Genomic DNA, 42,697 nt, shown 5'->3' on the forward strand with positions numbered 1-42,697 from the left:
GCAGCCCGCAGCCCGCAGCCCGCAGCCCGCAGCCCGCAGCCCGAGGCGGCCATGGCTTTGTGGCGGGTGTTGTGGCGCGCTTTGCTGTGGATAGGGCTGCCTCGGCGTTTGGCCGACATCTTGTGGGGGCGCGACCGGCCTGCCTGCCTCAACTCCCGTCGATCACGGCTGGCTAGCGATCACCCACCGCCCGTCTGCGGCCGCGCCACTTCGCATCCCTCCGCTTTGTGGTGCCCTCCTCGCTCCCCATCGCACGAGCCCGATGGAGCCGGCCGAGTGCCCAGACCGCTGCGGCCGCGAGTCCGGCTGCTGCTATGAGGGCAGGTCCTGTCGGCGTTGTCCTTCGCTCCTGAGCTGTTGGTTCTGTCGGTACGGCTGAGCCCGGTGGTTCTGCTGGTCCCGGATGCCACGGGGCCACCGTGCGGCCGCCCGCCGGTACGGGAACCCCGAACACCGGCAGCAGTCGTGACGGGCCGCCGCGGAGCATGCTGCGGGGCAGCAGCGACAGCGGGTCCAGGTAGCTCTTGCCGCGGCGCAGGCCCCAGTGGAGGCATGGCGCCCGGCAGTGGAACGGGCCGCGTTGCAGAACGGCGACCGGTTGGCCTGCCGTGACGCGCTGGCCCTTCCGGGCCGTGGGGCGAACGGGTTGGTAGGTGGTGCGTAAGGGCGGATGGCCCGAGTGGGACACCTCGATCGTCAGGACGCCACGGCCCGCGACGGTCCCGGCGTAGGCAACCCGGCCAGGCGCCGCCGCCCGCACCACCGCGCCGGCGGGCGCGGCCAGGTCCACGCCGCGGTGCCCGGCCGCCCACGGCGAAGGAGGCGGCTCCCAGCCGCGTACCACCGTGGGCCCGACGCTCGTGGCTCCCCCCACCGGCCAGGCTCTGTCCTCACCCGGTGGGTCGGTACCCGGCGCGTCGGTACTCGGTGGGCGGGCACCCCGTGATTCGGCATGTGCCGCACCCCAGGGGCGTGTCACCGCTCTGGGACGTGTCAGGGTCCTGGGACGCGTCTCCGCTTCGGGACGCATCAACGCGCTGGCGCGTGCCACCGCTCTGGGCCGCGTCACCGCCTCGTCACGTGTCATCTCTGCGGCACCTGCCGTCATCTCCTCAGGGCGTCCCGCCACCGCCCCCGCCCCCTCGCCACGTCCCACCCCCGCCAGCCGATCCGCCACCCGCTCCACCCCGCGCTCAGCCCTCGTGGCAAAGGGCAGCGCGTCGGCAGCGCTCGCGGGTGCGGGGGACAGAAGGGTGAGTACCGCGGCTACGGCCGGGGCCAGCCGCGCACAGGCCGCGCGGGCCGGGAAGAAGCAGCTCGGCCCTTGTCCGGTCGGCTCGCCGCGCGGTGCCGGTGGCGAGGGCGCCGGTGGCCGGAAACGTGGACGGAAGCGTGACCGGGGAGGCCGAACCGGAGGGAAAGCCGAAGGAGGCGGAGTCAAGGGAGACGGAGTCAAGGGAGGGGGAGCCGAGGGAGGGGGAGCCATGGGAGGGCGCGGGGGAGGGCAGGGAAGGAGATCCGGCCGGTACCGCGGGCGGCGGTGGGCGGCCGGGGACGTCCCACCGCCGCCCGCAGCACCGGCCGGACCCGGGGAGCCCCAGATGAAGCCCGCGCGTAAGCCCAGGTGGAGGCCGCCGACGGCGCGGACGGTCCTGCCCGAGCCGGGAGATTGTCGAGTGCTTCGTCGGGGGGCCCGTCGCGCGTTCTGCTGGGTGTGGAGTCGCATGTCCCGACGGTGACGCAGGCCGTCGCGGCGGGGGGATCTTGGTCGGAAGCTGTGGATGGGGAGGCGGTTGTGGACAACGGTGTCACCCGCCGGGGGCTCGAAATGGTGTGTGTCGCCCGGTGCGTCGGCAGTCCCGTACACTTCTGATGGCGATCCGGGTCACCGGGTCGACTTCGCACGCCCCGCCGTCAGTGCACCAGTCCCTTTCGGGCAGCACGACGGCCGCGCTCCTCGGTCCTCGGACGACTCCGCAAGGTGTCTTCCCCGGCAGGCGCGTCGGGGCGTCAGGCACCGCGGCCGACCGGCCGCAGTGGAACCGAGTACAACAAGGAGTACGGCCATGGCCGTCGTCACGATGCGGGAGCTGCTGGAGAGCGGCGTCCACTTCGGGCACCAGACCCGTCGCTGGAACCCGAAGATGAAGCGCTTCATCTTCACCGAGCGCAACGGCATCTACATCATCGACCTGCTCCAGTCGCTGTCGTACATCGACCGCGCCTACGAGTTCGTCAAGGAGACCGTCGCCCACGGCGGCTCGGTCATGTTCGTCGGCACGAAGAAGCAGGCCCAGGAGGCCATTGCCGAGCAGGCGACCCGCGTGGGCATGCCCTACGTGAACCAGCGCTGGCTCGGCGGCATGCTGACCAACTTCTCGACCGTCTACAAGCGCCTTCAGCGCCTGAAGGAGCTCGAGCAGATCGACTTCGAGGATGTGGCCGCGTCCGGCCTCACCAAGAAGGAGCTCCTGGTTCTCTCCCGCGAGAAGGCCAAGCTGGAGAAGACCCTCGGCGGTATCCGCGAGATGCAGAAGGTGCCCAGCGCCGTCTGGATCGTGGACACCAAGAAGGAGCACATTGCCGTCGGTGAGGCGCGCAAGCTCAACATCCCGGTCGTCGCGATCCTCGACACCAACTGCGACCCGGACGAGGTCGACTACAAGATCCCGGGCAACGACGACGCGATCCGCTCCGTCACCCTGCTCACCCGCGTGATCGCCGACGCCGTCGCCGAGGGCCTCATCGCCCGCTCCGGTGCCGCCACCGGCGACCAGAAGCCCGGCGAGAAGGCCGCTGCCGCCGAGCCCCTGGCCGAGTGGGAGCGCGACCTGCTCGAGGGCGAGAAGAAGGCTGACGACGAGGCCCCCAAGGCCGAGGAGAAGCCCGCTGAGGAGGCCGCCCCGGCCGCCGAGGCTCCCGCCGCCGAGGCCGAGGCCGAGAAGCCGGCCGCGGACGCCGAGCAGGCCTGACCCGCAGCATCCGGCTGATGACGGCGGGGGAGGGCGCCACAAGCGCCGCCCCCGCCGTCCACCCGTAGATCTTTCGACTTCGAGATTTCGAGAAGAGATTCACAGACCATGGCGAACTACACCGCCGCTGACGTCAAGAAGCTCCGCGAGCTCACCGGCGCCGGCATGATGGACTGCAAGAAGGCCCTGGACGAGGCCGAGGGCGACGTCGACAAGGCCGTCGAGGCGCTGCGTATCAAGGGCCAGAAGGGCGTCGCCAAGCGCGAGGGCCGCTCCGCCGAGAACGGCGCCGTGGTCTCCCTGGTCGCCGACGACAACACCTCCGGTGTCATTGTCGAGCTGAAGTGCGAGACGGACTTCGTCGCCAAGGGCGAGAAGTTCCAGGCCGTCGCAGGCGAGATCGCCGCGCACATCGCGAAGACCTCTCCGGCCGACATCGAGGCTCTGCTCGCCTCCGAGATCGCGGCCGGCAAGACCGTCCAGGCGTTCGTCGACGAGGCCAACGCCACGCTCGGCGAGAAGATCGTCCTGGACCGCTTCGCGCAGTTCTCCGACGGCTTCGTGTCGGTCTACATGCACCGCACCATGCCCGACCTGCCGCCGCAGATCGGTGTCCTTGTCGAGCTCGACAAGGAGAACGCCGAGGTCGCCAAGGGCGTCGCGCAGCACATCGCGGCCTTCGCCCCGAAGTACCTCTCCAAGGACGACGTGCCGGCCGAGGTCGTCGAGGCCGAGCGCCGCGTCGCCGAGGAGACCACGCGTGCGGAGGGCAAGCCCGAGGCTGCCCTGCCGAAGATCGTCGAGGGTCGTCTCAACGGCTTCTTCAAGGACGCGACGCTGCTCGGCCAGCCGTACGCGCTCGACAACAAGAAGTCCGTCGAGAAGGTCCTCCAGGAGGCCGGTGTCACCCTGAAGCGCTTCGCGCGCATCAAGGTCGGCATCTGAGCCTGTCGCGAAGGCAGCGAATGACCTGCGACCCCGCTAGGGTCGTACGCAGTCGGCCGCTCAACGGCCGGCCGCAGATGTGACGAGGAGGCCATTGCCGCACAGGGATCTGAACCAGACCCACGGCAATGGCCTTCTTCGTATGTGCACGAGGAGAGCTCAATGATTCACGGTGCCGACGGCGCGCACACAGACCATCCCGGCCACGGCGGCAGGCGGCGCTTCCTGCTGAAGCTGTCGGGCGAAGCGTTCGCCGGCGGCGGCGGACTGGGCGTCGACCCCGATGTCGTGCACGCGATGGCCCGCGAGATCGCCGCCGTGGTGCGCGAGGGCTACGAGATCGCCATCGTGATCGGCGGCGGAAACTTCTTCCGCGGCGCCGAACTCCAGCAGCGCGGCATGGACCGGGCGCGTTCCGACTACATGGGCATGCTCGGCACGGTCATGAACTGTCTGGCACTCCAGGACTTCCTGGAGAAGGAGGGCATCGACTCCCGCGTCCAGACGGCGATCACCATGGGACAGGTCGCGGAGCCGTACATTCCGCTGCGTGCGGTGCGCCATCTGGAGAAGGGCCGGGTCGTCATCTTCGGCGCCGGCATGGGCATGCCCTACTTCTCCACCGACACCACCGCCGCCCAGCGCGCCCTGGAGATCGACGCCGAGGCCATGCTGATGGGCAAGAACGGGGTGGACGGGGTCTACGACTCCGACCCCAAGAAGAACCCGGACGCGGTGAAGTTCGACGCCCTCGAATACGGCGAGGTCATCACCCGGGACCTGAAGATCGCCGACGCCACCGCCATCACGCTGTGCCGGGACAACAAGCTCCCGATCCTCGTGTTCGAACTGCTCGCGGAGGGCAACATCGCGCGCGCGGTGAAGGGTGAGAAGATCGGCACGCTCGTCAGCGATCAGGGCACCCGGGCCTGACGGCCTCAACTGCCGTGATTCCGTCCGGGCATCGGCCTGTACGGGCGGCAGCCCCCGTACCGGGGAAGACCCCGGTACGGGGATGGACAACGGCCTGCCGGTCGGACACCGTGCAGGAGAAGACGCGCGGCAGGGGCGAGGCTCTGCTTCTTACCGAAAAGACCAGGAGCAAGTGGTGATCGAAGAGATCCTCCTCGAGGCCGAGGAGAAGATGGAGAAGGCCGTCGTGGTCGCCAAGGAGGACTTCGCCGCGATCCGCACCGGGCGTGCGCACCCGGCGATGTTCAACAAGATCGTGGCGGACTACTACGGTGCGATGACGCCGATCAACCAGCTGGCGTCGTTCTCGGTTCCCGAACCGCGGATGGCCGTGGTGACCCCGTTCGACAAGAGCGCGCTGCGCAACATCGAGCAGGCCATCCGCGACTCCGACCTCGGCGTCAACCCGAGCAACGACGGCAATATCATCCGGGTGACGTTCCCCGAGCTGACCGAGGAGCGCCGCAAGGAGTTCATCAAGGTCGCGAAGAACAAGGGCGAGGACGCGAAGATCTCGATCCGCAGCGTGCGCCGCAAGGCCAAGGAGACCCTCGACAAGCTCGTCAAGGACAAGGAAACCGGCGAGGACGAGGTGCGTCGCGCCGAGAAGGAGCTCGACGACACCACCGCGAAGTACGTCGCGCAGGTGGACGAGCTGCTCAAGCACAAGGAATCCGAGCTCCTCGAGGTCTGATGAACGAGTCTTCCTGGGGGGCCGCCCCGCCCGGCGCCGGTCAATGGGGGCCGCCCGACCACGGACCGGCCTCCTCGCTTCGCGGGGCGGCGCCCCCCGCCCCGGCGGGTCCCGTGCACGACTGGGGCGACGCGGCGCAGACTCGGCCCATGCCCTTCGTGCCCGGGCCAGGCGGACACCAGGACGACGGCCGGGAACATCGGGACATCCGGGATAACCGGGACCACCTGGACGACCGGGGGGCTGCTCGACTGAGCGGCCCCCTGTTCCGCGATGAAAAGCCGCAGGAGCCCATGCCCACCTCTCTTTCCGGGTCCGACAGCTCGCCGGACTCAGAGAAGCCGAAGAAGAAGAGCGCGGGCCGCAACCTGCGCGCCGCGATAGGGGTCGGCATCGGCCTCGGCGCGATCATCGTTGCGTCGCTCTTCGTCTACAAGCCTGTCTTCATCGGCGTGATAGCGATCGCCGTTGTCGTGGGCCTGTGGGAGCTGACCTCGCGGCTGGCGGAGCGCAAGGACATCAAGGTGCCGCTGGTGCCGCTCGCGGTCGGTGGCACCGCCATGGTGGTCGCCGGCTACGTCCGCGGTGCCGAGGGTGCCTGGGTGGCGATGGCGCTGACCGCGCTGGCCGTCCTGGTCTGGCGGATGACCGAGGCGCCGGAGAACTATCTGCGCGATGTCACCGCCGGGGTCTTCGCGGCGTTCTACGTGCCCTTCCTCGCGACGTTCGTGGCGCTGATGCTCGCGGCCGAGCCCGACGGGCCGCAGCGGGTACTGACCTTCCTGCTGCTGACCGTCGTCAGCGACACCGGTGCGTACGCGGTCGGCTGGCGGTTCGGCAAGCACAAGCTCGCACCGCGCATCAGCCCCGGCAAGACCCGCGAGGGACTCGTCGGCGCGGTGCTCTTCGCGATGGTGGCCGGCGCGCTGTGCATGCAGTTCCTGATCACGGACGGTGCCTGGTGGCAGGGCCTGCTGGTCGGCCTCGCGGTCGCCGCCAGCGCCACCCTCGGCGATCTCGGCGAGTCCATGATCAAGCGCGATCTCGGCATCAAGGACATGGGGACGCTGCTCCCCGGTCACGGCGGCATCATGGACCGCCTCGACTCCCTGCTGCCGACCGCCCCGGTCGTCTGGCTGCTGTTCGTGATCTTTGTGGGAGCCGGCTGAGCACAGGGTTTTCGTAGCCGGGAGCAGGGAGGCGGGCTTTGTCCCGCCGGCCGCTACGGTGCGTATGACGGGCCTTCCGATGCCCGTGAGGGGTCTGCCGCACGATGGGGCAGGCCCCTCTTCGCGCGTCTCGGGGGTGGTGGCTCCGCCGGTCGCGGCCAGGCTGTGGCCTGTGTGCCGCAGATCGTGGAAAGGGACTCCCTTGGCCCCGGCCCCCTTGAGAGCCGACGTCCACGTGTCATGGAAGGTGTTCCGGCGTGGCCTGTCGCCCTTCGGGCCGACGCACAGCAGTCCCGTTCGGCTGTCCCCCTCTCCGAAGATCGCATGCGTTCCTTGATGTCCGGAACGAGCGACGCGGGCGTGGAAGGCGCGGCGTCCCTGAGTGGCTCACGTGACACGGGCGTGCCCGTCGGCGGTCATCGCCGTGGCGCGGTTGAAGGGCCAGCGGCGGGAGGGGGGCGACGGGGCCGGGCGAGGTCGACGGGTGAGAAGGGCCGGCGGTGGTGGGGCGCCGTTCCTTCGTTGTCAGGGAGGCGGCAGCCTGAAGGGGCCGGACGCTCCGGAGAGGGGCGTGGGGGAGCGGCTGCTGCCGGGATGTGACTTGGCGCAGCGTGCGGGCTCGGCTAGGGGCCCCGCCGTCGTGGCTGGGCAGGCGGCGGCGCCGAACGGCGCGGGGTTCTCAGAGCTTGGCCAATTTGCTGAACGGACTCATGATCCGTGCCTGCACCGAACCGAAGTCGACAAGTACCGCGACCTCATCCTCGATGCCGATGACCCGGCCGAGGCCGTGCTCATCGTGTGTGACCCGGTCGCCCATCGCGAACTGCTTGGGAGGGCGCGTGACCGGGGGCTTGAAGGGGCTGGACGGCAGGTGGCGCCGGGCTACGGCAGGCTTTGTCATTAGCAGCAGTATGCGCCTGGTGAGCGGGCTGTCCCTAACACGCCTGCTAACGCAACCAAGCTGAGATCTCCGTCGGCGGTCACTTCTCACCCCGTTCCCATGGGTCCCGCGAGGCTGCGGACGCACCACCAGCTGGGTGCGAGTTGACGAGGTCATGCTGGTAGTCCGGCCGTCCGTGGGCCGTACGAGGCGGACCGCGAAGGGGAGAAGGCCGCAGTGGGTGACGGGCCCCTCGCCACTCGGACCTGGGCCCCCGTAAACGATCTGCCACACTGGACGGACCATGCCTGCACCCGGAGAACTCACTTTCGTCGCGCCGCGCGGGGCCAAGAAGCCCCCGCGGCACCTTGCCGATCTCAGCCCCGTCGAGCGTCGCGAAGCGGTGGCCGCGATCGGGGAGAAGCCGTTTCGCGCCAAGCAGCTGTCGCAGCACTACTTCGCCCGTTATGCGCACGACCCGGCGCAGTGGACCGACATCCCCGCGGCGGCGCGCGAGAAGCTGGCGAGCGAGCTGCTGCCGGATCTGATGAAGGTCATGCGGCACATCTCGTGTGACGACGACACCACGCGCAAGACCCTGTGGAAGCTGCACGACGGCACGCTCGTCGAATCCGTGCTGATGCGCTACCCCGACCGGGTCACCATGTGCATCTCCTCGCAGGCCGGATGCGGAATGAACTGCCCGTTCTGCGCGACGGGGCAGGCGGGACTGGACCGGAACCTGTCGACCGCCGAGATCGTGCACCAGATCGTCGACGGGATGCGGGCGCTGCGCGACGGCGAGGTGCCGGGCGGGCCCGCGCGGCTGTCCAACATCGTCTTCATGGGGATGGGCGAGCCGCTCGCCAACTACAAGCGGGTGGTCGGGGCGATCCGTCGGCTGACCGACCCGGAGCCCGATGGGCTGGGGCTGTCCCAGCGCGGCATCACCGTCTCGACGGTCGGACTGGTCCCGGCGATGCTGCGGTTCGCCGACGAAGGGTTCAAGTGCCGGCTGGCGGTGTCGCTGCATGCGCCCGACGACGAGCTGCGCGACACCCTGGTGCCCGTCAACACGCGCTGGAAGGTGCGTGAGGTGCTGGACGCGGCGTGGGAGTACGCGGAGAAGTCCGGGCGGCGGATTTCGATCGAGTACGCGCTGATCCGCGACATCAACGACCAGGCGTGGCGCGGTGACCTGCTGGGCCGGCTGCTGAAGGGCAAGCGGGTCCATGTGAACCTGATTCCGCTGAATCCGACGCCCGGCTCGAAGTGGACCGCCTCGCGCCCCGAGGACGAGAAGGCGTTCGTCCAGGCCATCGAGGCGCACGGGGTTCCGGTGACCGTTCGTGACACCCGCGGCCAGGAGATCGACGGCGCCTGCGGACAGCTCGCAGCCTCGGAGCGCTGACCGCCCGCTGGTACCGTGTGATCGAACAAATGCACATTCCGACAGGGGAGCGCCACAGCGCTGAGAGTGCGGAAGCGTCGTAGTCCTACGGTGCCCGCAGACCCTTGAACCTCGCCCGGGTCATTCCGGGTAGGAAGTTCGGTCGTCACTCATGCTGTTGCGCCCCGCCCGGATTCGCCTCCGTACGTCCTCCGACGTCGAGAGCCGCGGACACCGGGCGGGGCCGCGTCTCTTCCTGGCCAGCCAGGAGGAAGCCAGTGAGCATCACCAGCAGGATCACCGTCTCGGCGGTCGCCGCCGCGGTCGGGATAGCCGCGCTCGCCGCCTGCGGTACGCCGGGCGGCGGGGCGGACGCCAAGACCGTCACGCTCGTCAGCCATGACTCGTTCAACGTGTCCAAGTCGGTCCTGGCCGCCTTCGAGAAGGAGAGCGGCTACAAGGTCAAGATCCTCAAGGGCGGGGACGCCGGCAAGGCCGTCAACCAGGCGATCCTGTCCAAGGGCAACCCCCAGGGCGATGTGTTCTTCGGCATCGACAACACGCTGCTCTCGCGCGCTCTGAACGAGGGCGTCTTCAGCCCGTACGAGGCCAAGGGGCTGGCGAACGTGCCGGCCGGGCTACAGCTCGACAAGGGCGAGCACCGCGTCACCCCGCTCGACTACGGCGACATCTGCGTCAACTACGACCGCGGCTACTTCGCCCGGCACAAGACCGCGCCGCCGAAGACCTTCGACGATCTGCTCGAACCCCGGTACAAGGGGCTGCTGGTCACGGAGAACTCCGCCACCTCCTCCCCGGGGCTCGCCTTCCAGCTCGGCACCATCGCCAAGTACGGGCCGGACGGCTGGCAGGACTACTGGAAGAAGCTCAAGGCCAACGGCGTCGAGGTCGTCGACGGCTGGGAGCAGGCCTACTACGAGCGGTTCTCGGGCTCCGCGGCCGGCAAGGGCAAGGGCGACAAGCCGCTGGTGGTCTCCTACGCCTCCAGCCCGCCGGTCGAGGTGCTCGGCAAGAAGCCCGCGCCCAAGGAGGCACCCACCGGTGTCGCCACGGGCACCTGCTTCCGCCAGATCGAGTTCGGCGGTCTGCTCAAGGGCGCGAAGAACGCGAAGGGCGGCAAGGCGCTGCTGGACTTCCTGGTGAGCAAGGAGTTCCAGGAGGACGTACCGCTGAAGATGTTCGTCAACCCGGCGCGCAAGGACGCCAAGGTGCCGGAGCTGTTCACCAAGTACGGCGCCACGATCGACGAGCCGACGACGCTGCCTCCGGAGACGATCACCAAGAACCGCGAACAGTGGATCAAGCAGTGGTCCTCGCTCGTTCTGAAGTAACCCGCAGCCGGCGGCCCGCGCGGGGAACGGCGGTGCGGCTCGGCCTGATGGCGCTGCCGCTCGCCTTCTTCGCGCTGTTCTTCGCCTATCCGGTCGTGGCGATCGTCGGGCGGGGGCTGAAGGACGGCGGGCAGTGGCAGCTCGCCCGGATCGGGGCGGTGCTCGGCGACCCGGATGTCGTTCAAGTGCTGTGGTTCACCGTCTGGCAGGCGGCCGCGTCCACGGCGCTGACGCTGCTGGTCGCACTGCCCGGCGCCTATGTCTTCGCGCGCTTCGACTTCCCCGGCAAACAGCTGCTGCGGGCCGTGGTGGCCGTGCCGTTCGTGCTGCCGACCGTCGTCGTCGGCTCGGCCTTCCTGGCACTGGTCGGGCGTGGCGGGCTGCTGGACGAGCTGTGGGGCCTGCGCCTGGACACCTCGGTGTGGGCGATTCTGCTGGCGCACGTCTTCTTCAACTACGCCGTGGTCGTACGGACCGTCGGCGGGCTCTGGGGGCAGCTCGACCCGCGCCAGGAAGAGGCGGCGCGGGTGCTGGGAGCCGGCCGGTTCGAGGCCTGGCGGCGGGTGACCCTGCCGGCCCTGGGGCCCGCCGTCGCGGCCGCCGCGCTGATGGTCTTCCTCTTCACCTTCACCTCCTTCGGGGTGGTGCAGATTCTGGGCGGGCCCGCCTTCTCGACGCTGGAGGTGGAGATCTACCGGCAGACCGCGGACTTCCTGGATCTGCCGACGGCCGCCGTCCTCACCCTGATCCAGTTCGCGGCAGTGCTGGGCGTGCTGGCGCTGCACGCCTGGACGGTGCGGCGGCGGGAGTCCGCGCTGCGGCTCGTGGCGCCGTCGCAGACCGCTCACCGGCCGCGCGGCCGCGGCCAGTGGACGCTGCTGTGGGGGACCCTCGCCGTCATCACCGTCCTGCTGATCGCGCCGCTGGCCGTGCTCGTGGAGCGGTCGTTCGCCGGGCCGGACGGCTACGGAACGGTGTTCTACACCTCGCTGCGGTCCGCCGCCTCCGCCGACAGCACCTTCACCGTCGCGCCCCTCGACGCCCTGTGGAACTCCCTCGCCTACGCGGCCGCGGCCACCGCGATCGCGCTGGTGGTGGGCGGGCTGGCGGCCGCCGCGCTGACCCTGCCCCGGCTCCGCGGGGGCCCGTCCGGGCGGACGCCGCTGGCCGGCCGGTTCGTCCGCGGCTTCGACGCGCTGCTGATGCTGCCCCTCGGAGTCTCCGCGGTGACCGTCGGCTTCGGGTTTCTGATCAGCCTCGACGCACCCCCGCTCGATCTGCGTGCCTCGTGGTGGCTGGTGCCGCTCGCCCAGGCACTGGTGGGGGTGCCGTTCGTGGTCCGGACGATGCTGCCGGTCCTGCGGGCGATCGACGGACGGCTGCGGGAGGCGGCCGCCGTGCTCGGCGCCTCGCCGTGGCGGGTGTGGCGCGAGGTCGACCTGCCGATGGTGCGGCGGGCCCTGCTGATCGCCGCGGGCTTCGCCTTCGCCGTCTCGCTCGGCGAGTTCGGCGCGACGGTCTTCATCGCACGGCCGGACCAGCCGACGCTGCCGGTCGCCGTGGCGCGGCTGCTGGGACGTGCGGGAGAGCTCAACTACGGGCAGGCGATGGCCCTGTCGACCGTCTTGATGGTGGTGTGCGCCGGCGCCTTGCTGGTACTGGAGCGCCTGCGCCCCGTCGACCAATCCGGGGAGTTCTAGATGACGGCACGGGCCGGGACCACGGCGCAGGAGCTGCTACGGCTGGGCGGGGTGACCGTCCGCTTCGGCACGGCGGGACGTCCCGCGCTGGACGCGGTGGATCTGGACGTCGCGGCGCACGAAATCGTCTGCGTCCTGGGGCCGAGCGGCAGCGGCAAGTCCACTCTGCTGAGAGTCGTCGCCGGACTCCAACAGGCCGACGCGGGGCAGGTGTTGCTGGAGGGGCGGGAGCAGGCCGGGGTGCCCACCCACCGCCGCGGCGTCGGCATGATGTTCCAGGACCACCAGCTCTTCCCGCAGCGCGATGTCGAGGGGAACGTCGCCTTCGGGCTGCGGATGCGGCGCTCCGCCCGCGGCGACCGGGAGCGTACGGTCGCCGAACTGCTGGACCTCGTCGGGCTGCCGGGCGCCCAGCGGCGCGCCGTGGCCTCCCTGTCCGGCGGCGAACAGCAGCGGGTCGCGCTGGCCCGCGCGCTGGCCCCCCGCCCCCGCCTGCTGATGCTGGACGAGCCCCTCGGCCAGCTCGACCGCGGGCTGCGCGAACGGCTGGTCGTCGAACTCCGCCGCCTCTTCCGCGAATTGGGCACCACCGTCCTCGCGGTCACCCACGACCAGGGGGAGGCCTTCGCGCTCGCCGACCGGGTCGTGGTGATGCAGGAGGGCCGGATCGCGCAGACCGGCACCCCGCTGGAGGTCTGGCAGCGGCCCGCCACGGAATTCGTCGCCCGTTTCCTCGGCTTCGACAACGTGGTCGAGGCGACGGTGCAGGGCGAGGCCGCCGTCACCCCCTGGGGCAAGGTGCCGGTCCCGGACGGTACGGCGGACGGGCCGTGCCGCCTGCTCGTCCGGCCGGCCGGGGTACGGCTGACGGCCGCCCCGGAGGGCCTGCCCTGCACGGTCGCCGCCCGTACCTTCCGCGGTACCCATGTCGCGCTGCTGCTCCGGCCGGCCGGCGGACCGCAGGTGGAGGCGGCCTGCGCGCTGCGGGACGCGCCGGAGGTGGGGGCGCGGGTGGGCATCGCCTTCGCGGCGCAGGACGTGGTGGTGCTGGACGCCTCGGGCGCTGCGGGCTGACGCCCTCAGCGGGCCGCGACCTCCGTCTGCCGCTCACCGGCGGCCGGCGAGCCGGGCTCCGCCTCCGGCTCCGGTTCGCCGTACCAGGCGACCGCGACGGCACCGGCCACGGCCACCACGAACCCGAGGGCGGCGACCCAGCCGAAGCCCGGACGGGAGGAGTCGCCCAGCCACAGCACCCCGAGCATGCCGGGGACCACCGTCTCGCCCACCACCAGCGCCGCCGTGGCACCGTTCACCGAGCCGATCTGGAGGGCGACGGTGTGCAGATACATGCCCCCGATACCGGCCACCAGAATCGCGTACAGGGCGGGGTCGCCGAGCAGGGACGGCAGATGGAAGGGGGCCACCCCGTTCAGTACCCGTACGCCGATACCGAGCGCGCCGAAGCCCAGACCGGAGAGCAGGCCCGCGAGGATCGCGGCCCGTCCGCCGAGCAGACGCACGAGCAGGGTGCCGCCGCCGATGAGTACGACCGAGGCGGCGAGCAGCCACCAGTGTGCGGCGATCGGTGTGTGGCCGCTGCCTTCCGGACCGGCGGCCGTGGCCAGCAGCACCAACGCCCCGCACACCACGCCGATGGAGGTCCACTCCGCCCGGTTGAGCCGGATCCCGAGGAGCTTGATGCTCAGTACGGCAGTGATCACGAGGTTGGCGCTGATCACGGTCTGGGAAAGGAACAGCGGCAGCAGCCTGGCGGCCAGCGCGCCGAGCCCGAACCCTATGAAGTCCAGCACCGTGCCGACCATGAACTCCCAGGTCACGGCGGCTTTCGCGGTGGAGGACAGGCTGGGGCCGCCGTGCTGGGTGACACCGGTGGTCGACGCCTCGGCCGCTTCCCGGCGGGCGGACTTGCGTGAACCCACCGCCTGTAGGACCGAACCCGTGCCGTAGCAGGCCGACGCCGCTACCGCCGTCAGAAGGCCGATGATCACCAAGAGCTCCGTTCGCCCGCTGTCTGTCTTACTGTTCGTTGCCCGGCCTGGCAGACGCGCATTTCAGGACGGGAGTTGCCTCGGGTGGGCAGTACACCGAGTGGTCGGCGCACCGAGGCGGTGGGGGCCTGGAGGAGGACGCGGCGGAAGAGCGAGCCTCCCTCCCGGAGCCGACGACCGGGACCGGCCTCGGGCCTCAGGGCGGCATGAGTACGGGTACTCATGCCGCGGCCGACCAGACTACGCATACTCGCGCCATGCACACGGAATCGCCGGGTTGCCCGGACTGCGGAATGCCTCTGGGGTCACCTCCGCCCGCTTGGTGCACCCGTTGCCGGCTGCCCCTGACCGGGCCGGACGCCCTGGCGTTGTGGCAGGTCACAGGAGAGCTGCACGCGCTGGACGCACGCAGGCAGTGGCTGGCGCAGCGGCAGCACGACTTGCTGGCCGCGCTGCGGGTACGCCGGGACGCACCTGCGGGGACGCGGGCGGGCGCTCCCATGGGCGTTCCCGTGGGCGAGGCGGGTGCTTCGGTGCGGGAGATCTCCGCGCCGTCCGCCCGGACCGCGCTGCTGATCGTCGGCGGAGTGCTGGTGGTCGTGGCCGCGTTGGTGTTCACCGTGGTGAGCTGGGGACGGCTGGGCATCGGCGGGCGGGCCGCCATCCTGCTCGCGCTGACCGCGTGCGCGCTCGCACTGCCCCGTCCGCTGCGGCGGCGGCAGCTCACGGCCACCGCCGAGGCTTCGGCCGCGGTGGGACTCGCCCTGGTGCTCCTGGACGCCTACGCCGCACGGGAGGCCGGACTCGGCGGCCTGGACCTCGTCGGGCCGGCGGGCTACTGGGCGGTGGTCACCACGCTGACGGCAGTGGGGGCGGGGGCCTACGGCTGGTGGCAGCGGCTACGGATCCCGCTGCCCGTGGCATTCCTGACGGCGCAACTGCCGGGCCTCCTGGGCACCACGGCCTCGGGCGGAACGGCCGAGGACTACGCGACCGCGATGATCGCCACGGCCGCGATGGACTTCGCGGCCCTGTACGCGCTCGCCGCACACACCGCCACCGGCCCTGCCGGGCTCCGCGACCGGCTGGGCGGCGAAGGAGCCGCCACCGCCCTGGTCACGGGGGCCCGGGTGATCGGCGGCGGATGGGCGCTGCCGGGCGGGGCGCTCGCGGCGGCGCACGCGACGAGCGCCTCGGCACCGGCCGAAGTGATGCGGGCCTGGGTGCCGTTGGGGCTGCTGGTGCTTCTGGGGACGGCGCTGTGCCGCGGCTTCCGCACATTGCCGTTCGCGCTGCGCTGCGGTGCCGAAGGCGTGGCCGTCGTGGCGTTGACCGTGGCGATCGGAGCCGGCCTGCGGTGGGTCGTGCCCTCGGGCTGGGACGTGGCCGGATACGCGGCACCGGCCGCGCTCATCATGGTGTGGGCGGCGGTGTCCTCTGTGCGCAGCGGCCGGTGGGCGAAGCCTGCGGAGGGCGGCCCGCTCGCACCGCTGCCCGAAGCCGCGGCCGCGGCGGGAGAGCTGGCCGCCGCCTCGGTCATGCTGCTGCTGACCGGTGTGCTGGTGCTGCCGGAACTCGTGTACGCCCTCACCCGGCCCGTCGTCCCCGGCATCACGCTCTGGCTCGACGGTCAACCGCCGCGGTGGAGCTGGCAGCTCGCGACCGCGCCGCTGTTCGTGCTCTGGCTGGTCGCCTCCGTCCTGGCCGCCCTGGCCGTACTGCGCGCCCGTGCCGTCGGCGACGGGCACCTGGACCGAGCGGCGAACGCGCTGCGCAACGCCGCGGCACTGGCCGCCGTCCCCGCGCTGCTCCTGATGCCGGTCGCGGTGGGACTGCCGTACGCCTGGGTGCTTGCGGCCGCCGCTGTGGTGACCGTCGCCGTAGCGGTGGACGTCGTGCGCCGGCCGGGGGCCGCACTCGTACCGCGGCTGTCGGCGCTGGCCGCGAGCGGCGCGCTCGCCCTGCTGTGGTCGTCGGCCGACCGGGCCGCCGTGCTCGCGGTGTGCGGGACCTTCGCCGCGTCGGCCGCGGTACTCGCCCACGTCCTCGCGGCGCCGACCGCCTCGCCCGCCGAGCGCACGACGGCGCGTGTCGCGGGGGCGTTCGCCGTCCTCGCCCTGGGCGTCGAGGCGTTCGCGTCCGGACTCACCGCCGGACTGCCCGGGCACCTCGCCGCGTTCGCGGTGCTCGCGGTCGCGGTCCTTGCCGCCTGCGCCGCAGCGGCGTGGCACCGGATCCCGGGGCGTGAGCAGGTCTCCACGGCCGTGGAGGGCGCCGGGTATGTCCTTGCCGCGACCGCCCTCGCCCTGACGGCCCCTCATCCCGACGCGCTGAGCGTCGCCCTCGCCGTGTCCGGGGTCGCGGGCCTGGCCCTCGCGCTGCGCCCGGACCGCCGCCGCGCCGCCCTCGCCGGAACCGCCCTGCTCATCGCCTCCTCCTGGGTGCGCCTCTCCCTGGCGGGCGTCACCTTCCCCGAGGCGTACACGCTCCCGGTCACGGCAGCCGCGCTGGTCATCGGCCACCGCCGCCGTACGGGCAACCCCGAGACGGGCTCCTGGCCCGCCTACGGGGCGGGGCTGAGCGCGACCATGCTCCCCAGCCTCAGCGCCGCGTTCAACGACGGGAACTGGGTGCGCCCGCTGCTCCTGGGCACGGCGGCCCTGCTCGTCACCGTGGTCGGCGTACGCACCCGCCTCCAGGCACCGCTGGTCGTCGGCAGCGGCGTACTCGTGCTGGTCGGGGTGCACGAACTCGCCCCGACCGTGGTCCAGGTGCTCGGCCTCGTCCCCCGCTGGGTGCCACTGGCCGCTGCCGGCCTGCTCCTGCTGCTGCTCGGGGCCACCTACGAGAAGCGGATCGACGAAGCCCGCCGCCTGCGTGACACGGTGCGCAGCATGGGGTGAGCCTCCGGCACGGACCTGCCCCTGCATGCAGGGTGGCGCACGGAGACCGGCCCTGATCTGCGGCTGCGGGATTGTCCTCAAGGCTCGGGCGGTAGCGGGGCCTTGGACGAGGGGCATGCCGCCGCCCGGTCAGGAAGGCGCCCCCTCCGCGAGGCGGGCCAGCGCCTCGGGGGCTTCGTCCACCGAGTCGACCAGCGCGATCCGGGCCGCCATCGGGCGCTCCGCCGCCAGCGCCCGGAGCAGCGGCCAGGCGGGGAGCTTCTCGGTCCAGTGCACGCGGTCCACCAGCACCATCGGGGTCGGCCCGCCCCGCGACTGGTAGTAGTTCGGGGTCGCGTTGTCGAAGATCTCCTGTACGGTCCCGGCCGCGCCCGGGAGGAAGACCACGCCGGCGTTGGAGCGTGCCAGCAGGCCGTCCTCGCGCACCGCGTTGACGAAGTACTTCGCTATGTGGGACGCGAAGGCGTTCGGCGGCTCATGTCCGTAGAACCACGTGGGGATGCCGACCGAGATGCCGCCGCCGGGCCGGCTCCGCCGGATGTCGAAGGCGGCCCGTGCCCACTCCGTGATCGAGGGCGTGAAGTGCGGCGATTTGGCGAGGACTTCCAGCGCCGAGTCGAGCATGCCGTCCTCGAAGGGCGCGGCGTACGCCCCGAGGTTCGCCGCCTCCATCGCGCCGGGGCCGCCGCCGGTCGCGACGGTCAGCCCGTTGCGGGTCAGCCGGCGGCCGAGCCGGGCCGCGCCCGCGTACGCCGCGGAGCCGCGCTCCAGGGCATGGCCGCCCATGATGCCCACCACCCGGGCGCCGGCGAGGTGCTCGTCCAGGGCATCGGATACGGCGTCGTCGTGGATGCCCCGCAGCATCGAGGCGAAGATGTCGCCGTCCGCTTTGGTCTGTTCGAACCAGTGGTACGAGCGGGCGTCCGGGGTGGCCTCGTAGCCGGCGTCGGCCAGCCCCTCGAAGAGTTCGTCCGGGCTGTAGAGGCCGCCCCGGTAGGGATCGAACGGCAGGCCCGGTACGGGCGGGAAGACCAGGGCGCCCCCGGCTCGTACCTTGGCGGCGGCGTCCGGTTCCATGGCGCAGCCGAGGAACACGGAGTCCGTGGTGTCCGCGCCGAGCAGCGCGAACGTACGGTCCGTCAGATCGACCGACTGGACGCGGTGTCCGGCGAGGCCGCCCGAGGCGATGACCCGGTCGAACTCCGCCAGGGATTCGATCTCGTAGTCGCGGTTGTCGTCGTGGGCGCGGGGGCGGCGGGACGCTGAGGGCTCAGAATTCGACTGCACGTCCGACATGTTAGGACCGCGGTGTCCCGGCCTCGGGGCCGAGGTGCCCGTCCCGGCGCCGTGCGTCCGGCGGCTCCCGCGTGCGCTCCGGGACCCGGGCGCACAGGGGCCGGGGCGTGGGGAGCCGTGCGCCCCGCCGGGGCCCCGGCCCCCGCCCGCTCAGCTCAGTGCACCAGCGGAAGCGTGGCCATCTCCGCGACGGTCCAGGTCAGCGGAGCCAGGACGATCACCAGGGCCAGGGCGCGCAGGGCCGCGGCGCGGTGCAGGACGGAGGCGGAGGCGCCCAGGCGGCGGAGGGCGGCCGTGGTGTGGGCGCGGGCCGAGCGGGATTCCACTGCGGCGGTGAGCGCGCTGGCGGTGACACAGGCCAGGACGACCGCCGCGCCGACCGCGGTGAGCGGACCGAACGGACGGGCGGGCGAGGCCTCGTACACCTTCATGGCGGCGTACGCGGCGGAGGCGACCGCACACAGGACCCCCAGCGGGCGGCCGAGGCGGTATGACTCCTCCTGGAGCACCCGCCCGGACAGCAGACGCAGCGCGCCGGGCCGGCCGGCGCAGAGGAGCCGGCCGCACAGATGCACCAGACCGGGTCCGGCCAGCACGAGGCCGAAGGCCGACAGCGCCCAGCCGGCCAGCACACCGGGCGGGCTGCCGATCAGCCGGCCGGGGAGCGGCAGCAGTCCGCCGTGGCCGCCGGTGCCGCGGCTGGTGTACGCCTCGATCGCCAGGCCGGCCGCTGCCAGGGCGATGCCCCACGGGAGGCCGGAGGGCGGGGCGATCCTGGGGCGGGCCTCGGTCCCGGTCTCGGCGGCGCCTGCCTCGTGGCGGGGGCGCAGCGCGACGGCGGTCGCGGCCGCGGCGGTCAGCGGCACGATCGCCAGCAGCATGAGGGCGCCGACGAGCGGCACCGGATGGCCGGCCCCGAGCAGATCGGCGTCGAATCCGGCAGCGGACGGGCCGCCGAGGTCGCCGCGGAGCCGGAGGAAGACCAGCAGGGCGAGGAAGACGCCGAGCAGGCAGGTCAGCGTCGTGGAGACGGTGGCGAGCAGGGTGAGACGGAGCGGGCCCAGGCCGGCGGCGGTCATCCCGCGCTGGAGACGGGCGGCGGGATCCGTACGGGCCGTGGACACCGCGAACTGGGCGGTGGCGGCGAGCGGGGCCGTGCACCACAGCAGGCGTACCAGTGACTCGTCGGCCGCGGACGGGTGACCCGCGGCATGGCCGACGGTGGAGAGCAGCAGGAAGCCGGTGCCGGCCGCCGCGACGGCGACGGCGAGGCGGCGCAGCAGGACGAGGGGGTGCGAGCCGCGGGCTAGACGGAGAGCGAGCACGCTGCCCTGCTTTCCTCATCGGAGGACCCGGCGGTGGCGGACGCGGCGGTCGAGGGGCGGCCGTCGAGGAGCGCGAGGGACCGGTCGGCGAGCGTGGCGACCTCGGGGTCATGGGTCGCCAGGACGACGGTGATCTGGTGCGAGCGGGCCGCGGTGGTGAGGGTGCGCAGCACCTGCGTGCCGTCGGAGCGGTGCAGCGGGGCGGTCGGCTCGTCGGCGAACAGCACCTGGGGGGTGGTGGCGAGCGCACGGGCGATGGCGACGCGCTGGCGCTGGGACTGGTCGAGCTGCCGGGGGCGGCGGCCGGCGCACATGCCGACATCGAGGCGGTCCAGCCATTCCACGGCGGTGTGCTTGGCGGAGCGGGTGCCGGTGCCGCGGAGCAGGAGGGGGAGGGCGGCGTTCTCCCAGGCGGTGAGCTCGGGGACGAGGTGCGGTTCGGTGTCGATCCAGCCGAACCGGTCCAGACGCAGCCGTTCGCGGCTCGGGGAGGACAGCGTGTGCACGGGGGCGCTGTTGAACCAGATCTCGCCCTCGGACGGGACGAGTTGACCGGAGAGACATTTCAGGAGGGTGGTCTTGCCACTGCCGCGCGGGCCGGTGACGGCGAGGATCTCGCCTTCGCGGACGCCGACGGAGACTCCGGCGAGGGCGGAGGTGCCGCCGTGCGTGTGGTGCAGGCCGCGGGCCCAGAGAACGTCGTTGTCAGGCGGGGCCACCATCTGCGCACCTCTTGTTGTAGGCGTCGAATCGTTCCCCCGACCGGGTGAACGACCATGGAGGGTATCGGTCACTAGCACGGTAAAGACTGGTGACCCCCGGTATTCGACGCTTGGCAGCACAACGGCCCAGATTCACTCGTATGGCTTGAAGTGAGTGAATCCGGGCCGTTGGGTGTTCAGTTGTGCAGGGCTGTACCGGGGGGTGGCCCTGGGATCAGAGCTTGGTCCAGGCCTCGGTGAGGACGGAGCGCAGGATCTGCTCGATCTCGTCGAAGACCGGCTGGTCGGCGATCAGCGGCGGGGCGAGCTGGATGACCGGGTCGCCACGGTCGTCGGCGCGGCAGTAGAGACCGTTGTCGTACAGCGCCTTGGAGAGGAAGCCGTACAGGACGCGCTCGGTCTCCTCGTCGTTGAAGGACTCCTTGGTGGCCTTGTCCTTGACGAGCTCGATGCCGTAGAAGAAGCCGTTGCCGCGGACGTCGCCGACGATCGGCAGGTCGTGCAGCTTCTGGAGGGTGCTCAGGAAGTTGCCCTCGTTGTCGAGGACGTGCTTGTTGAGGCCCTCGCGCTCGAAGATGTCGAGGTTGGCGACGCCGACGGCCGCGGAGACCGGGTGGCCGCCGAAGGTGTAGCCGTGCAGGAAGGTGTTGTCGCCCTTGTAGAACGGCTCGGCCAGGCGGTCGGAGATGATGCAGGCGCCGATCGGGGAGTAGCCCGAGGTCATGCCCTTGGCGCAGGTGATCATGTCCGGGACGTAGCCGAACTTGTCACAGCCGAACATCGTGCCGAGGCGGCCGAAGGCGCAGATGACCTCGTCGGAGACGAGCAGCACGTCGTACTGGTCGCAGATCTCGCGGACCCGCTGGAAGTACCCGGGCGGCGGCGGGAAGCAGCCGCCGGCGTTCTGCACCGGCTCCAGGAAGACCGCGGCAACGGTCTCGGGGCCCTCGAAGAGGATCTGCTGCTCGATCTGGTCGGCGGCCCAGCGGCCGAAGGCCTCGGGGTCCTCGCCGTGGATCGGGGCGCGGTAGATGTTGGTGTTCGGCACCTTGTGCGCGCCGGGGACCAGCGGCTCGAAGGGGGCCTTCAGGCCGGGCAGGCCGGTGATGGACAGGGCGCCCTGCGGGGTGCCGTGGTAGGCCACCGCGCGGGATATCACCTTGTGCTTCATCGGCTTGCCGACGAGCTTGAAGTACTGCTTGGCCAGCTTCCAGGCGGTCTCGACGGCCTCGCCGCCACCGGTGGTGAAGAAGACCTTGTTCAGGTCGCCCGGGGCGTGGTGGGCCAGGCGCTCGGCGAGCTCCACGGCCTTGGGGTGGGCGTAGGACCACACCGGGAAGAAGGCCAGCTCCTGCGCCTGCTTGTAGGCGGTCTCGGCGAGCTCGACCCGGCCGTGGCCGGCGTTGACCACGAACAGGCCGGCGAGACCGTCGATGTAGCGCTTGCCCTTGTCGTCGTAGATGTTGGTGCCCTCGCCGCGCACGATCGTGGGCACGGGGGCATTCTCGTACGACGACATGCGGGTGAAGTGCATCCACAGGTGGTCGTAGGCCGTCTTGGAGAGGTCGCCGCTCATCGTTATCTCGTTCCCCAGGTGTAGGTCTGCTTCCGGAGCTTGAGGTACACGAAGCTCTCGGTGGTCCGGACGCCGGGAAGCGTCCGGATCCGCTTGTTGATCATTTCCAGAAGGTGGTCGTCGTCCTCGCAGACGATCTCGATGAGGAGATCGAAGGAGCCTGCCGTCATGACGACGTACTCGACCTCTTCCATGGTCGTCAGGGCGTCGGCCACGGGGTCGAGGTCACCTTCGACGTTGATGCCGACCATTGCCTGCCGACGGAAACCGACCGTGAGGGGGTCGGTGACCGCGACGATCTGCATCACGCCTTGGTCGAGCAGTTTCTGTACGCGCTGGCGTACCGCCGCCTCGGACAGGCCGACAGCCTTGCCGATCGCGGCGTACGGACGGCGCCCGTCCTCCTGGAGCTGCTCGATGATCGCCAGGGAGACGGAGTCGATCGTCGGGGTTCCGGTTCTGTCATGACTGTTTCGAGAGGCCGCCACGTCGTTCACTGTGCACGAGCCTCGTCCGTCTTGCAACCCCCAGACGATGAAATTAGTCGTGTCGCGATCGAAATTTCACTGATTCCGTTGTTCCTGGGTGGCGGGTGTGTTGAAAACGTGGGTTCCATGGCTAGGGTGGATGTTCAAACCACCAGACTTCTGACTGAAGGGGGCGCACAGTGACCACCGCACTGCGTCGTCTGCGCAACTACATCGACGGGGAGTTCCGGGACGCCGCCGACGGGCGGACCACGGAGGTGGTCAACCCCGCCACGGGTGAGGCGTACGCCACCGCCCCGCTCTCGGCCGCCGCCGACGTGGACGCGGCCATGGCCGCCGCCGAGGCCGCCTTCCCCGCCTGGCGCGACCTGATCCCGGCCGAGCGCCAGAAGGTCCTGCTCAAGATCGCCGACCGCTTCGAGGAGCGGGCGGAGGAGCTGATCGCCGCCGAGTCCGAGAACTGCGGCAAGCCGATCGCGCTCGTACGGTCCGAGGAAATCCCGCCGATGGTGGACCAGATCCGCTTCTTCGCGGGTGCCGCCCGGATGCTGGAGGGCCGCTCGGCCGGCGAGTACATGGAGGGCTTCACCTCCATCATCCGCCGCGAGCCGGTCGGCGTCTGCGCCCAGGTCGCCCCGTGGAACTACCCGATGATGATGGCCGTGTGGAAGTTCGCCCCGGCGCTGGCCGCGGGCAACACCGTCGTCATCAAGCCGTCCGACACCACCCCGGCCTCCACGGTGCTGATCGCCGACATCATCGGCAGCGTGCTGGACGAACTGGGCCACTCCCGCGGCGTCTTCAACGTCATCTGCGGTGACCGCGAGACCGGCCGGCTGATGGTCGAGCACAAGGTCCCCGCGATGGCCTCGATCACCGGCTCCGTGCGGGCCGGTATGCAGGTCGCCGAGTCCGCTTCCAAGGACCTCAAGCGGGTCCACCTGGAGCTGGGCGGCAAGGCGCCGGTCGTGGTCTTCGAGGACACCGACATCGCCAAGGCCGTCGAGGACATCTCGGTCGCCGGCTACTTCAACGCCGGCCAGGACTGTACGGCCGCCACCCGCGTCCTGGTCCACGAGTCCATCCACGACGAGTTCGTCTCCGCGCTGGCCAAGGCCGCGTCGGAGACCAAGACCGGCGCGGTCGACGACGAGGACGTGCTCTACGGGCCGCTGAACAACGCCAACCAGCTCAAGCAGGTCAAGGGCTTCATCGAGCGGCTGCCCGCGCACGCCAAGATCGAGGCGGGCGGCGAACAGGTCGGCGACAAGGGCTACTTCTTCGCCCCGACCGTCGTCTCGGGCCTCAAGCAGGACGACGAGATCGTCCAGCAGGAGGTCTTCGGCCCGGTCATCACCGTCCAGTCCTTCTCCGAGGAGAAGCAGGCGCTGGAGTGGGCCAACGGCGTCGAGTACGCGCTGGCGTCCTCGGTGTGGACCAAGGACCACGCCCGCGCCATGCGGATGTCCAAGAGCCTCGACTTCGGCTGTGTGTGGATCAACACCCACATCCCGCTGGTCGCCGAGATGCCGCACGGCGGGTTCAAGAAGTCCGGCTACGGCAAGGACCTCTCGGCCTACGGCTTCGACGACTACACCCGCATCAAGCACGTGATGACCTCGCTGGACGGCTGAACCGGCCGGCCCGGCCGGTCCGGGGATCTTCACCGTCGAGCGGCACGGAACGCTCGACACACCGTCGCGGGCGGAGGCCCGGCAACTGACGCTCTGTCTCTTGCCGCCTCCGCCCGCGGCACGTGAGAGTGCTCGCCATGGCTGATCTTTCGCGGCGTGCGCTGCTCCGGGGTATGGGCGGAATGGGTGTGACGGGGGCGCTGGCCGCCATGACCGGCTGCGGGGTGCCGCCCGCGTACGTCAAGGAGGCGGACCGCGGGGGTGCGGACCGTTCGGCGCGGGACCGGAAGATCGTCTTCGCGAACTGGCCGCTCTACATCGACGTCGACGACCACCACAAGCAGCGCCGGCCCACCCTCGACGCCTTCGAGCGGCGCACCGGGATCTCCGTCACGTACACCGAGGAGATCAACGACAACGACGAGTTCTTCGGCAAGGTCAGCCCGGCGCTGATGAACCACCAGAGCACCGGCCGGGACCTGATCGTCATCAGTGACTGGATGTGCGCGCGGTTCGTGCGGCTGGGCTGGGTCCAGAAGATGGACCGGGCGGCCCAGCCGCATGTCGCCGAGAACCTCGACCCGCTGCTGCGCACCCCGCACTTCGACCCGGGCCGTCTGCACTCCGTGCCCTGGCAGTCCGGGATCACCGGCATCGCCTACAACCGCAAGAAGCTCGGCCGGGAGATCAAGCACACCTCCGACCTGTGGAAGGACGATCTGCGCGGCCGGGTCACCCTGCTCTCCGGGCTCGACGAATCGTTCGCGCTGCTGATGCAGGGGGACGGGGTGGACATCACCCGCTGGACGGCCGACGACTTCCACCGGATGACCGACCGGATCCGCCGCCTGGTGAGCCGGGGCCACATCAGGCGGTTCACCGGCAACGACTACATCAAGGACCTGGACTCCGGGGATGTGCTCGCCGCGCAGGCCTACTCGGGCGATGTGATCCAGCTCCAGGCGGACAACCCGGACATCGAGTTCGTGGTGCCGCAGGAGGGCGCCGAACTCTGGGCGGAGAGCCTGCTGATCCCCGACCTCGCGGAGCACAAGCGCAGCGCCGAGCGGCTGATCGACTACTACTACCGGCCTGAGGTCGCCGCGGAGCTGGCCGCCTGGGTCAACTACGTCTGTCCCGTACCGGCCGCGCGCGAGGTGCTGGCCTCCTCCAAGGACAAGGAGCGCGCCGCGCTCGCCGAGGATCCGCTGATCTTCCCCGACGACGCGATGCGCAAGCGGCTGGCCATCGCCCGCGACATCACCTCCAAGGAGCGGACCGCATTCGCCAAGGAGTGGAACGCGATCGTGGGGCTGTGAGCATGCTGGCCGCGCCGGCCGTGCGGTGTCCTCTGCCGTGAGGCGCCTCCTTATATCCCGGCAACGATTACAGAGAGTAATCGGTTCCCTGGTGCTGCGTGATGCGGTGCTGCGTGATGCTCAGTGCCATGACGCCGTGTACGCGTCGATCTCGGCCGACAGGCGGGCCTTGGCCGGCGCGTCCATGAAGGAGGCCTCGACGGCGTTCTTGGCCAGGGCGGCCAGGCCCGTGGCGTCCAGTCCCAACAGCCGGGCGGCGACGCCGTATTCGGTGTTGAGGTCCGTGCCGAACATCGGCGGGTCGTCGCTGTTGATGGTGACCAGCACGCCCGCGTCGACCATCTCCTTGAGGGGGTGCTCCTCCAGGGTGCGCACCGCGCGGGTGGCGATGTTGGAGGTGGGGCAGACCTCCAGCGGGATGCGGTGCTCGGCGAGATGGGCCAGCAGCTTCGGGTCCTGGGTGGCGCTGGTGCCGTGGCCGATGCGCTCGGCGCGGAGCTCGGTGAGCGCGTCCCAGATCGTGCCGGGGCCCGTGGTCTCCCCGGCGTGCGGCACGGAGTGCAGACCGGCGGCGATGGCGCGGTCGAAGTACGGCTTGAACTGCGGGCGGGGGACACCGATCTCGGGGCCGCCGAGCCCGAACGAGACCAGGCCCTCGGGCTGGAGGTCGCACGCGATACGGGCGGTCTCCTCGGCGGCCTCCAGACCCGCCTCACCGGGGATGTCGAAGCACCAGCGCAGCACCACGCCCAGTTCGGACTCCGCCGCCTTGCGGGCGTCCTCGATGGCCTCGACGTACGCGGCGTCGGGGATGCCGCGCCGGGTCGAGCTGAAGGGCGTGAGAGTCAGCTCGGCGTAGCGGATGTTCTGCCGGGCCATGTCCCGGGCGACCTCGTACGTCAGCAGCCGGACGTCCTCGGCGTTGCGGATCAGGTCCACGACGGAGAGGTAGACCTCGATGAAGTGCGCGAAGTCGCGGAAGGAGAAGTAGTCGACGAGCGCTTCGGGGTCGGAGGGAACGGCGGAGTCCGGGTGCCGCGCCGCCAGTTCGGCGACGATGCGCGGTGAGGCCGATCCGACGTGGTGGACGTGCAGTTCCGCCTTGGGCAGGTCCGCGATGAAGGCATCGAGATCGGGCAACGGTTCCTCCTGGTCAAGGGGTGCGCGGGGGTGCGCGGAGGGTCCAGGCCATGCTAAGCGGGCCGGGCGGGGCCGTGGGGGCGAGGGCTGCACAATGGCCGTCGCCGCGGGGGACCCCGGGGGAAGGCGTCGGCCAGCTACGCCTCCGGCCTGGCCCCCTCCCGCAGGGTCTGCCGCGCCGCCATCAGCGCGAAGCCCAGCAGATTCAGGCCCCGCCAGCGTGCCGGGTCCGCGGCCCGCTCGTCCTCGGCGGCGAGACCGATGCCCCATATCCGGTCCAGCGGACTGGCCTCCACCAGCACCCGGGAGTTCGTGCCCAGCAGGAACTCCCGCAGCGCGGGATCCTGGCCGAATTTATGGACACTGCCCTCGACGACCAGACCGAAGCGGTGCCGCTGCCATATCTCCTCGTCGAAGCCGCGGACCCGGCGCCCGGCGTCCTTGGCCTGCCGGGGGTGCCGCGCCGCGATCGCGCGCCGCTCCGCCTCCGCGTCGTCGAACAGCCGGGCCTTGCCGGCCATCATCCAGTGCTCGGCGGTGGCGTACCGGACCCCGTCGACGGTGAAGGGGGAGGGCCACCACTGGCTGAAGCAGCTCGCGCCGAGGCTGCCGTCGGGCCGGGGGCTGTGGCCCCAGAAGTGGACGAACTTGACGCGCTTGCCGGCGGCCGTCGCGCGGCGCAGCTCCTCGGCCGAGCGCGGCCCGTCCGCGGCGCGCTCGCCCTTGATCCCCGTGTTGTCGTGCACCATGCCGGGATTCTGCCAGCGGGCACTGACAACGTGTCGGGGCTCGTACGGGAAGAATCACAGAATTCGTCGCGTAACCAAAAGGCAACAACGGAATCCCTTGTTGCGACCCCTTTCCTCTGTCAAGATCAGCCATCGATTCCGGAAATAGCTACGCCAGGCAGTGCCGCTGAGCGGCCCCGGTGCCCGGCGGAGGAGAGCACCATGGATCACCGATTCGATGTCACCGAGCGATTCGCCGCGGGCGCGCAATTCATCGCAGGCAGTCTCCGGAGCGGCAGTTCCGGACGTACCCAGGCCGTCGTGGACCCGGCGACAGGCGAGACGGTGTACTCCTATGAACTCGCAGGCACGGCGGACGTGGACGCCGCCGTGGAGGCCGCGCAGCGGGCGTTCCGGGAGTGGGGCGGTGCCACACCGGGCGAGCGCTCCGACGCCCTGCATGCCTTTGCCGCCGCGCTCGCCGAGGACGCCGCCGATCTCGCCCATGCCGAATCGCTGAACTGCGGAAAGCCGATCAAGCTCAGCAAGGAGTTCGACGTACCGGGCTCGATCGACAACGCCGCGTTCTTCGCGGGCGCCGCCCGTCATCTGGAGGGCAAGGCGGCCGGGGAATACAGCCCCGACCACACCTCCGTCATCCGCCGCGAGCCCATTGGCGTCGTCGGCTCCATCGCACCGTGGAACTATCCGCTCCAGATGGCCGCCTGGAAGGTGCTGCCGGCCATCGCCGCGGGCAACACCATCGTCCTCAAGCCCGCCGAGATCACCCCCTTCACCTCGCTGCTGTTCGCGCAGGCCGCACAGCGCGCGGGGCTGCCGGACGGGGTCATCAACATCATCTCCGGGGCGGGCAGGGACGCCGGTGAGCACCTGGTGGGCCACCGTTCCGTCGCGATGACCTCCTTCACCGGCTCGACCGGCGTCGGCAAGCGCGTCGCCGAGATCGCCACCGGCACCGTCAAGCGGCTGCACCTCGAACTCGGCGGCAAGGCCCCCTTCGTCGTCTTCGACGACGCGGACCTGGAGGCCGCCGTCCACGGAGCGGTCGCCGGATCGCTGATCAACACCGGCCAGGACTGCACCGCCGCCACCCGCGCCTACGTCCAGCGCCCGCTCTACGACGCCTTCGTCAGCGGCGTCGCCGATCTGATGGCGACCGTACGGCTCGGCGACCCCTTCGACCCGTCCACCGACCTCGGCCCGCTGATCTCGCACACCCAGCGCGACCGGGTGGCCGGGTTCGTGGACCGGGCGCGCGGCTACGCCACCGTCGTCACGGGCGGCGAGGCACCGCAGGGCGAGTTGGCCAAGGGCGCCTACTACCGGCCCACGCTGATCGCCGGGGCCGCGCAGGACAGCGAGATCGTGCAGTCCGAGATCTTCGGTCCGGTGCTGGTGGTGCTGCCCTTCGACAGCGACGACGAGGGCATCGCGCTGGCCAACGACACCCCCTACGGGCTGGCCGCCTCCGCCTGGAGCCGGGACGTCTACCGCACCGGCCGCGCCACCCGCGAGATCAACGCGGGCTGTGTCTGGGTCAACGACCACATCCCGATCATCAGCGAGATGCCGCACGGCGGCGCCAAGGCCTCCGGCTTCGGCAAGGACATGTCGGCGTACTCCTTCGAGGAGTACACCCAGGTCAAGCACGTCATGTACGACAACACCGCGGTGGTGCGCAAGGACTGGCACCGCACGGTCTTCGGGGACCGCCCGTAAGGGACGCCCCCTCGGGCCCGAGCGGCCCCTCGCCCTGCGGCCGGCGCCGCGGGCCTCGTCACCACCGGCCGAGCGCCGGGCTCACCCCCTGAAAGGGCACCGCGCATGGAGCACCACGAGCAGCCCGAACCCCTGTCCTCGGCCGAACTCACCGCCATGCGCCACAGTGCGACCAACGGCCGGCTCGCCATGACCCGCCGCTCCCTGCTGCGTGCGGGCGGCGCCATGGCGGCCACGGTCGGCGGCCTCGGCGCCCTGGGGGCCTGCGGCATCCCGCCCGCGGGCCGTACGGACGCCGGCCGTTCCGACGACCACTCCAAGGCGGAGAAGCGGCTCAGCTTCTCCAACTGGACCGAGTACATGGACGTCAGCGAGGACGGCAAGCACCGTCCGACGCTGGAGCGCTTCACCCGGCGCACCGGTATCGCCGTCAAATACACCGAGGACATCAACGACAACGACGAGTTCTTCGGCAAGATCCAGGCGCAGCTGGCGGCCGGCCAGGACACCGGACGCGATCTGATCGTGCTCACCGACTGGATGTGCGCACGGATGATCTCCCTCGGCTGGATCCAGCAGCTGGACCCGGCCAATCTGCCGCACGCCTACGCCAACCTCTCGGCGCAGTACCGCGATCCCGCCTGGGACCCGGGCCGGGCGCACTCCTACGTCTGGCAGGGCATCCCGGCCCTCATCGCGTACAACAAGAAGGCCACCGGCGGGAAGAAGGTCGACTCCATCAGCCAGCTGCTGGAGGACCCGCAGCTCAAGGGCCGGGTCGGCTTTCTCTCCGAGATGCGCGACAGCATCGGCCTGACCCTGCTGGACATGGGCAAGCGGCCCGAGGACGTGACCGCGGACGACTACGACGCGGCCATCGCCCGGCTCCAGAAGGGCGTCGACTCCCAGCAGATACGCCGCTTCACCGGCAACGACTACACCAACGACCTGGACAAGGGCGACCTGGCCGCCTGTGTGGCCTGGGCCGGCGACATCGTCCAGCTCCAGAACGACAACCCGGACATCGCCTACGCCATCCCCAAGACCGGCTACATGACGTCCACCGACAACCTCATGGTGCCGAACAAGGCGCGCCACAAGCAGAACGCCGAACGGCTCATCGACTACTTCTACGAGCCGAAGGCGGCGGCCCGGCTCGCGGCGTACATCAACTACGCCTGCCCCGTCGACGGTGTGCGCGAGGAACTCGCCAAGATCGACAAGAAGGCGGCGGACAACCCGCTGATCCTGCCGGACAAGGAGATGGCTGCCCGGTCCCACTCCTTCCGTGCCCTGACCGCCAAGGAGAACAAGGAGTTCGCCCAGAAGTTCTCCGACCTCACCGGCGCCTGATCCGCCGCCTCCCGGGCCCGCCCGAGCCGCTTCGCCCTCCGACCCACGGGACGACCGACATGACCCACACCGCGACCCCCCAGAGCAGTGGCGGCGACGTCCGCCTCCAGGGGATAAGCAAAACCTACGGCTCCTTCACCGCCGTCCATCCGCTCGACCTGACCGTCCCCGCGGGCTCCTTCTTCGCGCTGCTGGGCGCCTCGGGCTGCGGCAAGACCACCACCCTGCGCATGATCGCCGGGCTGGAGGAACCCACCACCGGCACCGTCCAGCTGTCCGGCCGGGACGTCACCGCCCTGCCGCCGTACAAGCGCCAGGTCAACACCGTCTTCCAGAACTACGCGCTCTTCCCGCACCTGGACATCTACGAGAACGTCGCCTTCGGGCTGCGCCGCCGCGGCATCAAGTCCGTCAAGAAGCAGGTCGAGGAGATGCTCGACCTCGTCCAGCTCGGGCCGATGGCGCGCCGCAAGCCGCAGCAGCTGTCCGGCGGCCAGCAGCAGCGCGTCGCGGTCGCCCGCGCGCTGATCAATCACCCGCAGGTGCTGCTGCTCGACGAGCCGCTCGGCGCCCTCGACCTCAAGCTGCGCCGCCAGATGCAGCTGGAGCTCAAGCGCATCCAGACCGAGGTCGGCATCACCTTCGTGCATGTCACCCACGACCAGGAGGAGGCCATGACGATGGCCGACACCGTGGCCGTGATGAACGGCGGCCGGGTCGAACAGCTCGGTGCCCCCGCCGACCTCTACGAGAACCCCGCCACCACCTTCGTCGCCAACTTCCTGGGCACCTCCAACCTCATCGAGGCCGAGGTCGTCGAGGCCGGCGGCGAGGAACTGCTCCTCAAGGCCGGCGACGCCAAGCTGCGGCTGCCCGCCGGCCGGTGCAGCGCCACGGCCCGCACCGGCGAGAAGGTGCTCGCCGGAGTCCGGCCCGAGAAGGTGACCCTGGCGCACGCCGACGACGCCGGGTCCCTCGCCGAAGGCCGCAACCGGCTGCCCGCGCGCATCAAGCACGCCGGCTTCATCGGGGTCTCCACGCAGTACGTCCTGGAGGCCCCGGGCCTGGGCGAACTCGCCGTCTACGAGCAGAACATCGAGCGCGACGGGCGCCTGGTCCCCGGCGCCGAGGTCGTGCTGCACTGGAGCCCGGCGCACACCTTCGGGCTGGACGCCGCCCAGGACATCCAGGCCGGCGCGGACCTCGACGAGGAGGCCGCGTGACCGGCACCGCGACACCCGCGCCACCGGACGAGCAGGCCGGGGCCGCGCCCCTGGAGGTGCGCAGGACCCCCGTCCGCAAGCGCCTCGTGCCCTACTGGCTGCTGCTGCCCGGCCTCCTGTGGCTGGTCGTCTTCTTCGCCGCCCCACTCGTCTACCAGGCGTCGACCTCGATCCAGACCGGCTCCCTCGAAGAGGGCTTCAAGGTCACCTGGCACTTCGCCACCTACTGGGACGCGCTGGGCGAATACTGGCCGCAGTTCGTCCGCTCGGTGGGCTTCGCCGCCGTCGCCACCGCGCTCTGCCTGCTCCTGGGCTACCCGCTGGCCTACCTCATCGCCTTCAAGGCCGGCCGCTGGCGCAACCTGGTGATGATCCTGGTCATCGCCCCGTTCTTCACCAGCTTCCTGATCCGTACGCTGGCCTGGAAGACGATCCTGGCCGACGGCGGACCGGTCGTCGGCATCCTGAACTCGCTGCACGTCCTGGACGTCACCAGCTGGCTGGGCCTCACCGAAGGGCAGCGGGTGCTCGCCACCCCGCTCGCGGTGGTCTGCGGACTGACCTACAACTTCCTGCCGTTCATGGTCCTGCCGCTCTACACCTCGCTGGAGCGCATCGACCCGCGCCTCCACGAGGCCGCCGGTGACCTCTACGCCCGCCCGGCCACCACCTTCCGCCGGGTGACCTTCCCGCTGTCCATGCCCGGTGTCGTCGCCGGCACCCTGCTCACCTTCATCCCGGCCGCCGGTGACTACATCAATGCCGAACTGCTGGGCTCCACCGACCAGAAGATGATCGGCAACGTCATCCAGTCGCAGTTCCTGCGGGTGCTGGACTACCCGACCGCCGCCGCCCTCTCCTTCCTCCTCATGGCGGCCATCCTCGCCATGGTCACGATCTACATCCGCAAGTCCGGGACGGAGGACCTGGTCTGATGGCCGTCCACGAGACCACCGACGCCACCGCGGCCCGCACCCCGAACCGGGGCCTGCGCTGGCTGCGCCGCAACATCATCGCGATCGCGGGCCTGTGCACGCTGGGCTACCTGATCCTGCCCAACCTCGTGGTGATGGTCTTCTCCTTCAACAAGCCCAACGGCCGCTTCAACTACCAGTGGCAGCGCTTCTCCACGGACGCCTGGCGCGATCCGTGCGGCGTCGCCGACCTGTGCGGCTCGCTCGGCCTGAGTCTCCAGATCGCGCTCTGGGCCACCATCGGCGCGACCGTCCTCGGCACCATGATCGCGTTCGCGCTGGCCCGCTACCGCTTCCGCGCCCGCGCCGGCGTCAACACCCTGATCTTCCTGCCGATGGCGATGCCCGAGGTCGTCATGGCCGCCTCGCTGGCGACCCTGTTCCTCAACATGGGCATCCAGTTCGGCTTCTGGACGATCCTCATCGCGCACATCATGTTCTGCCTGAGCTTCGTGGTCACCGCCGTCAAGGCGCGGGTGATGAGCATGGACCCGCGGCTGGAGCAGGCCGCCCAGGACCTCTACGCCTCACCCGTCCAGACCTTCCTGCGGGTGACGCTGCCGATCGCCGCCCCCGGCATCGCGGCCGGCGCCCTGCTGTCCTTCGCCCTGTCCTTCGACGACTTCATCATCACCAACTTCAATGCCGGCTCCACCGTGACCTTCCCCATGTTCGTCTGGGGATCGGCGCAGCGGGGCACCCCCGTTCAGATCAATGTCATCGGCACGGCCATGTTCCTGGTCGCCGTGCTGTGTGTAGTGGTGGGCCAGCTGGCCGGAGCCCGCCGTAAGAGGAGCAAGAGGAGCTGAGAACCATGGCACGAGCTGCCATGACCCCGTCCGCCGCGCATGCGCTCGCGGACGCCGAACCCACCCCCTTCTGGCTGACCGACCCAGACCGCCCGGCCGCCAGGCCCGCCCTCGTCGGCGACGAGACCTGCGATCTGCTGGTGGTCGGCGGCGGCTACTCGGGGCTGTGGACCGCGCTGATCGCCAAGGAACGCGACCCCCAGCGCGATGTCGTCCTGATCGAAGGCGCCGAGATCGGCTGGGCGGCCTCCGGCCGCAACGGCGGCTTCTGCGCCTCCTCCCTCACCCACGGCCTCGGAAACGGCCTGGCCCGCTGGCCGGACGAACTGGCCACCCTCGAAGAGCTCGGCATCCGCAACCTCGACGCCATCGAGGAGGCCGTCGCCCGCTACGACATCGACTGCGCCTTCGAGCGCACCGGTGAGATCGACATCGCCACCGAGCCCCACCAGATCGCCGAGCTCAAGGAGTTCGCCGAGGACGCCGCCGGGCTCGGCCTCGACCGGCACACCTTCCTCGACCAGGACGAACTGCGCGCCCAGGTCGACTCGCCGACCTTCCGCGCCGGTCTGTGGGACCGCGACGGCGTCGCCATGCTCAACCCGGCCCGCCTCGCCTGGGGCCTGAAGAAGGCCTGCCTCGGCCTCGGCGTCCGCATCTACGAGCGCACCCGGGCCACCGACCTCGCCTCCGAAGGCCTGGGCATGGCCGTCCGCACGCCCTACGGCCGGGTCTTCGCCCGCCATGTCGCGCTCGGCACCAACGCCTTCCCGTCGCTGGTCAAGCGGGTGCGCCCGTACATCGTCCCGGTCTACGACCACGCCCTGATGACCGAGCCGCTCTCCGACGCACAGCTCGCTGCCATCGGCTGGAAGAACCGCCAGGGCCTCTCGGACTCCAACAACCACTTCCACTACTTCCGCATCACCGCCGACCACCGCATCCTGTGGGGCGGCTACGACATCGTCTACCGCTACGGCGGCGGTATCCGGGCCGAGTTCGACCACCACCCGGCCACGTACGAGAAGCTCGCCCGGCACTTCTTCCGCTGCTTCCCGCAGCTGGAGGGACTGCGCTTCACCCACACCTGGGGCGGCGCCATCGACACCTGCTCCCGCTTCTCGGCGTTCTTCGGCAGCGCGCACGCGGGACGGGTCGCCTATGCCGCCGGCTACACCGGCCTCGGCGTCGGCGCCACCCGCTTCGGCGCCGAAGTGATGCTCGATCTGCTCGCCGGTGAACGCACCGAGCGCACGGAGCTGGAGATGGTCCGCAGCAAGCCGCTGCCGTTCCCGCCGGAGCCACTGCGGTGGGCCGGCATCGGGATCACCCAGTGGTCGATGACCCGGGCCGACACCCGCGGCGGACGCCGCAATCTGTGGCTCAAGGCCATGGACAAGGTGGGCCTGGGCTTCGACAGCTGACGCTCAACGGGGGGCGGGTGAACGGGAGTTGCCTGCCCCCTTGTGCGCCGGTGCGGGTGGACGGAAGTTGCCTGCCCTTTCGTGCGCCAGTGCGGGGGGCGGAAGTTGTCCGCTTCCTCGTGCCGCATGCGGGCGGATGGATGGTGTCCGCCGGACGGAAGTTGCCTGCCGTCTCGTGCCCCGGTGCGGGCCGAGTCGGCCAGGGTCAGGTCCCGCCCGGACCAGCCGCGTCGCCCGCCTCCTGGCGCACCGCCCGGCCCCCGTCCCCGGCCCAGCGGTCGCACACCGCACACCACACCGCGAGCAGCACCCCGGCCAGACACCAGCCGCCGAGGACGTCCAGCGGCCAGTGATAGCCACGGCGCACCAGACCGATACCGACGCCCACGTTGAGCAGGGCGACCGCGACAGGGACCGCAACACTGAGCGCGACCGCGGCCGCCGGGACGCCCCAACGGGCGTCCATGTCCTTGCCGTTGTCATTGCCGATCCGCAGTCGCAGTCGCAGCCGCAGCCGCCTCTGCCCCCGCATCCGGCCGCGGGTCAGCAACAGCGCGGCCACGCCGTACGCCACGGCCGCCGTGGCCCCGTGGCCCGACGGATAGAAGCCGTCGTGCGCACCGCCGGCCATCTGCGGCGGACCCGGCCGGGCCAGCCACAGCTTGAGCGGGACGACCAGCGCGGGCACCGCGGCCAGGGCGAGGCCGGCGGCGAGCGGCGGCAGCCACCAGCGCACCGGAGCCGGGCCACCGGCGGCCTCGGCGCGGCCCTGCTCCCCTTCCCGCTCTCTCAGCCATCGCTGCGACCGCTGCCGTCCCCGCCACCCCGTCCACACCATGACCACCAACAGCACCGGCAGCGCCACGACCGTATTGCCGAGGTCGGCAAAGAACTCGGCGAGCCCGGAGGGGATGCCCCCGGCAACGGCGAGGGTGCGCCCCAGCCGTTCGTCGAGCGTGCGCAGCGGGCCGTGGCCGGCCACCTGCCAGGTGAGCGCGGCGAAGAGCAACGCGCTCAGCAGCGCGGCGGCCGGCGGCGGGAAACGAAGAGAGCCGCGGCCCGACGGGCCTGCGGAGTTCGGGAAAAAGGTCGGCCGCCTCGGAACAGGGGGGGTGGTTCCGAGGCGGCCGCGCTGACCGGTGTTCCGCGCGCCCCGGGGGGTATGGGGCGGGCGGACATCCGATCGGTGAGGATTCCCGGAGCCCCGAGGGGCACCGGTGTTGTGCGCGAGGGCACGGCCTGATCGGAGCCGGGGAAGCGCCGACCGGGCGTCGCCCGCAGTCCCCTGCGAGCGGGGTGTTTCTCTCATCTGCGGAAACCGTACGGCACAGCGAGCGCACCCGACAGTCGCATTACCCGGCCGCCATGGGCCCCGCACATCTTCTTCACGCCATGCCTCCAGTTACGCGCGTCCGCACGGAAATGAGCACAGAAATGGGTACAGAGCGGGTACGCACACGGGCGCGAACAGGGGCACGCCACCGGGCGCGAGCAGAGGGACATCCCTGGGCGCGAGCAAGGGGCGTCCCCGGGCGGGAGCAAGGGGCGTCCCGGGCGAGAACAGGGCGGCGTCCCCACCCGGGGTGGGACTCCCTCCCCGCACGCGGAGGGCCCCTGCCCCCGCAGGGCCCCCTCCCTGCCCCCCCGCCAACGGGCACGGCCCGGGACACGGCCTGAGCCGTGTCCCGGGCCGAGCCGGGGTTCTCCGCGGAGCGCCGTGCGTGCCGTGCCGCTCAGAGCGCGGCGAAGGCGCCTTCGAGGATGTCCAGACCCTCGTTGAGCAGGTCCTCGCCGATGACCAGAGGGGGCAGGAAGCGCAGCACATTGCCGTACGTGCCGGTCGTCAGGACCAGCAGGCCCTCCTGGTGGCAGGCCTTGGCGAGGGCGCCGGTGGCCTCCGGGTTCGGGTCCTTGGAGCCGGACTTGACCAGCTCGATCGCGATCATCGCGCCGCGGCCGCGGACCTCGCCGATGATGTCGTACTTCTCCGCGATCGCGTGCAGACGGGCCTTCATGACCTCGCCGATCCGGCGGGCCTTGGCGTTCAGGTCCTGCTCGCGCATGGTCTCGATCGAGCCCAGCGCCGCGGCGCAGGCCACCGGGTTACCGCCGTAGGTGCCGCCCAGGCCGCCCGCGTGCGCGGCGTCCATGATCTCGGCGCGGCCGGTGACGGCGGCCAGCGGCAGACCGCCGGCGATGCCCTTGGCCGTCGTGATCAGGTCGGGCACGATGCCCTCGTCGTCACACGCGAACCACTGGCCCGTGCGGCAGAAGCCGGACTGGATCTCGTCGGCGACGAAGACGATCCCGTTCTCCTTGGCGAAGTTCGCGATCGCCGGGAGGAAGCCCTTGGCCGGCTCGATGAAGCCGCCCTCACCGAGCACCGGCTCGATGATGATCGCCGCGACGTTCTCCGCGCCGATCTGCTTGGTGATCTGCGAGATGGCCTGGTCCGCGGCCTCCTGCGCACAGTTCTCCGGGCCGGTCAGCCAGCGGTAGGGGTAGGCGACCGGGACGCGGTAGACCTCGGGCGCGAACGGCCCGAAGCCCTGCTTGTACGGCATGTTCTTGGAGGTGAGCGCCATCGTCAGGTTCGTGCGGCCGTGGTAGCCGTGGTCGAAGACGACGACTGCCTGGCGCTTGGTGTGCACACGGGCGATCTTGACGGCGTTCTCGACCGCCTCGGCGCCCGAGTTGAACAGCGCCGACTTCTTCGCGTGGTCGCCCGGCGTCAGCTCGGCCAGCTGCTCACAGACCTCGATGTACGGCTCGTACGGCGCCACCATGGCACAGGTGTGGGTGAAGGCCTCGAGCTGCGCGGTGGCCCGGCGGACGACCGCCTCCGCGCTGTTGCCGACCGAGGTCACCGCGATGCCGGAGCCGAAGTCGATCAGGGAGTTCCCGTCCACGTCCTCCAGGACGCCGCCGCCCGCGCGCTTGACGAAGACGGGCAGCACGGCGCCGACGCCACCGGCCACCGTGGCCTGCTTACGCGCCCACAGCTCCTGCGACTTCGGGCCGGGAATCGCGGTGACGACGCGACGCTCCTGGGGGAGGGACGGGCCTCCGGACAGTTCGGTCATGGCAGTCTCCTGGGGGTGGAACGGGGGGGACGTACAAAGCTGTTGTTCTCGCAGGCTAGGGGCGGCCGGGCAGGTCTGGCATGTTCCGTTCGGGAGAAGTGCGCGTGTTGCCTTGTCCGCACCGGACATAGCGGCGGTCCGCGGCCAGTAGATTGAGCGACGGCGTGCCCGGCAGCGGCGGACACCAGCGCGGGCATGACAATGGCACCGCGGCCGCACCACGCGGCCGCCGGCGTCACGACGCAGCAGGCCACGGCTCAAGGGGGACAAGGGGCACCGGATGGACACCGAGGGCACGCACGACGCACGCAACACCCGCTCCGACCAGGTCCCGCGACCGGCGGCACCCCCGGATGTACCGCCGCGGCCCAGTGCGCCGCCGCACTCCGCGGCGCCCTCCGCCGCCGGCGGGCGGCCCGCGGGGCCCGGCTCGTCCGCGCGAGCCGGCGACGCGCCGCAGTCCCCTTTCATGGCCTGGCTGAGCACTCCGCGTGTCATGGCGGGGCCGGGCATCTGGGCCTTCGGGCACAAACCCAAACCCAAGGACGAACCGCACGAGACCGCGGTGCCGCAGCTCATCGCAGGCGCGGTGATTTCGTTCCTGTGCGCATGGCTCATCTGGTCGCTACTGATGAATGACTACCTCGGCCCCTATTGGAAGTGGCCGCGCGAGGTGATGTTGCCCGATTCATGGAAGACGGGTAATGCCAATGTCGTCTCCTCGTTCGTGTATATGGCTCTCATCCTCGGTGCGATTGTCATCGTCTTCGGCCGGGTGGGGCGATGGCCTGCGCTGTTCCGCCGTCTGCTCGCCCCGCCGGCCAACCGCGTATGGGACAGGCTTCCTTCATGGCTGGCGCCGAAGGATCCCGGCTCGCTCCCCAGTGGGCAGCTGTTCGCGCGTGCGGCCCTGACCTTGGTGCTCGTGTGGTTTCTCTGGCAGTGGTGCATCGACAAGACCACCGATTCGTCCATTCTGATGTTGCAGTTGGAGAATCTGACGCCGGTGTCGGGACAGCAGGAATCGTATTTCTACTACGCCACCAGCTATTCGCTTTTCGACCTCGGTGTGCTGCTGGTTGTCTTCAGCAGGTTCGCATGCCTGTCGGAGCTGCGGCGTCGTTACGGCTCGCCGAGCCGGCGCGGGCCGTCCGGTGCCGGGAAGACGGCGGAGACAGCTGCCCAGGTGCTCGAGGTGGACCAGGCCGAATGGGCGGACCTCCGTGCCTCCGGCGCTCCGGCGGCCGCCGACCGCTTGGCACACGAGGCGCGGTCCGGGCTCATGAACGACGTCGATCATGCACGGATCACCCGGGCCTGGCAGTCCGTACGTGTGCAGCCGAGCCGGCTCCAGGCATTCATCGACAGCGTTCAGACGAGTGGTGCCGCCGCATGTCTGCACCCTTCCGGGGCGCGTGATCTGGCGACGCGCACCGCATGGCATGACCTTCTCACCTCGCAGGTGCGCATCGGCACAGCGTCCGAAGACGTGCGCAACCCGTATGACCGGCGCGGTACGGGATTCGCGCTCGAACCGGACGTGCTGGGGACGTCGCTGCTGGCGGTCGGTCCGCCCGGTGCGGGAAAGACAACTGGGCTGGTACGCCCGCTGGTTGAAGCGCTGTGTCTTCAGGCGCTCGCCGGGCGTGCTGCCGTCGTATCCGTGGGGACGGCTGCCTCGGTGCCCGCGCCGGATGACGCCTTTGATGCCGTGATCAGGATCGGTCACCGCGATGCGGACTGCGACCTGGACCTCTATGGCGGTACGACCGACCCCGACGAGGCGGCCGGAATTCTGGCCGAGGCGCTGGTGGGGGACGTGGCGGCGACGTTGCCCGGCGGAAACGGGCGACGGGCGGCGACCGTGCTGGGGCAGCTGCTGGGCCCGTTTCGGGTGGCGCACGGCCGGTTCCCCGGGGTGCCAGAGCTCCGGGAGTTGCTGGACGGGTCGCGGGAGGCAATGGCGGGGCTGCGCACCGCGCTCGAGGCGGCCGGTGAGAACAGCGCGCTGCGGGAGCTGGACGCACGGGAGCGGCAGGCGGAGCGGTCCGGGGATGTAGGGGTGCTTCTCGCGGACCGGATCGCGCTCCTCGACCGGCCGGCGTTCGCCGGGTTCTTCGACCCGACCGGGAGCTCTCGGCAGGTGTCGCTGCGCTCCCTGGACCACCCGCTGAGGGTGCGGATCGATCTGCCCGAGCGAGGGCATGCGGATGCTTCGCGGATCCTGGCGCGGTTGGTTCTCGCTCAGTTCACGGAGTGCGCGGTGGCGCGGTCGGACCGATCGGTCTTCGCCTGTCTCGTACTTGACGATGCGTCACATGTCATCACGCAGGAGGCATTGCGTGGAGTGCAGCGGCTGCGGTCGGCGAATGCGGGAGCGGTGCTGACGTTGCGGGCGCTGGACGACGTGCCGGAATCGCTGCGCGGTGCGCTGCTCGGTGCGGTCGGCTGCCGGATGGCGTTCGCGGGCGTGACCACCTGGGACGGTGCGCGGTTCGCCGAGGTGTGGGGCAAGGCATGGGTGGAGACGCGGGACGTCACCGACCGGCAGATCGTCTCCGACGAGCCGTTCACCAAGCTGATGCACTCCATCCGGCGGCTGGTCACGGGGAAGAACGTGACCGCGAAGGCCGTCACCGTCCGCACCGTGGAACGCGAACGCTGGTCCGCCTCCGATCTCGCCAACTCCGTCCCGCCCGGTCACGCCGTCCTCTCCGTGACCTCGGTGGCCGGGGAGCATGCGCCGCCGGTGCTGGTGGACCTGCGGTCCTGAGGGCGGTGGCAGGGCGCGGTGGAGCGGCGGCCGAGGCCATCGGGCACCAGGAGCGTCGGGGGTGCCAGGAGATTGCCGAAGCCTGGGGCGTTCTCGGGTGCTCCGGGGCGGGGGTGTGCCGCGTGGCCGTCGCGGATTTGTCCGGTCCGGCGTTCCCCGGGATTCCTCCGCTGAGGCAGAATCGGCACTGGCCGTTCATACGAGGCGGCGCAAACAATCGGTCGTGACCTGTCGTCGATCGGACCTCGATAATCGTCGATCGGTCGTCGACCAGTCACCGATCTGTCACCGATCTGTCATCGACCGGTCGGCGACCGGTCGGCGATTGATCGGCGATTGATCGGCGGTCGGTCAGTGCCCGGTCAGTGCCAGGTCGGTGACAGGTCAGTGATCGGTTGCCGATCGGTCGCCCCCGTCCCTCCCTCGCAGTCGTCGACGTCATGAAGGTTCCATGCCGCACACCCTCGCTTCCCTGGTCAACCACACCGCGCTCAAGCTGACCGTGCTCGCGGGCGAGGAGCGGCTGGACGTTCCGGTGCGCTGGGCGCACGCCAGTGAGCTGATCGATCCGGTGCCGTACATGGAGGGCGGGGAGCTGCTGCTGATCACCGCGCTCAAGCTGGACGCGGAGGATGCGGAGGCGACGCGCAGGTATGTGCGGCGGGTCGCGGAGGCCGGGGTCGTCGGGCTGGGTTTCGCGGTCGGGGTCAATTACGAGGGCGTTCCGGAGGCGCTGGTCGAGGCGGCCAGGGAGCAGGGGCTGCCGCTGCTCGGGGTGCCCCGCAGGACGCCTTTCATCGCGATCAGCAAGGCGGTCTCGGCCGCCGTCGCCGCCGACCAGTACCGCGCGGTGACCGCGGGGTTCGAGGCGCAGCGGGAGCTGACCCGGGCGGCGCTCAGCGCCGAGGGGCCGGCCGAGCTGCTGGCCCGGCTCGCGGCGCATCTGGACGGCTGGGCCGCGCTCTACGACGCGTCGGGCGCGGTGGTGGCCGCCGCTCCCGACTGGGCGGCCCGCCGGGCGGCCCGGCTCACCGACGACGTCGGGCGGCTGCGCGAGCGGCCCGCGCCCGCCAGCTCGGTCGTCAGCGACACGGACGGCGACGACCGGGTCGAGCTTCAGTCGCTGGGCACCGGACGCCGGGCCCGTGGGGTGCTCGCGGTCGGTACCGGGGCGCCGCTCGGCACGGCCGAGCGCTATGCCGTGCACTCCGCGGTCGCGCTGCTCACCCTCACCACCGAACGGTCCCGGGCACTTCAGGACGCCGAGCAGCGGCTGGGCGCGGCGGTGCTGAAGATGCTGCTCGCCGGGGAGCCGGACCATGCCAGGGCGGTGGCGGGCCGGCTCTACGGCGGGCTGCTGGACGCGCCGTTCCGGGTGGTGGTCGCGGAGCCGATGGCCGGTGAGGAGCAGGGGTCCAGGGTGTCCGCGGGCGCCGGGGCCACGGGGGGTCTCGACGGGCTTGCCGACGCGATGGACTCGGCGGCCGCGCGGACCGGTGAGGCGGTGCTCGCCGTGCCGGACGGCGACCGGCTGATCGTGCTGGTCGCGGACGGCGGGGCGGCCGCGGACGCCTGTGCCGCGTACGCCGCCGAGGCCGAGGCCCGGGCCGGAGCGCAGCCGCGTGCGCGCGGCCGGGCGGGACGGGCGGAGGCGGGCCACGGCGAGGGGGTGGCCGTCGGACTCTCGGCGCCGACCGGGCCGACCGCCGCCGCGAACGCCTACCGCCAGGCCGAACAGGCGCTGTCGGTGGCCCGCCGGCGCGGCCGTGCGCTGGTCGAGCACGAGGATGTGGCGGCCGGGTCCGTGCTGCCGCTGCTCGCCGACGACGCCGTCCGCGCCTTCGCCGACGGGCTGCTGCGGGCGCTGCGCGAGCACGACGAGAAGGGCCGCGGCGATCTGGTGGCCTCGCTGCGGGCCTGGCTCGCCCGGCACGGCCAGTGGGACGCGGCCGCCGCCGACCTGGGCGTACACCGCCACACCCTGCGCTACCGGATGCGGCGGGTCGAGGAGATCCTGGGCCGCTCGCTGGACGATGCGGATGTCCGGATGGAGCTGTGGCTGGCACTCAAGGCGACGTCGGGGGCCCCGGGGGAGTAGGGGGAG

The 42,697-nt window shown here is 71.0% G+C and carries 32 protein-coding genes and 1 riboswitch; of the genes, 20 read left to right on the plus strand and 12 right to left on the minus strand.

All coding sequences use genetic code 11. The features are described from left to right. Positions 1-172: 172 nt before the first annotated feature. Complete coding sequence (locus tag M8I34_RS42060; protein WP_374211038.1) at positions 173-1,726, minus strand: murein hydrolase activator EnvC; 1,554 nt, start codon at positions 1,724-1,726, stop codon at positions 173-175. A gap of 340 nt (positions 1,727-2,066) precedes the next feature. Here M8I34_RS42060 and rpsB point away from each other — a divergent pair, with 340 nt between their 5' ends. The 5 genes from rpsB to M8I34_RS37315 all read left to right on the plus strand — a co-directional run bounded on the left by rpsB (position 2,067) and on the right by M8I34_RS37315 (position 6,752). Beyond that, the gene (gene rpsB, locus M8I34_RS37295; protein WP_244418498.1) at positions 2,067-2,972 is read left to right on the plus strand and encodes a 30S ribosomal protein S2; all 906 of its coding nucleotides are present in this window, start codon (positions 2,067-2,069) and stop codon (positions 2,970-2,972) included. A 108-nt stretch (positions 2,973-3,080) separates the two neighbouring features. After that, a complete protein-coding gene (gene tsf / locus M8I34_RS37300) occupies positions 3,081-3,917 on the plus strand; it encodes a translation elongation factor Ts (protein ID WP_250057357.1) in 837 nt (278 codons plus the stop codon). A 162-nt stretch (positions 3,918-4,079) separates the two neighbouring features. Beyond that, a complete protein-coding gene (gene pyrH, locus M8I34_RS37305; protein WP_030087491.1) occupies positions 4,080-4,850 on the plus strand; it encodes a UMP kinase in 771 nt (256 codons plus the stop codon). A gap of 175 nt (positions 4,851-5,025) precedes the next feature. Further along, entirely contained in the window at positions 5,026-5,583 is a 558-nt protein-coding gene (frr, locus tag M8I34_RS37310; protein ID WP_030087489.1) for a ribosome recycling factor, read from the plus strand. Next, on the plus strand, positions 5,583-6,752 hold the full coding sequence (locus M8I34_RS37315; protein ID WP_244418496.1) for a phosphatidate cytidylyltransferase: 1,170 nt from the start codon (positions 5,583-5,585) through the stop codon (positions 6,750-6,752). The genes frr and M8I34_RS37315 overlap by 1 nt, the downstream gene beginning before the upstream one ends. Positions 6,753-7,431: 679 nt before the next feature. Here M8I34_RS37315 and M8I34_RS37320 read toward each other — a convergent pair. Then, positions 7,432-7,653 (minus strand): CarD family transcriptional regulator, encoded by a 222-nt coding sequence (locus M8I34_RS37320; protein ID WP_250057359.1) that lies wholly within the window; start codon positions 7,651-7,653, stop codon positions 7,432-7,434. Positions 7,654-7,936: 283 nt separating this feature from the next. Here M8I34_RS37320 and rlmN point away from each other — a divergent pair, with 283 nt between their 5' ends. The 4 genes from rlmN (at position 7,937) to M8I34_RS37340 (ending at position 13,148) form a co-directional block, all read left to right on the plus strand. Further along, entirely contained in the window at positions 7,937-9,043 is a 1,107-nt protein-coding gene (gene rlmN, locus M8I34_RS37325; RefSeq protein WP_030087483.1) for a 23S rRNA (adenine(2503)-C(2))-methyltransferase RlmN, read from the plus strand. 33 nt (positions 9,044-9,076) lie between these two features. Next, positions 9,077-9,197, plus strand: a riboswitch (TPP riboswitch). Positions 9,198-9,300: 103 nt separating this feature from the next. Continuing rightward, entirely contained in the window at positions 9,301-10,374 is a 1,074-nt protein-coding gene (locus M8I34_RS37330; RefSeq protein WP_250057361.1) for a thiamine ABC transporter substrate-binding protein, read from the plus strand. 32 nt (positions 10,375-10,406) lie between these two features. Further along, the gene (locus M8I34_RS37335; RefSeq protein WP_374211039.1) at positions 10,407-12,074 is read left to right on the plus strand and encodes an ABC transporter permease; all 1,668 of its coding nucleotides are present in this window, start codon (positions 10,407-10,409) and stop codon (positions 12,072-12,074) included. Further along, on the plus strand, positions 12,075-13,148 hold the full coding sequence (locus M8I34_RS37340; protein WP_250057363.1) for an ABC transporter ATP-binding protein: 1,074 nt from the start codon (positions 12,075-12,077) through the stop codon (positions 13,146-13,148). A gap of 5 nt (positions 13,149-13,153) precedes the next feature. Here the strand turns inward: M8I34_RS37340 and M8I34_RS37345 are convergent, their stop codons facing one another. Further along, the gene (locus M8I34_RS37345; protein ID WP_250057365.1) at positions 13,154-14,083 is read right to left on the minus strand and encodes a hypothetical protein; all 930 of its coding nucleotides are present in this window, start codon (positions 14,081-14,083) and stop codon (positions 13,154-13,156) included. 368 nt (positions 14,084-14,451) lie between these two features. On the opposite strand from M8I34_RS37345, the gene M8I34_RS37350 reads away from it, so the two are divergent. Further along, positions 14,452-16,986: an SCO7613 C-terminal domain-containing membrane protein gene (locus M8I34_RS37350; RefSeq protein ID WP_250057367.1), complete on the plus strand. Its 2,535-nt coding sequence runs from the start codon at positions 14,452-14,454 to the stop codon at positions 16,984-16,986. 129 nt (positions 16,987-17,115) lie between these two features. On the opposite strand, the gene M8I34_RS37355 is transcribed toward M8I34_RS37350, so the two are convergent. The 5 genes from M8I34_RS37355 to M8I34_RS37375 all read right to left on the minus strand — a co-directional run bounded on the left by M8I34_RS37355 (position 17,116) and on the right by M8I34_RS37375 (position 22,402). After that, entirely contained in the window at positions 17,116-18,273 is a 1,158-nt protein-coding gene (locus M8I34_RS37355) for a Rossmann fold nucleotide-binding protein (RefSeq protein ID WP_250057369.1), read from the minus strand. A 164-nt stretch (positions 18,274-18,437) separates the two neighbouring features. Next, positions 18,438-19,607, minus strand: coding sequence for a hypothetical protein (locus M8I34_RS37360; RefSeq protein ID WP_250057371.1), 1,170 nt, complete (start codon positions 19,605-19,607; stop codon positions 18,438-18,440). Next, positions 19,589-20,329, minus strand: coding sequence for an ABC transporter ATP-binding protein (locus tag M8I34_RS37365; RefSeq protein WP_244418488.1), 741 nt, complete (start codon positions 20,327-20,329; stop codon positions 19,589-19,591). The genes M8I34_RS37360 and M8I34_RS37365 overlap by 19 nt, the downstream gene beginning before the upstream one ends. 214 nt (positions 20,330-20,543) lie before the next feature. Continuing rightward, positions 20,544-21,905, minus strand: a complete 1,362-nt coding sequence (locus M8I34_RS37370) for an aspartate aminotransferase family protein (protein WP_250057373.1) — start codon at positions 21,903-21,905, stop codon at positions 20,544-20,546. 2 nt (positions 21,906-21,907) lie between these two features. Continuing rightward, a complete protein-coding gene (locus tag M8I34_RS37375; protein WP_030087463.1) occupies positions 21,908-22,402 on the minus strand; it encodes an Lrp/AsnC family transcriptional regulator in 495 nt (164 codons plus the stop codon). A 170-nt stretch (positions 22,403-22,572) separates the two neighbouring features. Between M8I34_RS37375 and M8I34_RS37380 the strand changes: the two genes are divergently transcribed. Beyond that, on the plus strand, positions 22,573-24,027 hold the full coding sequence (locus M8I34_RS37380) for a gamma-aminobutyraldehyde dehydrogenase (RefSeq protein WP_250057375.1): 1,455 nt from the start codon (positions 22,573-22,575) through the stop codon (positions 24,025-24,027). 137 nt (positions 24,028-24,164) lie between these two features. After that, a complete protein-coding gene (locus M8I34_RS37385) occupies positions 24,165-25,346 on the plus strand; it encodes a PotD/PotF family extracellular solute-binding protein (protein ID WP_250057377.1) in 1,182 nt (393 codons plus the stop codon). Between the two features lie 120 nt (positions 25,347-25,466). On the opposite strand, the gene M8I34_RS37390 is transcribed toward M8I34_RS37385, so the two are convergent. Continuing rightward, a complete protein-coding gene (locus tag M8I34_RS37390) occupies positions 25,467-26,582 on the minus strand; it encodes an adenosine deaminase (protein WP_374211040.1) in 1,116 nt (371 codons plus the stop codon). Between the two features lie 41 nt (positions 26,583-26,623). Beyond that, a complete protein-coding gene (locus M8I34_RS37395) occupies positions 26,624-27,235 on the minus strand; it encodes an NADAR family protein (RefSeq protein ID WP_250057381.1) in 612 nt (203 codons plus the stop codon). A gap of 201 nt (positions 27,236-27,436) precedes the next feature. Between M8I34_RS37395 and M8I34_RS37400 the strand changes: the two genes are divergently transcribed. The 6 genes from M8I34_RS37400 to M8I34_RS37425 all read left to right on the plus strand — a co-directional run bounded on the left by M8I34_RS37400 (position 27,437) and on the right by M8I34_RS37425 (position 34,737). Then, positions 27,437-28,954, plus strand: a complete 1,518-nt coding sequence (locus tag M8I34_RS37400) for a gamma-aminobutyraldehyde dehydrogenase (protein WP_250057383.1) — start codon at positions 27,437-27,439, stop codon at positions 28,952-28,954. A 105-nt stretch (positions 28,955-29,059) separates the two neighbouring features. Further along, complete coding sequence (locus M8I34_RS37405) at positions 29,060-30,307, plus strand: PotD/PotF family extracellular solute-binding protein (RefSeq protein WP_250057385.1); 1,248 nt, start codon at positions 29,060-29,062, stop codon at positions 30,305-30,307. A gap of 59 nt (positions 30,308-30,366) precedes the next feature. After that, on the plus strand, positions 30,367-31,530 hold the full coding sequence (locus M8I34_RS37410) for an ABC transporter ATP-binding protein (protein ID WP_250057387.1): 1,164 nt from the start codon (positions 30,367-30,369) through the stop codon (positions 31,528-31,530). Beyond that, positions 31,527-32,465 (plus strand): ABC transporter permease, encoded by a 939-nt coding sequence (locus M8I34_RS37415; protein ID WP_250057389.1) that lies wholly within the window; start codon positions 31,527-31,529, stop codon positions 32,463-32,465. Before M8I34_RS37410 ends, M8I34_RS37415 begins: the two co-directional genes overlap by 4 nt. Then, entirely contained in the window at positions 32,465-33,313 is an 849-nt protein-coding gene (locus M8I34_RS37420; protein ID WP_030992985.1) for an ABC transporter permease, read from the plus strand. The genes M8I34_RS37415 and M8I34_RS37420 overlap by 1 nt, the downstream gene beginning before the upstream one ends. Positions 33,314-33,318: 5 nt before the next feature. After that, complete coding sequence (locus M8I34_RS37425) at positions 33,319-34,737, plus strand: FAD-binding oxidoreductase (protein ID WP_250057391.1); 1,419 nt, start codon at positions 33,319-33,321, stop codon at positions 34,735-34,737. Positions 34,738-34,942: 205 nt separating this feature from the next. Here the strand turns inward: M8I34_RS37425 and M8I34_RS37430 are convergent, their stop codons facing one another. Both M8I34_RS37430 and gabT read right to left on the minus strand, forming a co-directional pair. Continuing rightward, positions 34,943-35,746 carry a phosphatase PAP2 family protein gene (locus M8I34_RS37430; protein WP_308372770.1) on the minus strand — a complete coding sequence of 268 codons (804 nt, stop codon included), beginning with the start codon at positions 35,744-35,746 and terminating at the stop codon, positions 34,943-34,945. Positions 35,747-36,470: 724 nt separating this feature from the next. Further along, complete coding sequence (gene gabT, locus M8I34_RS37435; protein ID WP_250057395.1) at positions 36,471-37,820, minus strand: 4-aminobutyrate--2-oxoglutarate transaminase; 1,350 nt, start codon at positions 37,818-37,820, stop codon at positions 36,471-36,473. A gap of 280 nt (positions 37,821-38,100) precedes the next feature. Here gabT and M8I34_RS37440 point away from each other — a divergent pair, with 280 nt between their 5' ends. Together M8I34_RS37440 and M8I34_RS37445 are read left to right on the plus strand one after the other, a co-directional pair. Further along, the gene (locus M8I34_RS37440) at positions 38,101-40,593 is read left to right on the plus strand and encodes an ATP/GTP-binding protein (protein ID WP_250057397.1); all 2,493 of its coding nucleotides are present in this window, start codon (positions 38,101-38,103) and stop codon (positions 40,591-40,593) included. A gap of 451 nt (positions 40,594-41,044) precedes the next feature. After that, the gene (locus M8I34_RS37445; RefSeq protein WP_250057399.1) at positions 41,045-42,691 is read left to right on the plus strand and encodes a PucR family transcriptional regulator; all 1,647 of its coding nucleotides are present in this window, start codon (positions 41,045-41,047) and stop codon (positions 42,689-42,691) included. The last annotated feature ends 6 nt before the right edge of the window (positions 42,692-42,697 follow it).

Source organism: Streptomyces sp. MCA2 (assembly GCF_023544705.1).
GTDB lineage: Bacteria > Actinomycetota > Actinomycetes > Streptomycetales > Streptomycetaceae > Streptomyces > Streptomyces decoyicus.

Bases quoted from the DNA above. Each gene is read 5' to 3' on its own strand.
- M8I34_RS37420 (WP_030992985.1), top strand. From the start codon at position 32,465: ATGGCCGTCCACGAGACCACCGACGCCACCGCGGCCCGCACCCCGAAC.
- M8I34_RS37445 (WP_250057399.1), top strand. From the start codon at position 41,045: ATGCCGCACACCCTCGCTTCCCTGGTCAACCACACCGCGCTCAAGCTG.
- tsf (WP_250057357.1), top strand. From the start codon at position 3,081: ATGGCGAACTACACCGCCGCTGACGTCAAGAAGCTCCGCGAGCTCACC.
- M8I34_RS37385 (WP_250057377.1), top strand. From the start codon at position 24,165: ATGGCTGATCTTTCGCGGCGTGCGCTGCTCCGGGGTATGGGCGGAATG.
- M8I34_RS37320 (WP_250057359.1), bottom strand. From the start codon at position 7,653: ATGACAAAGCCTGCCGTAGCCCGGCGCCACCTGCCGTCCAGCCCCTTC.
- rpsB (WP_244418498.1), top strand. From the start codon at position 2,067: ATGGCCGTCGTCACGATGCGGGAGCTGCTGGAGAGCGGCGTCCACTTC.
- gabT (WP_250057395.1), bottom strand. From the start codon at position 37,820: ATGACCGAACTGTCCGGAGGCCCGTCCCTCCCCCAGGAGCGTCGCGTC.
- M8I34_RS42060 (WP_374211038.1), bottom strand. From the start codon at position 1,726: ATGCGACTCCACACCCAGCAGAACGCGCGACGGGCCCCCCGACGAAGC.
- M8I34_RS37395 (WP_250057381.1), bottom strand. From the start codon at position 27,235: ATGGTGCACGACAACACGGGGATCAAGGGCGAGCGCGCCGCGGACGGG.
- M8I34_RS37370 (WP_250057373.1), bottom strand. From the start codon at position 21,905: ATGAGCGGCGACCTCTCCAAGACGGCCTACGACCACCTGTGGATGCAC.
- M8I34_RS37410 (WP_250057387.1), top strand. From the start codon at position 30,367: ATGACCCACACCGCGACCCCCCAGAGCAGTGGCGGCGACGTCCGCCTC.
- M8I34_RS37315 (WP_244418496.1), top strand. From the start codon at position 5,583: ATGAACGAGTCTTCCTGGGGGGCCGCCCCGCCCGGCGCCGGTCAATGG.
- rlmN (WP_030087483.1), top strand. From the start codon at position 7,937: ATGCCTGCACCCGGAGAACTCACTTTCGTCGCGCCGCGCGGGGCCAAG.
- M8I34_RS37440 (WP_250057397.1), top strand. From the start codon at position 38,101: ATGGACACCGAGGGCACGCACGACGCACGCAACACCCGCTCCGACCAG.
- M8I34_RS37405 (WP_250057385.1), top strand. From the start codon at position 29,060: ATGGAGCACCACGAGCAGCCCGAACCCCTGTCCTCGGCCGAACTCACC.
- M8I34_RS37365 (WP_244418488.1), bottom strand. From the start codon at position 20,329: ATGGTGGCCCCGCCTGACAACGACGTTCTCTGGGCCCGCGGCCTGCAC.
- M8I34_RS37340 (WP_250057363.1), top strand. From the start codon at position 12,075: ATGACGGCACGGGCCGGGACCACGGCGCAGGAGCTGCTACGGCTGGGC.
- pyrH (WP_030087491.1), top strand. From the start codon at position 4,080: ATGATTCACGGTGCCGACGGCGCGCACACAGACCATCCCGGCCACGGC.
- M8I34_RS37400 (WP_250057383.1), top strand. From the start codon at position 27,437: ATGGATCACCGATTCGATGTCACCGAGCGATTCGCCGCGGGCGCGCAA.
- M8I34_RS37425 (WP_250057391.1), top strand. From the start codon at position 33,319: ATGGCACGAGCTGCCATGACCCCGTCCGCCGCGCATGCGCTCGCGGAC.